Below are 40,542 nucleotides of genomic sequence, written 5' to 3'. Positions count from 1 at the left end.
GGTACGGGCGTCGTGACGACCGTGACCGTGGTCCGCGTCGTGACGAGCGGGGTGGGGACCGTCCGTCCTTCCGTCGCGATGAGCGTCGTGACGAGCGGGGTGGGGACCGTCCGTCCTTCCGCCGTGATGAGCGTCGTGACGAGCGGGGTGGGGACCGTCCGTCCTTCCGCCGTGACGACCGTGGTGACCGCGGTGGCTTCCGGCGTGACGACAACCGTGGTGAGCGAGGCGGTTTCGGCCGGCGCGACGACAGTCGCGGTGGCGACCGCGGTGGGTTCCGTGGCCGTGACGACCGTGGGGGACGTGGACCCCGGCGCGACGACCGGGGCGGGCGGCCCGGTGGTTTCCACGGACGTGACGACCGGCAGGGCGGCGGTGGCCGGTTCCGCGAGGAGCGGGACCGTGACCGTGAGCCGATCAAGCGCCTGCCGATCCCCGAGGAGGTCACGGGCGACGAGATCGACAAGGACGTAAGGCAGGAGCTCCAGAGCCTGCCCAAGACGCTCGCGGAGGACGTCGCCAGGAACCTGGTGATGGTCGCGCGGCTGCTCGACGAGGACCCGGAGGCGGCGTACGCCTACTCCAAGGTGGCCCTGCGTCTGGCGTCCCGCGTCGCCGCCGTACGGGAGGCGGGCGGGTTCGCCGCGTACGCCAACCAGAAGTACAGCGAGGCGCTGGCCGAGTTCCGGGCCGCGCGGCGGATGACCGGCTCTGTCGAGTTGTGGCCGGTCATGGCCGACTGCGAGCGGGGGCTCGGCCGGCCGGAGAAGGCGCTCGACATGGCAGGCACCCCCGAGGTGCACAAGCTGGACAAGGCAGGTCAGGTCGAGATGCGGCTCGTCGCGGCCGGCGCCCGGCGTGACATGGGGCAGCTGGACGCGGCCATCGTGACGCTGCAGAGCCCCGAGCTGGCCTCCAACTCCGTACAGCCCTGGACCGCCCGTCTGCGGTACGCGTACGCCGACGCCCTGCTGGCCGCCGGCCGGGAACGGGAGGCGCGGGAGTGGTTCGCCAAGGCCGTGGAGTCCGACCGGGACGGCAGCACGGACGCCTCCGACCGGCTCGCCGAGCTGGATGGCGTCGAGTTCGTGGACGCCCTGGACGAGGGTGAGGGCGACAGTGACGTCGTGAGCCCTGCCGCCGATGTCGCGGACGAGGGCGAAGACCGGAACGCCGACGCCGACGGCGAGGGCGAGAAGGACTGACGTCCATGACGTGACGACGAAGGGGCGGGACCGGCACCACGGTCCCGCCCCTTCGTCGTGCCGTGTCACAGGTTCAGCGTGCGCAGCACCAGGCCCGAGGCCGGCTTCGGGCCGAAGGACGTCGACTTGCGGGGCATCGTGACGCCCTGCTGGGCCAGCTCGCGGACGACCTCCTCGCGCACCGGGTGCATCAGTACCGCCGTGCCGCCGTCGTGTTCTGCCTTCTCGACGGTGGCCGCCGTGTCGTGGATGTAGGAGATGTGGGCGGCGGAGTCGTCCGGGACGTTCCAGACGTGGGCGAGGAGCGTGGTGTGCAGGACCGTGGCGTCCAGGGTGCGCCAGGCCTCGGGCCGGTCGGTGGGGACCGTACGGGCCAGCAGGCCGGGATCCGGCCGGTCGACGAGGTGGAACGCGCCGTCACCGGCGAGCAGGAAGGCGTTGCCCGCCTCGGCCGCCCTCGCCAGGGCGTCCATGGACTCCGCCAGGGGTGTGTCGAGGCGACGGACGCGGGCGTGGCCGTCCAGGGCGACTACGGCGTCGCGCACCGGGAGGTCGTGCAGCAGGCGGTGGATGGCGCGGACGCGGAGTGGGTAGCGGGCCGTGTCGACGAGAAGGACGAGGCCGTGCTCCCAGGGGCTGGGGGAGGAGTGCTCCGCGCGGAGCGTGCGGTAGGTCGCCCAGCGGTGGTGGCCGTCGGCGATGAGGGCCTGGTGCCGGGCCAGTTCGGACCGGACGCGGTCCAGTTCGGCGAGATCGGTCACCGACCACAGCCGGTGGCGGAAGCCGTCCTCCGTGGTCGTCTCGAGGAGCGGCGGTTGCTCGGCGGTGCGCTCCACGAGACTGGTCGTGGCCGTCGTGGCCGTCGTGGCGCCGTCGCCGCGGTAGGTGAGGAGCAGGGGTTCGAGGTTCGCCGAGGTGGCCCGCATGAGCGCCGCGCGGTCGGCGACGACGTGGGGCATGACGTCCTCGTGCGGCAGGACGACCTGCTCCGAGGGGTCCGAGACGCGCAGGGCGCCGATGATGCCGCGTTGCAGCAGGCCTTCGCCGTCGCGTTGTTCGTAGACGTACAGACCCGGTTCGGGATCGGCGGTCAGGACGCCCTCCGCCATCCAGCGCCGCAGGGTGCGGGCGGCCTGGTCGTTGCGCGCCTCGGGGGTCGCGGCCTGGGGAAGGATCAGGCGGACGATGTTGTGCGGGTCGGCCGACTCGAGGTGGAGCAGGCCGTCGGGTCGGACCACGACGTCGTAGGGCGGGGACGTCACGGCGGCCAGACTGCCGACCCGGTCCGGGTCGTAGCGGAGGCCTCGGAACGGGGTGAGTTCCAGGCCCCGGCGCGCCGTTGCTTCCGGGGGACCTGCAGTGTTCATCCCGGCATCGTACGTGTGTCAGCGGCATGGGGGATGATCGGGGGAAAGCCGTCGAACGAGGAGCGATGCCAGATGAGCCGGAGCGTCAGGACGAGGCCCGAGGGCAGTGGGCGGGGCCTGAGCGAGGCGTACGACACGGCGCTGCTCGACCTGGACGGCGTGGTGTACGCAGGGGGGAAGGCGATCACTCACGCGGTCGACTCGCTCACCACGGCCCACGCGGGCGGCATGCGTCTGGCGTACGTCACGAACAACGCGCTCCGGACTCCCGACGCGGTGGCCGAGCACCTGACCGAGCTGGGTATACCGACGGGTGCCGACGACGTCATCACATCGGCACAGGCGGTGGCCCGGCTGATCGCCGAGCAGGTGCCGTCGGGCGCGCGGGTGCTGGTGATCGGCGGTGATGGGCTGCGGGTGGCGCTGCGCGAGCGCGGCCTGGAGCCGGTGGAGTCGGCCGAGGACGATCCGGCGGCGGTGGTGCAGGGGTTCGGCGGGCCGGAGCTGCCGTGGGGGCGGTTCGCGGAGGCCTGCTACGCGATCGCGCGCGGCGTGCCCTGGTACGCCTCCAACACCGACCTGACGATCCCGGGCGCCCGGGGCATCGCACCGGGCAACGGGGCGGCGGTGGAGGTCGTACGGATCGCCACCGGTGCGGATCCGCAGGTCGCGGGGAAGCCGTTGCCTCCCATGCACCGAGAGACGATCCTGCGTACCGGGGCGCAGCGGCCGTTGGTGGTGGGCGACCGGCTGGACACGGACATCGAGGGCGCGTTCAACGGGGAGGTCGACTCGCTGCTCGTCCTGACCGGCGTGACCGACGGGGCGCAGCTGCTGGCGGCGCCGCCGCAGCACCGGCCGACGTTTGTCGACGCCGATCTGCGCGGGTTGCTGACCGGGCAGCCGGAGGTCACGGGCGAAGGAGACGGGAGCGGGGGGTTCCGCTGCGGCGGTTGGAAGGCCACGGCGGGGGAGGAGCGGCTGGAACTGGAGGGCGACGGCGCTGCGCTCGACGGCTTGCGTGCGCTGTGCGCGGCGGCCTGGACCGCGGGCGGGGAGGCAGGGTGCGAGCTGGACTCGGGGAAGGCGTTGGCACGACTGGGGTTGTGAGCCGCTGTGTGGGGAAGAAGCCCGGCCGCGGGTACCGGGAGGCGATCCTCAGGACGTCCTGAGTGACGTCCTCGTCCCTGTTCTCAAGACGCCCCCAGGTCAGGGACGACCTCAGCGACATCCTCAGGACTGGGAAGATCCTCGGGATCGTGATCGATTGGCAGGGTAGGCTAACCTAACCGGGTGTTGGTCGACAGTCCCCCCGAACAGCGCGCGGAGACCGCCCCCGCGCCGCCCCCGAAGCGCCGCGTCCTACGTGCCGTCGGGCTGCCCGTATCCGCCGCGGCCCTGGTGCTCATCGCGTTGACGAGCATCGCGATCGGCGCGAAGGACCTGTCCCTGGCGCAGGTCTGGCACGGCCTGTTCCACGACTCGGGCACGTATGGCGACGTCGTGGTGGGCGAGCGGCTGTCGCGGACCGTGCTCGGCCTGCTCGCCGGTGCCGCGCTCGGTCTCGCGGGAGCCGTGCTGCAGGCGCTCACCCGCAATCCGCTGGCCGACCCCGGTCTGCTCGGCATCAACGCGGGTGCCTCGGCGGCGGTCGTCACGGCCATCACCTTCTTCGGCGTCACCTCGCTGACCGGGTACGTGTGGTTCGCCTTCGCCGGCGCGGCGGGGGTCGGCGCGCTGGTCTGGTTCCTGGGAGGCAGCCGGGGGGCCACTCCGGTGCGGCTGGTGCTGGCCGGCACCGCGATCAGCGCCGCGCTCTTCGGCTACCTCCAGGCCGTGATGATCATGGACGACGCGGCGCTGGGCAGGATGCGCTTCTGGACGGTCGGTTCGCTCTCCTCGGCGACCGACGACACCATCGTGGAGGTGCTGCCGTTCTTCGTGGCGGGCACCGTCCTCGCCCTCGCGCTCGCCCGGCCGCTCAACGCCATGGAGATGGGTGACGACACCGCCAGGGCCCTCGGCGCCCACCTGAACCGCACCCGGGCACTGTCCATGCTCGCCGCGACCGTGCTGTGCGGGGCCGCGACCGCCGCCTGCGGGCCGATCGTGTTCGTCGGGCTGATGGTGCCGCACATCGTCCGCTCCTTCACCGGGCCCGACATGCGCTGGATCCTGCCGTACGCGGCGATCCTGTCGCCCGTGCTGCTGCTGGGCGCGGACGTCCTCGGCCGGATCGTCGCACGGCCCTCGGAGCTCCAGGTCGGCATCGTCACCGCCGTCCTGGGCGGGCCGGTCTTCATCTATCTCGTACGACGGCGGAGGACGGCCCAGCTGTGAAAACCGGGAAGACCGTGAAGAACGGGAAGACCGTGAAGACCACCCGAGCCGTGCGGAGCCCGGGCGGGCTCTCGTTCCGTCTCGACGTCCGGACCGTGGTCGTCGTCGTCCTGCTGCTGGCCGTCGCCCTCGCCGCGAGCGTGGTGCTGATCGGCACCGGCGACTTCCCGATACCGGCCGGCGACGTGCTGAAGACCCTGGCCGGTGAGGGCAACGCGGGCCAGGAATTCATCGTCAACGAACTGCGGCTGCCACGGGTCCTGGTCGGACTGCTGGTCGGCGCCGCGCTCGGGGTGGGCGGTGCGCTGTTCCAGGCCATCTCGCGCAACCCGCTCGGCAGCCCGGACGTGCTCGGCCTCGGGCAGGGCGCGACGGCCGGCGCCCTCACCATGATCGTCCTGTTCTCCGGCAGCTCGGCCCAGGTCACCGTCGGCGCCCTCGTGGGCGGCCTGGTGACCGGCCTCGCCATCTACCTGCTCGCCTGGAAGCGGGGCGTGCACGGTTACCGGCTGGTCCTGGTCGGCATCGGCATGTCCGCGATCGTCACGGCGGTCAACGGCTATCTGCTGACCCGGGCCGACATCGTCGACGCCTCCCGTGCCGTGGTCTGGATGACCGGCTCCCTCAACGGCCGCGACTGGGACCAGGTCTGGCCCCTGCTCGCGCTGTGCGCGGTGCTCGTCCCGCTCGTCGTCACCAACGGACGGGCGCTGCGGATGATGGAGATGGGCGACGACATCTCGTACGCCCTCGGAGTGCGTGTCGAGCGTGTACGGGCGCTGCTCATGGTGGCCGCCGTGCTGCTCACCGCCGCCGCCACCGCCGCCGCGGGGCCGGTCAGCTTCGTCGCGCTCACCGCACCGCAGCTCGCCCGGCGCCTGACCCGTTCGCCGGGCCCCAACCTGCTGCCGTCCCTCTGCATGGGCGCCGCCCTGCTGGTCAGCGCCGACTGGATCTCGCAGCGGGCCTTCGGAGCCGACCAGCTGCCCGTCGGTGTGGTCACCGGCGTGCTCGGCGGCGTCTATCTGCTGTGGCTGCTGGTCACGGAGCGGAAGGCGGGCCGGATATGAGAGCCAGAGCCGGTGTCCGCAGCGGGCAGAACAACCAAAGGAGCAACGTGAACCGCCTGACCGCCGAGAACGTCACCCTCGCCTACGACCAGCGTGTCATCGCGGACAAGCTGTCGGTGGAGATACCCGACAACTCCTTCACCGTCATCGTCGGCCCCAACGCGTGCGGCAAGTCCACCCTGCTGCGGGCCCTGTCGCGGATGCTCAAGCCCACCCAGGGCCGGGTGCTCCTCGACGGGTCGGCCATCCAGTCGATGCCCGCCAAACACGTCGCGCGGACCCTCGGCCTGCTGCCGCAGTCCTCCATCGCGCCCGACGGGATCACCGTCGGCGACCTCGTCGGCCGGGGCCGCTACCCGCACCAGGGGCTCCTGCGCCAGTGGTCGACCGAGGACGAGCGGGTCGTCCAGGAGTCGATGGCCCAGACCGGCATCTCCGACCTCGCCGAGCGCTACGTCGACGAACTCTCCGGCGGCCAGCGCCAGCGCGTGTGGATCGCCATGGCGCTCGCCCAGCAGACCCCGCTGCTGCTGCTCGACGAGCCGACGACGTACCTGGACATCCAGCACCAGATCGACGTCCTCGACCTGTGCGCGGAACTCCACGAGGAGCAGGGCCGCACGCTCGTGGCCGTCCTGCACGACCTCAATCACGCAGCCCGTTACGCCACCCACCTCATCGCCCTGCGCGACGGCGAGATCATCGCCGAGGGCGCGCCGAAGGACATCGTCACGGCCGGACTCGTCGAGCGCGTCTTCGGGCTTCGCTGCCAGGTCATCGACGATCCGGAGACGGGTACGCCGCTGGTGGTGCCGGCCGCGCGCAAGGCACGGGGCGCGGGCGACGCACAGCTTCGGAAGGCGGACGGGACGGCGGGCGAGAAGGAGACCGAGGCGGCGAACGGGACGGTCGGCGAGAAGGTGGCGGCTAGAGAAGCTTCCTGAGGCGGAAGAGGTCACGCAGGCCCGCCTCCAGCTTCACTCGGCCCGAACCCCATGCCTTGGCGAAGTTCAGTTCGCCGGCGACCAGGGCCACCAGGTCGTCGCCGGTCATCGCCAGTCTGATCTCGGCCTTCTCGCGCGGCGGCCCCTCAAGGGTCTCGCGCACGTCGATGCGGCCGTCCGCCATGCGTCCGGAGAAGGTGACGTCCAGATCGGTGATGTGACAGCTCACCGAGCGGTCCAGCTCGGTGGCCGACCGCACGTTCCCTTCGGCGCCCCGCATGCTGTCCGAGAGCTTTTCGAGTGCGGCGCGGCACTCCTCAGTCGTCGCCATCGGGACCGACCGTACCCCAGCCGCACGCGGTAGCGTCGGGGCATGAGCGACGCAGTACCGGAGCCCGGGGAGGCGGAGGAGGCGCGGTCGGCGTACGAGCCCGCCGCGTCCGCCCCCCTGGGCGTTCCCCGCGCCCCCACCGGAAACGCCGAGGTGGACGGCAGGCTGACGCGGCTGGCCGACGCCGACCACCTGGCCACGGACGGACACGTCGAGGTGTACGAGGATGTACACCGGGGGCTGCGCGACGCGCTCACCGCGCTCGACGCCCGCCCGGGACCTCCGGTGCCCCCACGACCCCACGAAAACAGGAGCTGAACCGAACGTGGCAGGAGTCGCACGCCGCCGTCTCGACGCGGAGCTGGTCCGCCGCAAGCTGGCGCGCTCGCGCGAGCACGCGAGCCAGCTGATCGCCGCCGGGCGGGTCACCGTCGGCAAGACCGTCGCGACCAAGCCGGCCACGCAGGTGGAGACCGCCGCCGCGCTCGTGGTGACCACCGACGACAGCGATCCCGACTACGTCTCGCGCGGCGGCCACAAGCTGGCCGGTGCCCTGTCGGCGTTCGTCCCGCAGGGGCTCGTCGTGGAGGGGCGGCGGGCGCTGGACGCCGGGGCCTCCACCGGAGGCTTCACCGACGTACTGCTGCGCTCGGGCGCCGCGCACGTCGTGGCCGTCGACGTCGGATACGGACAACTCGCCTGGTCTCTCCAGCAGGACGAACGCGTCACCGTCAGGGACCGTACGAACGTACGCGAACTGACTCCGGAGGCGATCGACGGGGAGCCCGTGGACCTTGTCGTGGGGGATCTGTCCTTCATCCCGCTCGGACTGGTGCTGCCCGCGCTGGTGCGGTGCGCACGGCCGGACGCCGACCTGGTGATGATGGTGAAGCCGCAGTTCGAGGTGGGGAAGGAGCGGCTGGGCAGCGGGGGAGTGGTACGCAGCGCTCAGCTGCGGGCCGAGGCCGTGCGGACGGTCGCCCACAGGGCCTGGGAACTGGGGCTCGGGGTGAAGGGGGTCACGGCCAGTCCGCTGCCCGGTCCCTCCGGGAACGTCGAGTATTTTCTGTGGCTGCGGGCCGGGGCCGAGGCACTGGACCCGGCTGACGTTGACCGTGCAGTGGCGGAGGGGCCGAGTTGACACAGAACCGAGCGCGTACTGTTTTCCTGCTCGCCCACACCGGGCGTCCCGCGGCCATCCGCAGTGCGGAGCTCGTGGTCAAGGGGCTGCTGCACGCCGGGATCGGCGTGCGTGTCCTGGAGGCCGAGGCGCGTGATCTGCCGCTGCCGCAAGAGGTGGAGCTGGTCGGGGAGGCCACCACGCAGTGCCTCGACGGGTGCGAGCTGCTCATCGTGCTCGGCGGTGACGGGACGCTGCTGCGCGGCGCGGAGTTCGCCCGCGCCTCCGGGGTCCCGATGCTCGGCGTCAACCTCGGCCGGGTCGGTTTCCTGGCGGAGGCCGAGCGAGACGACCTCGACAAGGTCGTCGACCGGGTGGTGAACCGGGCGTACGAGGTCGAGGAGCGGATGACCGTCGACGTCGTCGTGCACCGCAACGGCGACATCGTGCACACCGACTGGGCGCTGAACGAGGCCGCCGTGCAGAAGGCCGGTGCCGAGAAGCTGCTCGAGGTCGTGCTGGAGATCGACGGCCGGCCGGTGACGGGATTCGGCTGCGACGGCATCGTGCTCTCGACGCCCACCGGGTCGACGGCGTACGCCTTCTCGGCGGGGGGGCCGGTGGTGTGGCCCGAGGTCGAGGCGCTGCTGATGGTGCCGATCAGTGCGCACGCGCTGTTCGCGAAGCCACTGGTGACCTCGCCGGACTCGGTGCTCGTGGTGGAGATGCTGCCGCACATTCCGCCGGGAGTGCTGTGGTGCGACGGGCGGCGGACGGTGGAGCTGCCGCCGGGGGCGCGGGTGGAGGTTCGGCGGGGGGCGGTGCCGGTGCGGCTGGCCCGGCTGCACCATGCGTCGTTCACGGACCGGCTGGTGGCCAAGTTCGCGTTGCCGGTGTCCGGGTGGCGGGGCGCTCCGCACTAGCGGACTCGATGGGGTGGTTCGCCACCTCGCGGGCCGCGGGTGCGTCGTGGCTGGTCGCGCCCCGCGGCGCAGCCGCCATCAGCACAGTCCCGAGCCCCTGAGGGCGTGCACTCCCCGGGGTGACACAGGCGGCCTGTGTGCGCTTCCCCGCTCGGACCTCGTAAGGTCGTGTCCGTGCTTGAGGAGATGCGGATACGGTCGCTCGGAGTCATCGACGACGCCGTGGTCGAGCTGTCGCCCGGGTTCACCGCTGTCACCGGTGAGACGGGTGCCGGCAAGACGATGGTGGTCACCAGCCTGGGCCTGCTGCTGGGCGGACGCGCGGACGCGGCGCTCGTACGGATCGGCGCGAAGAACGCGGTCGTCGAGGGACGGATCTCCGTGCCCGGGGACGCCGCGGTCGCCGTCCGGGCCGAGGAGGCCGGGGCCGAGCTGGACGACGGGGCGCTGCTGATCAGCCGTACCGTTTCCGCCGAGGGGCGGTCGCGCGCGCACCTGGGCGGGCGGTCCGTGCCCGTGGGGATACTCGCCGAGCTGGCCGACGAACTGGTGGCCGTGCACGGGCAGACCGACCAGCAGGGGCTGCTCAAACTGTCCCGGCAGCGGCAGGCGCTGGACCGGTACGCGGGCGACGCGGTCGCCGGACCGCTCGCCAAGTACGCCGAGGCGTACCGGCGGCTGCGGGCCGTCGCCACGGAGCTGGACGAGATCACCACGCGCGCGCGTGAGCGCGCCCAGGAAGCCGACCTGCTGCGCTACGGCCTCGACGAGGTCGCGGCCGTCGAGCCGCGTCCCGGTGAGGACGCCGAGCTGGCGGAGGAGGCGGAGCGACTGGGCAACGCCGAGGCACTCGCGTCGGCGGCCACGGCCGCGCACGCCGCCCTGGCGGGCAATCCGGAGGACCTCGAGGTGGTGGACGCCGCGACGCTCGTCGCGGGCGCTCAGCGGGCCCTGGACGCCGTACGGTCGCACGATCCGGCGCTGGCCGCGCTCGCCGAGCGGATCGGTGAGGTCGGGATCCTGCTGCGCGACGTGGCCGGGGAGCTGGCGGGGTACGCCGACGACCTGGACGCCGACCCGCTGCGGCTCTCGGCGGTCGAGGAGCGCCGGGCCGCGCTCACGGCGCTGACGCGGAAATACGGCGAGGACGTCAGCGCCGTGCTGACCTGGGCCGAACAGAGCGTCGCGCGGCTGACCGAGCTGGACGGCGACGACGAGCGGATCGGCGAGCTGACCGCCGAGCGGGATGCGCTCCGCGCGGATCTGAGCGGGCTGGCGCAGGCGCTGACGGACGCGCGCACGGAGGCGGCCGAGCGGTTCGCGGCTGCGGTCACCGCCGAGCTGGCCTCGCTCGCGATGCCCCACGCGCGCGTATCGTTCGCGATCCGGCAGGCCGAGGACCCGGAGGGCGTGGAGGTCGGTGGACGCACGGTCGCGTACGGGCCCTCGGGCGCCGACGAGGTCGAGCTGCTGCTCGCCCCGCATCCGGGCGCGCCGCCGCGGCCGATCGCCAAGGGCGCGTCCGGCGGTGAGCTGTCGCGCGTGATGCTGGCCGTGGAGGTCGTGTTCGCGGGTACGGACCCGGTGCCGACGTACCTCTTCGACGAGGTCGACGCCGGTGTCGGCGGCAAGGCGGCGGTGGAGATCGGGCGGCGCCTGGCGCGGCTCGCGAAGAGCGCGCAGGTCGTGGTCGTCACGCATCTGCCGCAGGTGGCCGCGTTCGCCGACCGGCAGCTGCTGGTGGAAAAGACGAACGACGGGTCGGTGACCCGGTCCGGCGTGAAGGTGCTGGAGGGCGAGGAGCGGATCCGGGAGCTGTCCCGGATGCTGGCCGGCCAGGAGGACTCGGAGACGGCCCGCGCCCACGCGGAGGAACTGCTCGAGACGGCCAGGGCGGACGCGTAGGGGGTCCTGTCCGGCCTGCCCGGCCACGACACGGCAACCGGTGCGGAACCGGTTCGCCGCCGGTGCGATGCCGGGAAGGCGTCCGGTGCGATGCCGTGCGGGCGTTCCAGGGAGGGGACTCGCCGGGGTCCCGTAGGGTGGCCCGATGATCGAGCGCGCCCGCCGGACCGGCTCCTCCTTCGCCCTCGCCGCCGCCCTCGCGCGGACGGGCCTGACCGTGCTGCGCGCCACGGCGCCGGGCGGCCGGGAACGCTGGGAGCGCAAGAACCACGCCGGACGTACCGTGGACCTCTACACCGGGCCCGCGTGCGCCGTGGCGGCGGCGGTGGGGGCGGCGAGGGTACGGCCCGCCGCCGGGTTCGCCGTGCTCGCCGCCGGGGCCTGCGGGGCCTACGACGACGAGATGGGCGCCGAGGGCCCCCGGCGTGGGTTCCGGGCGCATCTGGCGGCGCTGCGGAACGGCGAGGTCACCAGCGGGGCGGTGAAGCTGCTCGGCATCTCCGCGGCCGGGCTCGCCGTCGGCGCGGTGATGAAGGAACGGCCGCTGGACAAGGTGCTCGCGGGCGTCGTCGTCGCCGGCGCCGCGCACTTCGTCAACCTCGTGGACGTACGCCCGGGCCGGGCAGGAGCGTCGGTCCTCGCGCTCGGGGGACCGGGACCTCCGCGGCCGCACTGCCCGACGACCTCGCCGAGCGCACGATGCTCGGGGACGCGGGAGCACACGCACCGGGCGCGGCCCTGGGCGTCGCGGTGGTGGCCGGGAACGGCCGGGCGGGACTCGCCGCGCACACGGTGGCACTCGTGGCCGCGGCGGTGTACGGGGAGAAGGTGAGCGAAACGGCACGCTCACTCGTGTGAGTGAACTGGCCCTGTTCCGTTGCCCGGCGGTCCCCTTTCGTGAGGGCTATCGTTCCCGGAACACCCGTACGGCCTGGCATCCTTGACGGAGCAGCGCGCAGGAAACCGCGCGGCGCGTCCTCCCCGCACCATCCTTCTGTACGTTCTTCGTGACCGTCCCCCGCCGAACCAGGAGTCCCCGGCCACGTGACCCCCGTGAGCAGCCACTCGCCGCACGGCCAGTCGCCGCTGCGCACCGTGCAGGTGCTGGGCGGCGGCAACGCCGGCAGCAGCGCCCACGTGCGCTCCCTGGCCGCGGGGCTCGTCGCACGGGGCGTGAAGGTGACGGTGTGCGCTCCCTGCGATGCGGAACGCACCTACGACTTCACGGGTGCCGGAGCGGGCCACGTGCACGTGCCGCGCAGCAGCGATCCCGTCTCCGTCGCCGCGCTGCGCGCGGTGTGCACGGACGCCGATCTGGTGCACGCGCACGGGCTGCACGCCTCCTTCCGCGCCGCGCTGGCCCTCGGCGGACGCCGGGTCCGCACTCCGCTGGTCGTCACCTGGCACGACCGGGTCCATGCCGAAGGAGCACGCGCCCAACTGCTGCGCGTGCTGGAACGACGGGTGATGAAGGCCGCCACCGTAGTGCTCGGCGCGACCTCCGAGCTGGTCGACCGGGCGCGGCGGACGGGCGCGCGGGACGCCCGGCTCGGCCCCGTCGCGCTCCCCGCCCGACCCTGCCCGCCGGCCGAGCCCGACGACCCGGAGCTGCGGCGTCCCAAGATTCGGGCCGAACTCGGCGCCACCGCACGCCCGTTGCTGATCTCGGTCGGCTCCCTGGAGCGGCACCGGGGGTACGACGTCCTGCTCGACGCCGCGCGTGTGTGGCGCCGCCTCGACCCGGTCCCCCTGGTCGTCGTCGCAGGGGAGGGCCCCTTGCGCGGAGAGTTGCAGCGACGGATCGAGGCCGAGGAGCTGCCGGTGGTGCTCGCCGGCAGCCGCGACGACATCACCGAGCTGCTGGGGGCGGCCGACCTCGCCCTGCTGCCCAGCCGCCGGGAGGCGCGCTCCGTCCTCGCCCAGGAGGCCCTCCACGCGCGTGTGCCGCTCGTCGCGAGCGATGTGGGCGGCATCCCCGAACTCGTCGGCGGCGCCGCCGAACTGGTCCCGCCGGGGAACGCGGAGGCGCTCGCCGACGCCGTCGTCCGGCTGCTCGCCGACCCCGGACGGCGCGAGGCGCTGAGGGACGAGGGTGTACGGCAGGCGGCCACCTGGCCGACCGAGGACGACACCGTCGCCCAGGTCCTCAGTGTCTACGACGAGTTGACGCAGCCCACGCCGCTGCTCTGAGCACGCCACTCTGAGCACGCCACTCCGAGCACGCCACTCCGAGCGTGCCGTCTCACGGCACGTGGCGGCGCGCCCGCAGGGCCAGGCTCAACGCCAGGACGGTCTGCGGGTCGTCGAGGTCCGTGCCCAGCAACTCCCCGATCCTCGCCAGCCGGTTGTACAGCGTCTGCCGGTTGAGGTGGAGTTCGCGCGCCGCCTCCGCCTTGCGGCCCGCGTGCGCCAGATACGTCTGGAGAGTGGGCAGCAGGGTCGGCTTGGAGCGGTTGTCGTGGTCGAGCAGGGGGCCGATCGCCCGGTCCACGAAGGCCGCGAGATCCGGATGGTCGCGCAGCCGCCACAGCAGCAGGTCGATGTCGAGGCGCCGGGCGTCGTACCAGGGCCGGTCGATGAGGCCCTGGGCCGCGGTCGCCGTCTCCGCCGCGTGTCTGAGGCCCGCCGACGCCGCCGCCCAGCCGCCGGTCACCCCGACGACCACGACGGGCGGCTGCGCCCCCGGCTGTCGCATGCCGGCCCGCTCCGCGCCCGCCCGCAGCGCCGCCGCGACCCGGTCCGCGACCGCGGCCCGCTCCGACTCCGTACGCAGGCCCAACAGGAGCGGCACCCGCCCCTCCACCGGCCGTACGCCCAGCAGGACCGGCACCCCCACCGACGCGAGCTCCTCGGCGACCGCGCGCGCCAGCACCGCCCAGCCGCCGTCGGCCGGGGACAGGGCGTCACCGAGGCGCATCACCACGGGGAGCAGCGGGCTGTCGCCCGGCTTGAAGCCCAGGACCCGGGCCTGCGCGGGGGCGTCCCGCGCCGTGATCCGGCCCTCGGCGAGATCGGAGAGGAAGTCGCCGCGCCCGCGCGCCGCCAGTTCCTCCTCCTGCCGTGCCTGCATCAGCACCACGGCGAGGATGCCGGCCGCCCGCTCCGCCGCCATCCGGTGCACCGGCGCGAGCGGGGACCGTACGGGCAGCAGGACGAGCCGTGCGCGTACCGACCCGGCGCCCGGGCCGCCGCCGGGCACGTCCACCAGGACCGAGCCCGCCGGAGGCGGGGCGTCCTTGTGCGGGCCGCGCAGCCCTTCCCACACCTGGAGCGGGTCCGCGCCCTGGGTGCCCGAGCCGGCGGCGTACAGCAGGCGGCCGTCGGTGGTCTCCAGGAAGACCGGGTTGTCGCCGAAGTCGGCCAGGATGCCGAGCACCTGGGGCACCCCGCCGCCGCCGAGGAGAGCCTCGGTGCACCGGCGGTGCACCTCCTCGGCCCGCTGGAGCAGCGCGTAGTGGCCGTTGACGATCTCGGTGTGGATCTCCTCGGTGACCGTCACGAACGGCACCTCGCGGTGCAGTTGGACCAGTGGCAGTCCGGCCGCGCGGGCCGTGTCCACGAGGGCCGCGGGAAGTCTCGCGAAACGCGGGCCGAGTTCCACGACGAGGGCCGCGATGCCGCGCTCGGCGAGGGCGCGGACGAAGGCGCGCTGCTCGGCGGGGCGGGTGCCGAGGCCGTAGCCCGTGGTGAGGAGGAGTTCGCCGCCCTTGAGGAGGGAGGCGATGTTGGGGACCTCGCCGGCGTGCACCCAGCGCACGGTGCGGTGCAGGAGGCCGGCGCCGGCGAGGACCTCCGGCAGGCCGCTGCGGAGGCCGGGGAGCTCCAGGGCGCGCTGCACGGTGATCCCCGAGGGCGGGGGCGCGCTGGGGGTGGTCATGCAGCGGACGGTACCCGCGGGGTGGGGGCGGGTACATCTCCGGTGCCCGGCGCCTTTGGCGTGCCCGGGGTGGGTTCGGGGTGTGTCGCGCGGCCCCGCGCTTACGGGGTGCCGCTGCGCCCACCCGTGCCGCTGGGGCGGCACGACCGCCCGCAGCTACGCGCGTGACTGCCCGCAGCGGCAGCGGGTGGCGGCTGCGGGCAGTCAGGTCCGTCAGCCTCCGTACGCCCCGCTCGCCGTCAGTCGCAGTGCCGTGTCGATCAGCGGTACGTGGCTGAAGGCCTGGGGAAAGTTGCCGACCTGGCGTTGGAGACGGGGGTCCCATTCCTCGGCCAGGAGGCCCAGGTCGTTGCGGAGGGAGAGGAGTTTCTCGAAGAGCCTGCGGGCCTCGTCCACGCGGCCGATCATCGCCAGGTCGTCGGCCATCCAGAACGAGCAGGCGAGGAAGGCGCCCTCGTCGCCGGGCAGGCCGTCGACGCCCTCGTTGCCGCCCTCCGTCGGGTAGCGCAGGATGAAGCCGTCCGACGTGGACAGCTCGCGCTGGATGGCCTCGATGGTGCCGATGACCCGCTTGTCGTCCGGCGGCAGGAAGCCCATCTGAGGGATCAGCAGCAGCGAGGCGTCCAGCTCCCGGGAGCCGTAGGACTGTGTGAAGGTGTTGCGTTCCTTGTCGTAGCCCTTCTCGCACACGTCCCGGTGGATGTCCTCTCGGAGCTGCTTCCAGCGCTCCAGCGGGCCGTCGGCGTCGCCGGACTCGATCAGCTTGATGGTGCGGTCCACGGCGACCCAGGCCATGACCTTGGAGTGCACGAAGTGACGGCGCGGGCCGCGCACCTCCCAGATGCCTTCGTCCGGCTCCTGCCAGTGGTCCTCCAGGTAGCGGATCAGCTTGATCTGGAGCACCGAGGCGTAGTCGTTGCGGGACAGACCCGTCATGTGGGCCAGGTGCAGGGCCTCGGTGACCTCGCCGTAGACATCCAGTTGGAGCTGGTGCGCGGCGCCGTTGCCGACCCGGACCGGTGTGGAGTTCTCGTAGCCGGGCAGCCAGTCCAGCTCCGCCTCGCCGAGCTCGCGCTCACCGGCGATGCCGTACATGATCTGCAGGTTCTCCGGGTCGCCGGCGACCGCGCGCAGCAGCCACTCGCGCCAGGCGCGGGCCTCCTCGCGGTAGCCGGTGCGCAGCAGCGAGGAGAGGGTGATCGCCGCGTCGCGCAGCCAGGTGTAGCGGTAGTCCCAGTTGCGGACGCCGCCGATGTCCTCCGGCAGGGAGGTGGTGGGCGCGGCGACGATGCCGCCGGTGGGGGCGTACGTCAGGGCTTTGAGTGTGATCAGGGAGCGGACCACGGCCTCCCGGTAGGGCCCGTGGTACGTGCAGTGCTCGACCCAGTCGCGCCAGAAGTCCTCCGTCGCCTCCAGGGACTGTTCCGGCTCCGGCAGCGGCGGCGGCTCCTTGTGCGAGGGCTCCCACGAGATGGTGAACGCGACCCGGTCACCCGGGGTGACCGTGAAGTCCGCGTACGTGGTGAGCGCCTTGCCGTAGGTCTCGGCCTCCGTGTCGAACCACACGGAGTCGGGGCCCGCGACGGCCACCGTACGGCCCTCGTGCTTGTGCACCCATGGGACCACGCGGCCGTAGCTGAACCGCATCCGCAGCTCCGAGCGCATCGGCACCCGGCCGGAGACGCCCTCCACGATCCGGATCACCTGCGGCGCGCCGTCGCGCGGCGGCATGAAATCGGTCACCCGGACCGTGCCGCGCGGAGTGTCCCACTCGGACTCCAGGATCAGTGAGTCGCCGCGGTAGGTCCGCCGGACCGCGGTGGGCGGTTCGGCGCCGGGGGCATGGGCGGGGCCCATCCGCCAGAAGCCGTGTTCCCCGGTGCCGAGCAGACCGGCGAAGATGGCATGCGAGTCGAAGCGGGGCAGGCACAGCCAGTCGACTGTGCCGTCCCGGCAGACCAGGGCGGCGGTCTGCATGTCTCCGATGAGTGCGTAGTCTTCGATGCGCCCGGCCACGTGCAACTCCAGTCGAACGGCCACGTCACCCCACATGGGGGCGGTCGCTGGTGCGGTCAAGGGGTGTGTCATGCGTCGTTGAGTCATGAAGCAAAGCAGCCGTTCGGCCACTAAGCCAAACGCTGCGCCGCACACGACAATTGTCGCCAACGCCGTGCCGCGAGCGACAGTTGTCGCCACGAACCGACGAGCCTTCGTTGTTCCGGTGCTGACGGGGCGGGGGTGGTGCCATGTCGCCGGGCGGGCTCGGCAGCGAACGTCCGAGCAGGATACGACGCACGTAGATGATCTGTGTGCCGCTCCGGACAACCCGGGTCCGCCGAAGACAACCCGAGTCCGCCGAAAGGGTGACCATCGCGTGCCGAAACGGTGAGCCGCGCGTCTGGGTCGCCGAGCGTGCGCGGAGGGTGGCCGGAAGCCGCAGCCCCGAGGCGCTGATACGCTGGTAGCCCGTGGACCGGTGGGAGAAGAACCCCGGAACCGCAGCGACGGCGCCGCCGACGAAAACCCGGGACGACCGGGTCGGACGACGAGCGCAGCGCACCCCAGACCGCGACCACGGGAGCCCCCTCTTGGCCATGCCGCCCTCTGTTTTCCGAAACAGCACAGCCTCGACGACCAAGCACATTTTCGTCACCGGGGGTGTCGCCTCCTCGCTCGGCAAGGGGCTTACCGCCTCCAGCCTCGGCATGCTGCTCAAGGCACGGGGTCTGCGCGTCGTGATGCAGAAGCTCGACCCGTACCTCAATGTCGACCCTGGCACGATGAACCCCTTCCAGCACGGTGAGGTGTTCGTCACCAACGACGGCGCCGAGACCGACCTGGACATCGGCCACTACGAGCGTTTCCTCGACCGCGACCTCGACGGCTCCGCCAACGTCACCACCGGCCAGGTGTACTCCACGGTGATCGCCAAGGAGCGGCGCGGCGAGTACCTGGGCGACACGGTCCAGGTCATCCCGCACATCACCAACGAGATCAAGCACCGCATCCGCCGCATGGCGACGGACGAGGTGGACGTCGTGATCACCGAGGTCGGCGGCACGGTCGGCGACATCGAGTCGCTGCCGTTCCTGGAGACCGTCCGCCAGGTGAGGCACGAGGTCGGCCGCGACAACGTCTTCGTCGTCCACATCTCGCTCCTGCCGTACATCGGTCCGTCCGGCGAGCTGAAGACGAAGCCGACCCAGCACTCGGTCGCGGCGCTGCGCAACATCGGTATCCAGCCGGACGCGATCGTGCTGCGCTGCGACCGCGAGGTGCCGACCGCGATCAAGCGCAAGATCTCCCTGATGTGCGACGTCGACGAGGCCGCCGTGGTGGCCTGCCCCGACGCCCGCTCGATCTACGACATCCCCAAGGTCATCCACACCGAGGGCCTGGACGCCTACGTGGTCCGCAAGCTGGACCTGCCGTTCCGCGACGTGGACTGGACGACCTGGGACGACCTGCTCGACCGCGTCCACAACCCCGACCACGAGATCACCATGGCCCTGGTCGGCAAGTACATCGACCTGCCCGACGCCTACCTGTCGGTGACCGAGGCGCTGCGCGCGGGCGGCTTCGCCAACAAGGCCCGCGTGAAGATCAAGTGGGTCACGTCCGACGACTGCAAGACCCCGGCCGGTGCCAAGGCACAGCTCGGTGACGTCGACGCGATCTGCATCCCGGGCGGTTTCGGCGACCGCGGTGTGCTGGGCAAGGTCGGCGCGATCAAGTACGCCCGCGAGAACAGGATCCCGCTCCTCGGCCTCTGCCTGGGCCTGCAGTGCATCGTGGTCGAGGCCGCGCGCAGCCTGGCCGGCATCACGGACGCCAACTCCACCGAGTTCGACCCGGCCACCGGCCACCCGGTCATCTCCACGATGGCCGAGCAGCTGGACATCGTGGCCGGTGAGGGCGACATGGGCGGCACCATGCGGCTCGGCATGTACCCGGCCAAGCTGGCCGAGGGCTCCATCGTGCGGGAGGTCTACGACGGCAAGGAGTACGTCGAGGAGCGGCACCGCCACCGCTACGAGGTGAACAACGCCTACCGCGCGGAGCTGGAGAAGAAGACGGGCATCGTCTTCTCGGGCACCTCGCCGGACGGCAAGCTCGTCGAGTACGTCGAGTACCCGCGCGACGTCCACCCCTACCTGGTCGCCACGCAGGCGCACCCGGAGCTGCGCTCGCGCCCGACCCGCCCGCACCCGCTCTTCGCCGGGCTGGTCAAGGCCGCGGTCGAGCGGAAGACGCGGAAGACGGCGAAGTAACACACCAGTTGTACGGTGGCCGGGGCGCGCGCATTCGACGGCGCGGGCCCCGGCTTTTCGCGTACGTCTGGAAGGGCAGGTCAGGCATGACGGGCAGCACGATCAAGGACATCCCCGAGGAGTGGGAGGTCCGGGGCACCCAGACACCCTTCCGGGGTAGGAAGACCTCCGTCCGCACGGATGACGTGGTCATGCCCGACGGTTCCGTGTCGGCCCGCGACTACCAGGTCCACCCCGGCTCCGTGGCCGTCCTCGCCCTGGACGGCGAGGGACGGGTCCTGGTCATCCGGCAGTACCGGCACCCCGTGCGCGAGAAGCTGTGGGAGATCCCGGCGGGTCTGCTCGACGTCCCCGGCGAGAACCCGCTGCACGCCGCGCAGCGCGAGCTGTACGAGGAGGCGCACGTCAAGGCCGAGGACTGGCGGGTGCTGACCGACGTCTACACCACCCCGGGCGGCTGCGACGAGGCCGTACGGATCTTCCTCGCCCGGAACCTGTCCGAGGTCGGGGGCGAGCGCTTCGAGGTCGAGGACGAAGAGGCCGACATGGAGCTGGCTCGGGTGCCCGTCGCGGACCTGGTCCGGGGCGTGCTCGCGGGCGAGCTGCACAACAACTGCCTGGTCGTGGGCGTGCTGTCGCTGGTCGCGGCGGAGCAGGGCGACGGGCTCGACACCCTCCGCCCCGCTCAGGCGCCGTGGCCGGCGCGCCCGTTCGAGGCCTGACCCACCCCCGGATCCGGCACGGTGTGACCATCGGTTGATCCGATCGAGGGATGTGCCCGCCGCGCTCCGCCGGGAACGTAGCAGAGCGTGAACTAGGCTCTGGAAACGCCCGAACCGGGGTTCCGGCGGGCGCCGGCGTGCGGTGGGATCGGGAGTGTGGCCCGTGACGGATCAGGCGGTGGACACGGACGGCGTACGGCTGTCGGGGGACCCTGCTGAGGAGAATCGGTTCCTGGGCCGCACCCGGGAGTTGAAGGAGCTGCGCGCCGACATCGAGCGTGCGGGCCTGGACACCCTTTCCGGCCGCAAGGCCCCCCGCGCACGCGTGCTGCTCATCGCGGGCCGGCCCGGCTCCGGCCGCACCGCGCTCGCCGAGGAGCTGGTCGCGCAGGTCGCGGACGGTTACCCCGACGGGGTGCTGCGCGTCCGGCTGAGCGAATCGGACGGCACCCGCGTGCCCGTCGGGCGGCTCGCCCGGGAACTGCTCACCGAGCTGGACGCGCCGGCCCCGCCCGGTGCCGGCGAGGAAGACCTCACCTGGGCCCTGCGCACCGCCCTCGCCGACCGCAAGGTCCTGCTCCTGCTCGACGACGCCGCCGACGCCGAGCAGGTCGACGCCCTGCTGCCGGACACCCCGGACTGCCTGGCCGTGGCCGTCGCCGGGGGTCCGCTGACCGGCATCGCCGACGTCCGCCCCTGCACGCTGGGGGGCCTGGACACCAAGTCCGCCGTGGAACTGCTGTCCCGCTACACCGGCTCGGTCCGCATCACCGTCGACCCCCGGGCCGCCGAGCAGCTGGTCGAGGTCTGCCAGGCCCAGCCCGCCGCGCTGACCCTGGCCGGCGGCTGGCTCGCCGCCCGCCCCCAGGCGGCCGTCGCCGACCTCGCCAAGCACGTGCACACGGAGGGTGACGAGGGGACGCCGCTCAGCCGAGTCTTCCGCCTCACCTACGCCTCGCTGCCCAGCACCGCCGCCCGGATACTGCGGCTGCTCTCCCTCGCCCCCGCCGGGATGGTCGACCCGCACACCGCCTCCGCGCTGGCCGGCTGCTCCGTGAACGGCGCCCGCACCACCCTGGACGACTTCGTCGCCCTCGGCATACTGCGCGCGGTCGACTCCCCGCTGCCCGAGTACCAGGTGCCCGGGTGCCTGCACGGCCGGCTGGCGGCCCTCGCCGAGACCCATGACCGGCCCGCCGAGCTCCAGCTCGCCCGCGCCCGCATGCTGGAGCGGACGGTACGGCTGCTCCAGTCCTGCCGGGCGGTCACCGAGACCGACAGCCCGCAGGCCCGCGAGAAGCTCCTCGGCATGCCGCGTGCCCTGCGTTTCCCGACGCCGAGGGCCGCCGCCGACTGGCTGCGGGTCCGCCGGCCGGCCCTGCTGGCAGCGGCCCGGCTCGCGGTCGCCGACGGGGAGCTGGACACCCTCGCCCGGAGGCTGCTGTCCCAGCTGGTGCGGGCCATGGTCGCGCACTTCGGCACCCAGGCGGCGGCACCCGACCTGTACGGCGTCCACCGCCTCGTCCTCGACGTGGCCGAGCGCCGTGAGCTGCCCCGGGAGAAGGCGGCGGCGCTGCTGAACCTGGCCGACCTGGACGCCCGCACCGGCCGTACCGCCGAGGCGCTGGTGCGCTACCGTGCCGCGCTGGACGCCGGACGCGAGGCGAACGACCCGTACGCGACCGGCCGCGCGATGGAATCCGTGGGCGGCGCCCACCTGGAGCTCGGCGACTACGACCGGGCCGCCGACTGGTTCGGCCGGGCCCTCGCCCAGCGGCTCGCCCGCAGCGAGGGCGCCGACGCCGCCCGGGTCTACGGCCGCATCGCCACCGCCCACACCTACGCGGGCCGCTACGGCGAGGCGCTGCGGTGCTGGCGCGCCGCCGTCGCCGGGTACCGCAGGGCGGGCGACGTGGCCGCGCACGCGCGGGCGCTGAGCGAACTGGCCCGCGTCCAGGAGTACGCCGGACGTCCCGAGGAGTCGCTGCGCACCTGCCAGGAGGCCGTCGACTGGGCCCGCCGGGCCGACGACGGCCGGCTCCAGGCCGCCCTGCACCTGCGGCTGGCCGACACGCTCGATCGCCTCGGCGATCACACGGCGGCCGGCCTGCACCGGAGCACGGCGGATCACATGTTGAAGGAAGATCCTGTGGAAGCCTGTGAAATCCGCGGCGCATCATCCGAAGATTGATGCTTTGAAAGGCTGGACAGAGGGAACACCTTCATTAGACTGGCTCTGCCGCACGTTCTTGCGGTCTCTCCCGTTGTGCCCACGTGTGCGCGGGTATGTGTACCAATAGCCCCATCCTCTGAGCCAAGGACCGTGATCGACGTGAAGGTCGGTATCCCCCGCGAGGTCAAGAACAACGAGTTCCGGGTGGCCATCACCCCCGCCGGCGTGCACGAGCTGGTGCGCCACGGTCACCAGGTCGTCATCGAGCGTGAGGCCGGTGTCGGCTCCTCGATCCCGGACGCCGAGTACGTCGCCGCCGGTGCGCGGATACTCGACACCGCCGACGAGGTCTGGGCCACCGCCGACCTGGTGCTGAAGGTCAAGGAGCCGGTCGCGGAGGAGTACCACCGCCTCCGCAAGGACCAGACGCTCTTCACCTACCTGCACCTGGCCGCATCCAAGGAGTGCACGGACGCGCTCGTCGAGTCCGGCACCACCGCGATCGCCTACGAGACGGTCGAACTGCCCAGCCGCGCGCTACCGCTGCTGGCTCCGATGTCCGAGGTCGCGGGTCGGCTGGCCCCCCAGGTCGGCGCCTACCACCTGATGGCCGCCAACGGCGGCCGCGGTGTGCTGCCGGGCGGCGTCCCCGGTGTGCTGGCGGGCAGGGCCGTCGTCATCGGCGGCGGCGTCTCCGGCTGGAACGCGGCGCAGATCGCCATCGGTATGGGCTTCCACGTGACCCTGCTCGACAAGGACATCAACAAGCTCAAGGAAGCCGACAGGGTCTTCGGCACGAAGATCCAGACCGTCGTCTCCAACGCCTTCGAGCTGGAGAAGGCCTGCCTGGAGGCGGACCTGGTGATCGGCGCCGTGCTGATCCCGGGCGCCAAGGCGCCGAAGCTGGTCACCAACGACCTGGTGTCCCGGATGAAGCCCGGGAGTGTTCTTGTCGACATCGCGATCGACCAGGGCGGCTGCTTCGAGGACTCCCACCCGACCACGCACGCCGAACCGACCTTCCCGGTCCACAACTCGGTCTTCTACTGCGTCGCCAACATGCCCGGCGCGGTGCCGAACACCTCCACCTACGCGCTGACCAACGCCACGCTGCCGTACATCGTGGAGCTGGCGAACCGCGGCTGGGCCGAGGCGCTGCGCCGCGACCCCGCGCTGGCCAAGGGTCTCAACACCCATGACGGCAAGGTCGTTCACAAGGAGGTCGCCCAGGCGCACGGCCTGGAGCACGTTGAGTTGGCCTCCCTGCTCGCCTGAGGCTCCGCACGAGCCACCCTCGGCCGTCGGCCGTCGGTGACGGCCGGTAAGTCGGCTAAGTCACCGACAGGAAAAGGCGATACGTCAACAGCCGCCGTCAACCCGGCACACCCGGCCGGACCTTGCCCGACAAAGTCCGGCCGGGTGTGTGTATGGTCACTTTGCGATTCTCGGCCAACTCGCCTCGAACGTAACGCTTCAACCGATTCGCGCACCGGTGAAACCTGCTGTGCGACGGTCCTACGCCCTTGACAGAGGGGTGTTTTATCGCCGACACATCAGGCCGGGTCCGGCGGATTGTGTTGCTGCGGACGGCCGACACGCCATAGAGTCGCCGAACGTCGGCATGGTGCCACGCTGACCTGTCTAGAAGTTTCCTGGTCACCAAGGAGGTAAGACGACTTGTGAATGAGTCGACATTTACTCCCGGGGGTGGTCAACCAGGAATGCCTGCGCGGGTCCACAGCCCCGGGCGTCTCGAGGCTGTCGGCTCCGTCGCTGTACGCACCTTCGCAGCCCACCAGAGTCCGCAGGCAACTCAGACAGCACACATGAGTATGGATGGCCAACACGTGAACGCCATGGCCGGCAACGGAAGTGGCGCGTCCCGCAACCACTTCGCCGACTACGACGAACTGCCCGAGGGGCACTTCTACGACCCGGACGCGGAGTACGAGCCCGATCCCGAGTACGCCGCCACGCTCGCGCCCGACGCGGCCCGTCAGCGTCGTGAGCGCGTCGGTCCGACCGGGCGTCCGCTGCCCTACTTCCCGATCCCGGGCCCGCTGACCGATCACGGCCCCGCGAAGATCATCGCGATGTGCAACCAGAAGGGCGGCGTCGGCAAGACCACGTCGACCATCAACCTGGGTGCCGCGCTCGCCGAGTACGGACGCCGGGTGCTGCTCGTCGACTTCGACCCGCAGGGCGCGCTGTCGGTCGGTCTCGGCGTCAACCCGATGGAGCTCGACCTCACCGTCTACAACCTGCTCATGGAGCGGGGCATGGCGGCCGACGAGGTACTGCTGAAGACCGCGGTCCCCAACATGGACCTGCTGCCCAGCAACATCGACCTGTCGGCGGCCGAGGTGCAGCTGGTGAGCGAGGTCGCGCGCGAGTCCACGCTGCAGCGGGCGCTGAAGCCGCTGATGGACGACTACGACTACATCGTGATCGACTGCCAGCCCTCGCTCGGCCTGCTCACGGTCAACGCGCTGACGGCCGCGCACAAGGTGATCGTGCCGCTGGAGTGCGAGTTCTTCGCGCTGCGCGGTGTGGCGCTGCTGACCGAGACGATCGAGAAGGTCCAGGAGCGGCTCAACCCCGACCTGGAGCTCGACGGCATCCTCGCCACGATGTACGACTCGCGCACGGTGCACAGCCGAGAGGTGCTGGCGCGTGTCGTCGAGGCGTTCGACGACCACGTCTACCACACGGTCATCGGGCGCACGGTCCGCTTCCCGGAGACCACGGTCGCCGGTGAGCCGATCACCACGTACGCCTCCAACTCCGTCGGTGCCGCCGCCTACCGCCAGCTCGCCAGGGAGGTGCTCGCCCGGTGTCACGCCGAGTGAGTCTGCCGGGGGCCGACGAACTCTTCCGTACGACAGGGGGAACGGCGCTCCAGGCGTCCTCCCCGCGGCGACCGGCGGGCGGCGAAGCCCGGGTGCCGGCGCCGGCGGGGGAGAGCGACCAGGCCGCCGCCGAGGACGCGCCGCAGTCGGTGCCCGCGCAGGGCGGCGAGGGCACGGAGCACGCCGCGGCGGACGCGGAACCGGGCTCGGCGGGCGAGTCGCGCAGCCGGGGCGCGGAGCGCTCGGCGCGGGGCTCCGGGCCGGGTGCGGGCGCGCAGGAAGGTTCTGCCACTGCCCAGCCGCGCAAGCGCGGACGGTCCCCCTCGCGTCGCCCCAGCGGCCGTGAGCGCCACGACGAGAAGATCACCGTGTACGTGTCCGCCGAGGAGCTGATGGACCTGGAGCACGCCCGCCTGGTGCTCCGTGGCGAGCACGGACTGGCCGTCGACCGGGGCCGCATCGTCCGCGAGGCGGTCGCCGTGGTCCTCGCCGACCTGGAGACCCGCGGGGACGCCAGCATCCTCGTACGACGGCTGCGCGGACGGTAGCGATAGCCTGCGGGGGCCATGACCTCGAACGACACCCCCCGCCCCGACGCCCGGGCCGGCCGTCGGCGTGCGCTGGGGAGAGGACCGGGAGAGCGGGTGGCTCCGCCGGTTGCGCAGCGCCCCGAGGCGGCGCCGTCCGGCATCGAGTTCCCCGGGTCCGCGGTCGCGCGGGCGACGCCCGACGGGCCGCGGGAAGCGGCGGTTCCGGCGTCCTCGCCATGGGACGGCTCGATCCCCGAGGCGGCCTCGGGCGCCGCCACCGAGCCGGAGCCTGAGCAGTCCCGCCCGGAGGCCGGGCCGCGGGGGGAGCCGGACGCTCCGGCACCCTCTCGGCCCACGCCCGCGCCACAGCCGCCCACCACGGCGTCGGAGACCGTCGGGGCGGCGCCGGGACCGCCGGGAAGCGGGGCCGAGCGCCCGCCGGAGGCCGCGAAGGTGCCCGGCGGGCCCCCCGAGGGCGTGTCCGACGACGGCGGCGACGGTGTCTTCAAGGTGCGGCTCGCCAACTTCGAGGGCCCCTTCGACCTGCTCCTCCAGTTGATCTCCAAGCACAAGATGGACGTCACCGAGGTCGCCCTGTCCAAGGTGACCGACGAGTTCATGGCGCACATCCGGGCGAGGGGGCCGGACTGGGACCTCGACGAGACGACCGAGTTCCTGGTGGTCGCGGCCACGCTGCTCGACCTTAAGGCGGCCCGGCTGCTGCCCGCCGCCGAGGTCGAGGACGAGGCCGACCTGGCGCTGCTGGAGGCCCGCGACCTGCTCTTCGCGCGGCTGCTGCAGTACCGCGCGTACAAACAGATCGCGGAGATCTTCAACGAGCGGCTCGAGGCGGAGGCCCGTCGTCACCCCCGTACCGTCGGCCTGGAACCCCACCACGCCGAGCTGCTGCCCGAGGTCGTCATCAGCATCGGGCCGGAGGGCTTCGCCAAGCTCGCCGTGAAGGCGATGCAGCCCAGGCCCAAGCCTCAGGTCTACGTCGAGCACATCCACGCGCCCCTGGTCAGCGTGCAGGAGCAGGCGGGGATCGTCGTCGCCCGGCTGAAGGAGCTGGGGGAGGCCAGTTTCCGCCTCCTGGTCGAGGACACCGAGGAAACCCTGACCGTCGTAGCCCGCTTCCTCGCCCTGCTGGAGCTGTACCGGGAGAAGGCAGTCGAGCTGGACCAGGAGACCGCGCTCGGCGACCTGCAGGTGCGCTGGACGGGCGGGGACGGGGACGCCGAGCCGGTGGTGACCGACGAGTTCGACCGGCCGCCGGAGAAGACCGAGGAGGAGGAGCGGAAGGCGTGAGTGAGGAGACCACGGAGGCGGTGGGCGGGCGGGAGGCCGTGGGCGGTCCGGAGGCCGTCCCCGGCCTCGAGCTCAAGCCCGCCCTCGAAGCCGTCCTCATGGTCGTCGACGAGCCCGCGACCGAGGAGCACCTCGCCCGGATACTCCAGCGGCCCCAGCGGCAGATCGCCGACGCGCTGCGCGAGCTGGCCGACGAGTACACCGTCCAGGGCCGCGGCTTCGAGCTGCGCCTGGTCGCGGGCGGCTGGCGCTTCTACAGCCGTCCCGAGTACGCCGCGGCCGTCGAGGGCTTCGCCCTGGACGGTCGGCACGCCCGCCTCACCCAGGCCGCGCTGGAGACGCTCGCGGTGGTCGCCTACCGCCAGCCGGTCAGTCGCGGCCGCGTCTCCGCGGTGCGCGGCGTGAACTGCGACGGTGTGATGCGCACCCTCCTGCAACGGGGTCTGGTGGAGGAGGCGGGCACGGAACCCGAAACAGGTGCGATCCTGTACGGGACGACGAACTACTTCCTGGAGCGGATGGGCCTGCGTGGCCTGGACGAGCTCCCGGAGCTCGCGCCCTTCCTCCCGGAGGCGGCGGCGATCGAGTCCGAGACACTGGAAGGGGTCCCGTCGTTCGATCCGGACGCCCCGGATTCCGAGGACGCAGACGACAATACGGAACTTTGATGCGAAGCAGCAGCGGCAGGAACAGCAGCGGAAACAACGGCGGGAGCCGTGGTGGCAACAGCGGCGGCCGCGGCGGGAGCAGCGGTGGCCGCGGTAACCCCCGCGGCCAGAGCAGTGGTGGCAGCGGCAACCCCCGCGGCGCCGGTGGCAACCGCGACGACAGGCAGGGCGCCGGCCGTCCGAAGAACCCGCGCCCCGAGGAGCGGCGCTACGACGTAGGGCCGGGTGCCACCCACGAGGGCCCGAAGTCGGGCCGCGGCCCGTCGGCCCGGGGCGGTGCCAAGGGCGGGCCGAAGAAACCCCTGCAGCGGGGACGCTCGGTCCCGGCCACGTCCCGCGAGTACGAGGCACGGGCCGAGGAGCGCAACCGCGAACGGTACGCGGGCAAGAAGGACGTCAGGCCGCCCAAGACCTTCCCGGGCGCGGAGCAGGAGGGTGAGCGGCTGCAGAAGGTCCTCGCGCGCGCGGGCTACGGCTCCCGGCGTTCCTGCGAGGAGCTGATCGAGCAGGCCCGGGTAGAGGTCAACGGCGAGATCGTCCTCGAGCAGGGCAAGCGGGTCGACCCGGAGAAGGACGAGGTCAAGGTCGACGGCCTGACCGTGGCGACGCAGTCGTACCAGTTCTTCTCGCTCAACAAGCCCGCCGGTGTCGTCTCCACCATGGAGGACCCGGACGGCCGGCAGTGCCTCGGGGACTACGTCACCAACCGTGAGACCCGGCTCTTCCACGTCGGCCGGCTCGACACCGAGACCGAGGGCGTCATCCTGCTCACCAACCACGGTGACCTGGCCCACCGCCTGACCCATCCCCGGTACGGCGTGAAGAAGACCTACCTCGCGCACATCGTGGGCCCGATCCCGCGCGACCTCGGCAAGCGCCTCAAGGACGGTATCCAGCTGGAGGACGGGTACGCGCGCGCGGACCACTTCCGGGTCGTGGAGCAGACCGGCAAGAACTACCTGGTCGAGGTGACCCTCCACGAGGGCCGCAAGCACATCGTCCGCCGGATGCTGGCGGAGGCGGGCTTCCCGGTCGACAAGCTGGTGCGGACCGCCTTCGGCCCGATCACCCTGGGCGACCAGAAGTCGGGCTGGCTGCGCCGGCTGTCCAACACGGAGGTCGGGATGCTGATGCAGGAGGTCGAGCTGTAGGCGGGAGTGCGGTCCGCGGTGTTTCGGGACCGTGGACCGCGTCGCCCCACCTCCGGCGGTGGTGACCCGCGTCACTCGCATTCCCATTCGGTAACCGTGGCCCCACAGAGCGTTGTTACCGAGTAGTCTGGGACGGACCGAGGTGACGGCCCGTCATGCGGTTGGTAGGCGCACGCCTCGGCGACGGCACGGTTGTCCAAGGGCTGGGGGAGTCCTATGTCGGAGTTGTTGACCGCCGCGAACACCATCGCCCCTGTGATCACCACGGCCGCGGCCGGATTCGCCGGAGCAGTCGTCCAGTCGGCGCAGAACCAGGCGGCGGACGGTGTGGTGCAACGGGGACGGGCACTCGTGGGCCGACTGCTGGAGCGTCGGCCCGAGGACCCGCGCGACGTCGAGACCGACACGGCGGTGGCACAGATACAGAACCTGTCGGAGGGCGACCGGCTGGCCCTGGACGCGGCGGTCGGGAAGTGGCTGGACGAGCGGTTCGGCGACCGGCCCTCCGACCTGCGCACCCTGATCGAGCGCGAGGCCGAGGCGCGTGGGCCCGCGGAGGCCGCCCGTTCCATCCAGGTCAACGCCACCGGTGAGGGCTCGGTCGGTATCGGATACGTGCACAACCTGGGCGGGCTGAATCTGGGAGGCCGCTCGCGAGGCGAACCGGGGGAGCGGTCCCGGGAGGCCGGGCGGTGAGTGAGACCGGGCGCCGCCCGAGAGATGGCCCGCGACCTCGCCTTCGACCACGACCGGATCCTGGCCGACGCCCGGGAGCGCGTCGGCGCCAAGCTGGAGTACAGCTGCCTGGCCACCGCCTTCTGCCCGGCCGAGTTCACGCTCGGCGAGCTGCGGCAGGTCTACGAGACCGTGTGGGGCACCGCCCTCGACCGGCCCAACTTCCGCCGCAAGGTCCTCGCCACCCCGGGCTTCGTCGAACAGCTCCCCGGCGCCGCCCGCCTCACCGGCGGCCGCGGCAAACCGGCCGCGCTGTACCGCGCGGGCCCGGCCACCACCCTGCACCCGCCCCTGCTCCGCACCCCTCGGGAAGGACGCCCCGCATGACCACGACCACCGTCACCAAGCGCGCCGCCACCGGCGCGCTCACCGGCCTCGCCCTCGGGGACGCGCTGGGCTTCCCGACCGAGTTCAACGACGTTCCGGCGATCCTCGCCAAGTGCGGCCCCTGGCGGGAGATGGAACTGCCCCGGCCCGCGATCGTCACCGACGACACCCAGATGACGCTGGCGCTCGGGAAGGGACTGCGGACCGCCATGGACCGCGGAGTCCTGACGCCCGAAGGGATGGCCGAGCCCGTACGGCGCGAGTTCATCGCCTGGAACCGGTCGCCGGAGAACAACCGGGCCCCGGGCAACACCTGCCTCACCGCCTGCGGTCTCCTGGAGCGGCCGGACCGCCCCTGGCAGGACGCCGGCCAGATCCACTCCAAGGGCTGCGGCGCCAACATGCGCGTCGCGCCGGTCGGACTCGTCCCCGGCCTGAGCGACGAACAGCGGGCGGGAGCCGCCCAGTTGCAGTCCGCGCTCACGCACGGGCACCCCACCGCGCTGGCCGCCTCCGACCTCACCGCGCACGCCGTCCGGCTGCTCCGCGAGGGCGCCGAGCCGACCGGGCTGGTCGGGCTGCTGCGGTCGTACGCCTACGACAACCGCACCCGCTACCACGAGCGCTGGCTCGGCGACCTGTGGACCCGCGCCCAGGACCCCACGCCCGAGCACTTCATCGCCCGCGGCTGGGACGAGTGTCTGGCGATACTCGACCGCCTCCAGCACGCGGTGCGCACCGTCTCGCCGGAGACCGACCCCTGCCTGGTGGTCGGCGAGGGCTGGATCGCCGAGGAGGCGATGGCGGCCGGACTGCTCTGCTTCCTGCTCTTCGTCGACGAGCCGCTGACCGCCCTGCGCCGGGGCGCCTGCACCTCGGGCGACTCCGACTCCATCGCCTGCCTCGCGGGCGCCTTCGCGGGCGCGCACCTGGGCACCGACGCCTGGCCGGCCGAGTGGGCCGACCGCATCGAGTACCGGGGCGACCTGCTCGCCCTCGGAGCGCTCTGGGACGCCTGAGTGCGCGACCGGCGCCCTGGAGGGCCGAGCGTGAGAACGCCCCGGACGGGCGTGAGCACGCCCCGGATGCCGGGGTCGACCGCGCGCGTGCGGGCCGGCGTGCAGCGGCCGCACGGCGTACCGGACGAGGCGCGGGCCGCCTCAGCGCTGCCCGGCGCCGCCACCGGGCGCGACGCCCCGCACGACCTCGTCGTACGGATCCGCCGGGCCCGCCCGGAGGGCTGAGGCGCGGCGGGTGCGGACGAGGAAGTCCTCGACCCGGCGCCGGTCCGGTTCCTCGGGCAGCGGACCGCGCCGGGCGGCCTCCCCGCCCTCCTCGGCCAGCCGGGTCATCCGGGACTCGACCTCCGCCCAGGGCACCTCGCCGCGCTTCACGGCGAGCAGCGACTCGCGTCGGTCACCGACGTCGATGGTGAGCGTGCCGGTGCGCAGCAGGTCGCGGGCGGACAGCAGCAGCCGCAGCAGGTGCATCGCGTGTTTCCAGCGCGGGGCGCCGTGCGTGCGTACGTCGGCGTCCAGCTTGCGGCGTTGGCCGTGCGCGTACCCGGTGAACGACGTGTGGACCCGGCGGGAGAGGAACGCGTCGCGCAGGGCGAGCAGTTCGCGTCCCGTGTCGTCCACGTGTTCCACGAGCGGGGAGTGCAGACACTCCAGGATGTTCGGGTTGGCGCGCAGGGCCAGTTCGCAGAAGCGTTCCAGCTCCCAGCTGAACTGCTCCTCGGCCGGGCCCTCCACATGCGTCGGCGGCTTCTCGAAGCGCCAGAACAGGGGGGTCGGGGCGAGGAACACGCCGCGGCGGTCGGTGTCGCTGTCCTCCGTCGCCAGACCGAAGGCGCGCGAACCCATGACACAGGCGTAGATCGTGTGGTCGCGTACCAGGATCCCGGGTTCCATGCCGGGAGCGTACGCGGACGCCTCACGCCAGGCGGACCGAGTTTCCGTCCACCGTGATCCGCTCCTCGGGCAGCGGCCTGGTCGCCGGGCCCTGCTCCACCGCACCGTCGGTGATGCTGAACCTGCTGCCGTGGCAGGCGCAGTCGATGGAACCGTCCCGCACGTCCGACACGAGGCAGTTCTGGTGCGTGCAGACCGCCGAGAACGCCTTGAACTCGCCCTGCTCCGGCTGGGTCACCACGATCTTCTCGTTCGCGAGGACCTTGCCGCCGCCGACCGGGATGTCACTCGTCGGCGCCAGCTCCTGACCGGGGGACGCGGCCGAGGCGTCGCCGTCGTCGCCTCCGCCGCAGCCCACGGCGAGTGCCGCCGCGCCCGTCGAGAGGAGGACCGTACGGCGTGTCGGGCTGTGGGGCATGTCGTGACTCCGGGGATGCGGGGGAGGGGAGGGACCGCGGCCGGGGTCAGCGTCTCAGGAGACGGGCGCCCCGGACCGGCACGCGGCGGGCTGACTACGCTGGACGGACCAAGAACCGATACGCACGTCAGCAAGGAGCATCGCCGTGGCGGTACGAGCGGTCCGGGGCGCCGTCCAACTGGAGCGGGACGAGGCCGGGCACATGGACGAGCGGGTCGCGGCGCTGCCGACCGCCGTCCTGGAGCGCAACGACCTGACCGGCGACGACCTCATCAGCATCTGGTTCACGGCCACGCCCGACCTGCACAGCGACTTCCCGGCCGCCGCGGCCCGGGGGCTCGGCATCACCGACATCCCGCTGATCTGCGCCCAGGAGCTGGACATCGCGGGCGCCATGCCCCGCGTCGTCCGGATCCTCGCCCACATCGAGTCCGACCGGCCCCGCGCCGAGATCGCCCACGTCTACCTCGGCGCCGCCGCGGCCCTGCGCAAGGACATCGCCCAGTGAGAACCGCACTCGTCATCGGCACCGGACTCATCGGCACCTCCGCCGCCCTCGCGCTGACCCAGCGGGGTGTCACCGTCCACCTCGCCGACCACGACCCCGAGCAGGCCCGTACGGCCGCCGCGCTGGGCGCCGGCACCGAGCGGGACCCGGAGGGTCCGGTCGACCTCGCGATCGTCGCCGCCCCGCCGGCCCTGGTGGCCGACGTGCTCGCCGACGCCATGGCGCGGGGCGCCGCCCGCGGGTACATCGACGTGGCCAGCGTCAAGGGCGGTCCCCTACGCGACCTGGAGGCACGGGGGCTCGACCTGGCCGCGTACATCGGCACCCATCCCATGTCCGGCCGGGAGAAGGCCGGGCCGCTGGCCGCCACCGGCGACCTCTTCGAGGGCCGCCCGTGGGTGCTGACCCCGATGCGGGACACCGACACCGAGGTGCTGAACCTCGTCCTGGAACTGGTCTCGCACTGCCGCGCCGTGCCGGTGGTGATGGACGCGGACGCCCACGACCGCGCCGTGGCCCTCGTCTCCCACATGCCCCACCTGGTCTCCAGCATGGTCGCCGCCCGTCTGGAGCACGCCGAGGAGGCCGCCGTACGGCTGTGCGGACAGGGCATCCGCGACGTGACCCGGATCGCCGCCTCCGACCCCCGGATGTGGATCGACATCCTCTCCGCCAACCCCGGGCCGGTCGCCGACCTGCTCACCGACGTCGCCGCCGACCTGGAGGAGACGGTCGGGGCCCTGCGCGCCCTTCAGTCCTGTGACGAGGACAAGCGCCGTGCGGGCGGCACCGGCATCGCGGAGGTGCTGCGGCGCGGCAACGCCGGACAGGTGCGGGTCCCCGGCAAGCACGGCAGCGCGCCCCGCGTCTACGAGATCGTGGCCGTCCTCATCGACGATCAGCCCGGCCAGCTGGCCCGCATCTTCGCGGACGCGGGACGGGCCGGGGTCAACATCGAGGACGTACGGATCGAGCACGCGACCGGTCAGCAGGCCGGCCTGGTGCAGCTGATGGTCGAGCCGAAGGCCGCTTCCGAGCTGACGGCCGCCCTCAAGGAGCGGGGCTGGGCGATCCGGCAGTGACTCCCGGAATCCCGGTGGCGATCCCGAGGCCCCGGGCGACTGTCGGAGGGACCCCGGAGAGCCAGTAACCTTGTGCGGGACGCGTTCGCGTCCCGCACACCACTCACCGCACCGCACCAGGAAGGTGTCCCCTCGTGGAAAACGGCGCCGCCCCGACCGCCCCGGCCGTGATTGTCGCCATCGACGGCCCCTCCGGCACGGGCAAGTCGAGCACGTCGAAGGCCGTCGCCGAGCAGCTCGGCCTCAGCTACCTGGACACCGGCGCCCAGTACCGGGCGATCACGTGGTGGATGGTCAACAACGGCATCGACACCGACGACCCGCACGCGATCGCCGCCGCGGCCGGCAAGCCCGAGATCCTCTCCGGCACCGACCCGGCGGGCCCGACCATCACGGTCGACGGCGTGGACGTGGCCGGCCCGATCCGCACCCAGGAGGTCACCGCCAAGGTCAGCGCGGTCAGCGCCGTGCCGGAGATCCGCACCCGGATCACCGAGTTGCAGCGCACCATCGCCGCCGCCGCGCGGCTCGGCATCGTCGTCGAGGGCCGCGACATCGGGACGACCGTGCTGCCGGACGCCGACCTGAAGATCTTCCTCACCGCCTCGGCGGAGGCGCGCGCCGCCCGCCGCAGCGGCGAGCTCAAGGGCGCCGACGTCAACGTCACCCGCGAGGCCCTGATCAAGCGGGACGCCGCCGACTCCAGCCGCAAGACCTCCCCGCTGGCCAAGGCGGACGACGCGGTCGAGGTGGACACCACCGACCTCACCCTCCAGCAGGTCATCGAGTGTGTCGTCACCCTCGTCGAGGAGAAGCGGGCGGGGAAGTGACCGCACCCTCCGCGCCCTCCGAGAGAGGTGCCGAGATCGGGCGGCGCATCGGCGTCGGCCTGATGTACGGGCTGTTCCGACCGCGCGTGCTGGGCGCCTGGCGGGTCCCCGCGGCCGGCCCGGTGATCTACGCCGTCAACCACTCGCACAACGTCGACGGCCCGATGGTCATGGGCGTGGCGCCCCGGCCGACGCACTTCCTGATCAAAAAGGAGGCGTTCATCGGTCCGCTGGACCCCTTCCTGCTCGGCATCGGCCAGCTGAAGGTGGACCGCTCGACCGCCGACCGCACCGCCATCACCCAGGCGCTGGGCGTCCTGGAGAACGGCGGGGTGCTGGGCATCTTCCCGGAGGGCACCCGCGGCGAGGGCGACTTCGCCGCGCTGCGCGCCGGGCTCGCGTACTTCGCGGTCCGCGGCGGCGCCCCGATCGTCCCGGTCGCGGTGCTGGGAAGTTCCGGCCGGTCCGGACGGTTGATAAAGGCGCTGCCCCCGCTGCGCTCGCGCGTCGACGTCGTCTTCGGTGACCCTTTCGACGCGGGTGACGGCAGCGGACGGCGGACCCGCAAGGCCTTGGACGAGGCGACCGAACGCATCCAGAAGCAGCTCACCGCGCACCTGGAAAACGCCAGGCGCCTCACCGGGCGCTAGGCGACACTGAGTAGTGGCCCACCCGGCGAAGCAGGGTGCGCCACGATCACCACGATGAACGAGGTACGGACTTCATGAACGACCACATCCACTCCGAGGGCTCGGGCGAGGAGCACGACCACGGGGCGCTTGGCGACGCCGAATTCGAGGCGTTCATGGAGCTCGCCGCGGAAGAGGGCTTCGACGCCGAGGAGGTCGAGGGCGCGATCGAGGAGGCCGGGCACGGCCCGCTGCCCGTCCTCGCCGTCGTCGGCCGTCCCAACGTCGGCAAGTCGACCCTGGTGAACCGGATCATCGGCCGCCGCGAGGCCGTCGTCGAGGACAAGCCCGGCGTCACCCGCGACCGCGTCACCTACGAGGCCGAGTGGGCCGGCCGCCGCTTCAAGGTCGTCGACACCGGCGGCTGGGAGCAGGACGTCCTCGGCATCGACGCCTCCGTGGCCGCGCAGGCCGAGTACGCCATCGAGGCCGCCGACGCGGTCGTCTTCGTCGTGGACGCCAAGGTCGGCGCCACCGACACCGACGAGGCGGTCGTACGGTTGCTGCGCAAGGCCGGCAAGCCCGTCGTGCTGTGCGCCAACAAGGTGGACGGCCAGAGCGGCGAGGCCGACGCCGCCTACCTGTGGTCGCTGGGGCTGGGAGAGCCGTCCCCGGTCTCCGCGCTGCACGGCCGCGGCACCGGCGACATGCTGGACCGGGTCCTGGAGGCCCTGCCCGAGGCCCCGGCCCAGACCTTCGGCACCGGCGTCGGCGGCCCGCGCCGCATCGCGCTGATCGGTCGTCCCAACGTCGGCAAGTCCTCGCTGCTGAACAAGGTGGCGGGCGAGGACCGGGTCGTCGTCAACGAGGTGGCCGGCACCACGCGCGACCCGGTCGACGAGCTGATCGAGCTGGGCGGCGTGACCTGGAAGTTCGTCGACACGGCGGGCATCCGCAAGCGGGTCCACCTCCAGCAGGGCGCCGACTACTACGCCTCGCTGCGCACCGCCGCCGCCGTCGAGAAGGCGGAGGTGGCCGTCGTCCTCATCGACGCCTCCGAGTCGATCTCGGTGCAGGACCAGCGGATCGTCACCATGGCCGTCGAGGCGGGCCGCGCGATCGTCGTCGCCTACAACAAGTGGGACACCCTCGACGAGGAGCGCCGCTACTACCTGGAGCGGGAGATCGAGACCGAGCTAGGCCAGGTGGCGTGGGCGCCGCGGGTCAACGTCTCGGCGCAGACCGGCCGGCACATGGAGAAGCTGGTCCCCGCGATCGAGACGGCCCTGGCCGGCTGGGAGACCCGCGTCCCGACGGGCCGGCTGAACGCCTTCCTCGGCGAGCTGGTCGCCGCCCACCCGCACCCGGTGCGGGGCGGCAAGCAGCCGCGCATCCTGTTCGGTACGCAGGCGGGCACCAAGCCCCCGCGGTTCGTGCTCTTCGCCTCCGGCTTCATCGAGGCGGGCTACCGGCGCTTCATCGAGCGCCGGCTGCGCGAGGAGTTCAGCTTCGACGGGACGCCGATCCACATCTCGGTGCGGGTGCGCGAGAAGCGCGGCGCGAAGAAGAAGTAGCGGCCACGGCGACAAGAGTGACAAGAGCGATGTGAGTGATGAGGGAGGGCGCCCCCGGCCGGGGGCGCCCTCCCTCATCACTCACATCGCTGTCAGGCGCCTCTGCGCGGGGCCGGTGGCAGTGCGGCCGGAACGTGGTGCGTGCCGACGCGCTGCCACACCGCCTGCTGACCGACGCGGGCGCTGTGGGCCCCCGCGCTGTAGGCGCTGTAGGCGCCTCTGCTGCGCGGGATACTCCGGAAGGCCGTGAATCCCAGCTCCTCCTCGCCGCTGCGATCGCCCGGCAGCGATCGGAAGGACCTGACGTACTCGGCGTAGAGCGCGTCGTAGATCGGCGTGGCCGAGGGGCCGCCCTGGCGGTGGAAGGCGTCGTATGCGTACACGTATGTCCAAACGACACCGCGCTGGAAGAGATGCGGCCCGGGCAGTGGCCGTCCGGCAGCCGCCCGGACGGTGATCAGGTTCCGGCCAGCGGCAGCGCGGCGGCGACCAGCTGGCCGTTCGCCGCCGCCTTGTCCAGCGCGTCCCGCAGCAGGTCCTCGCGCGGCTGCCGTCCGATCGAGCCGACGGGCGCCGCGAACATCAGCACCTGCTGGTGCTTGTTGGCCGCCGTGCGCCAGCCCTCGGTGACCTGGAGGGGCTGGTGCGCCTGCCACCAGGCCACCGGCCGTCCGCCGTTCGTCCCCGGCTGGAGCACCGCGTGCAGCTGGCCCATCGCGAGCAGTACCGACCAGCCGTGCAGCACGGCCGGCGCGGTGGACAGCTCGGTGACCGGCATGAAGCCCTGCTCGATGAGCAGCGGCAGGAAGTCGTCGCCGGCGCCCGCCGTGCCGGGCCGTGCGACGGGGGCGGTCGGCTCCACCACGAGGGCGGGGTGGAGCTCTCCGGCGATCAGGATCAGTCCGCTGGTGACGCCGAGCACGGCCTGCTCGGGTGCGATCTCCTCGGGCGCGGCCGGTTCGGGCGCGGGCTGTGCGTGTCCGGGGCGGGCGTTGTCCGAGTTGATGGACTTCACGGCTCCCTGGAGCTGCTCCTCGGTGACCTTGACGACCTGTGAGGGCAGACACCCGGCGTGGGCGAAGGCGAGCACCGCGGTCTCGTCCCCGATGAACAGAACGGTGCTGGTGCGCTCCTGCGCGCAGTCGCCCGGGGTGCGACAGGACGTGCAGTCGTAGCTGCCCGGGGCGGACTCCCCGGCGAGCAGGCGGTCGGCTTCTTCGTCGCCGATCTCGGCGCGTACGTCGTCGCTGACGTCGAGCATGCGCGGCACGGGTGGCCCCCTCGGGATGCGGTGCGTGACCGGACCGGGTGGCTCCCGGGCCGTGGTCCGGGCGGGTCCCCGGCTCATGCAGAAGACAACGGGCGATCCGTGGCGGGAGTCACGCCCCATGGCCAACCGAATCGAACCATCCGGCGCGCACGGCCGTCCGTCGGCCCGCATTGCTCACGTGCCGCCAACTGTGTTGCGGCGTATGGCCGTTGAGGCGCCTCGGCGGGTCACGGATCACCATGCTGCTTGGTCGACAAATCAGGAAATCAGGGAATGAAGTGGGTGTCCGGAAATGGCTGATACCCGAGGTAACGGCTGCATTCCTCCGCCTCCACCCGGCGCGTCGGAGCCGTCCCGCCCTCGGTCGTGACCACATCGCAACCGGACACGGACAACCAGAAGGCGGGGTTCCGGGTCTAACCGGACGACGAGAAAGCCCAGGGAGGATTCGCACCGCATGACGCCGCCGGCCCCACCGGCCGCCCCGCTGCGCGCCGACTGCATCGGCGACTCCGCGGGGGGTCTGACCTTCGACGTCGCCGCGCCCGAGAACACCGGCGCGGCCCTCCTCATGCTGCGCCGCCGCGACAGCGATGCCGCCGACGACACGGTCAGCCTGCCGCTCGCCCCGGCTGCCGAAGGCCGGCTGCGCGCCGCGCTGCCCAGCAGCGTGGCCCTGCCCGAGGGCCGCTGGGACGCCTACGCGCGCGTGTCCGACGGCGAGCCGCGGCGTCTGGTGCCCGGCGTCACCGACCTGCGCTCCCTCGCCGACCGTACCCCCGGCGGACTGCTCGGCCACGTCGCCGTCCGTATCCCGTACGCCACCCGGCAGGGCAACCTCACCGTCCGCAGCTGGCTGCGCGCCCCGCACGCGGAGGCGGGGGAGCTCCGCCTCGGGGAGGGCGGGCTGACGGTACGCGGACGGGTGTACGGCGCGCGGCTGGGCCCCGGCGCCCACGCCGAGCTGCGGGCCCGGTCCGGCGCCCCGGAGGGCGGTGTGCGCCGGCTGGGCGTCGCGGCGGACCGGGCGGAGTTCGGCTTCACCGTGCCCTACGACACCCTGACGCCGGGCGAGTGGGACCTGTGGCTGCGGCCCGCCGGTGAGCACGGGCCGTCCGTGCGTCTGGCGCGGCTGCTGGACGACGTGGCCGACAAGCACCCCCTCCTCACCTATCCACGGGCGCGTGTGCACACGCCGTACGGCACCGTGCAGGCCGGGCCGTACTACACCCGTGACAACGACCTGTCGCTCTCGGTCACGCCGCTGGAGCTGTGACGACAGCGGGGCCCTCACGGCAGCAGAACCCCACGACGGCGGGACGCCCAGGACCGCGGGGCCGCGGGGGGCCGCTACCCGGAGCGACCGCGGAGCGCGGACACGTCCTGTCCGCAACCGCTGGCAGACTCGGCGCCATGCTCGAGACCTCGGCACGACTGCTGCGCCTGCTCTCCCTCCTCCAGGCCCACCGTGAGTGGTCGGGCCCGGACCTCGCCGACCGCCTCAACGTCTCCCCGCGCACCGTGCGCCGGGACGTGGACCGGCTGCGCGAGCTGGGCTACCCGGTCAACGCCAGCCCCGGCACCGGTGGCGGGTACCAGCTGGGCGCGGGCGCCGAGCTGCCGCCGCTGCTGCTCGACGACGAGGAGGCGGTCGCCGTCGCCGTGGGGCTGCGCACGGCCGCGGGGCAGGGCATCGAGGGCATCGGCGAGACCTCCGTCCGTGCCCTCGCCAAGCTGGAGCAGGTGCTGCCGGGCCGGCTGCGGCGCCGCGTGGGCGCCCTCAACGCCTTCACCGTGCCGATGCTGCGCGGCCCCCAGACCTCGTCGGTGGACCCGGGTGTCCTGACCGAGCTGGCCAACCTGTGCCGTGACGGGGAGCGGCTGCGCTTCGCGTACCGGGGCCACGACGGGACCGACAGCCGCCGTACCGTCGAGCCGTACCGGCTGGTGTGCTCCGAGCGCCGCTGGTACCTGGTCGCCTTCGACCTCGACCGCGCCGACTGGCGCACGTTCCGGGTGGACCGCGTCACGCCGAAGCCGCCGCACGGTCCCCGCTTCGTCCCGCGCCGACCGCCCGCCGAGGACCTGGCCGCCTACGTCTCCGAGGGCGTCTCCACGCGCGCGTACGCCACGCACGCGGTCGTCCGGCTGCTGGTGCCCCTTCAGGAGGCCGCCGAGCGGGTCTCGCCCACCGCCGGGGTGCTGGAGGCGGAGGGCCCGGAAAGCTGCCTCCTGCGCACCGGCGCCGGGAGCCTGGACGTCATGGTGGTGCACGTGGTGCTGCTGGGATTCGACTTCGAGGTGCTGGAGCCGGACGGGCTGACGGAGGCGATCCGGACGGCACGCGACCGGCTCTCCCGCGCCCTGGCCCGGACGGAGCGCCCCGGAACGCCCGGGGTGAATCTGTGAGCAGAGGATGTGTTTCCTGTGCGGATGTCCGGTCTCCGTGAGTCGCCCGTACGTCCGTTCGGGGATGTCCGGAGATGTTCGGACGCGGAATAC

At 72.6% G+C, this 40,542-nt stretch carries 36 protein-coding genes and 3 pseudogenes; 30 read left to right on the top strand and 9 right to left on the bottom strand.

Features of this window, described 5'->3' with window-relative positions; all coding sequences use genetic code 11:
• Positions 1–350, bottom strand: a pseudogene (locus ABEA26_RS36365) (hypothetical protein); the annotation flags it as partial.
• Between the two features lie 75 nt (positions 351–425).
• Between ABEA26_RS36365 and ABEA26_RS16720 the strand changes: the two are divergent.
• Entirely contained in the window at positions 426–1,205 is a 780-nt protein-coding gene (locus ABEA26_RS16720) for a tetratricopeptide repeat protein (RefSeq protein ID WP_425587853.1), read from the top strand.
• A 65-nt stretch (positions 1,206–1,270) separates the two neighbouring features.
• Here ABEA26_RS16720 and ABEA26_RS16715 read toward each other — a convergent pair whose 3' ends face one another.
• A complete protein-coding gene (locus ABEA26_RS16715) occupies positions 1,271–2,572 on the bottom strand; it encodes a DUF1015 domain-containing protein (protein ID WP_345593158.1) in 1,302 nt (433 codons plus the stop codon).
• A 72-nt stretch (positions 2,573–2,644) separates the two neighbouring features.
• On the opposite strand from ABEA26_RS16715, the gene ABEA26_RS16710 reads away from it, so the two are divergent.
• The 4 genes from ABEA26_RS16710 (at position 2,645) to ABEA26_RS16695 (ending at position 6,926) form a co-directional block, all read left to right on the top strand.
• Positions 2,645–3,682 (top strand): HAD hydrolase-like protein, encoded by a 1,038-nt coding sequence (locus tag ABEA26_RS16710; RefSeq protein WP_345593156.1) that lies wholly within the window; start codon positions 2,645–2,647, stop codon positions 3,680–3,682.
• Positions 3,683–3,865: 183 nt separating this feature from the next.
• The gene (locus ABEA26_RS16705; RefSeq protein WP_345593155.1) at positions 3,866–4,912 is read left to right on the top strand and encodes a FecCD family ABC transporter permease; all 1,047 of its coding nucleotides are present in this window, start codon (positions 3,866–3,868) and stop codon (positions 4,910–4,912) included.
• A gap of 32 nt (positions 4,913–4,944) precedes the next feature.
• Positions 4,945–5,982: a FecCD family ABC transporter permease gene (locus ABEA26_RS16700; RefSeq protein ID WP_345593154.1), complete on the top strand. Its 1,038-nt coding sequence runs from the start codon at positions 4,945–4,947 to the stop codon at positions 5,980–5,982.
• Positions 5,979–6,926, top strand: a complete 948-nt coding sequence (locus ABEA26_RS16695) for an ABC transporter ATP-binding protein (RefSeq protein WP_345593153.1) — start codon at positions 5,979–5,981, stop codon at positions 6,924–6,926. The genes ABEA26_RS16700 and ABEA26_RS16695 overlap by 4 nt, the downstream gene beginning before the upstream one ends.
• On the opposite strand, the gene ABEA26_RS16690 is transcribed toward ABEA26_RS16695, so the two are convergent.
• Entirely contained in the window at positions 6,910–7,257 is a 348-nt protein-coding gene (locus ABEA26_RS16690) for an SCP2 sterol-binding domain-containing protein (protein ID WP_345593151.1), read from the bottom strand. The two genes, ABEA26_RS16695 and ABEA26_RS16690, sit on opposite strands and share 17 nt — an antisense overlap.
• A gap of 42 nt (positions 7,258–7,299) precedes the next feature.
• Here ABEA26_RS16690 and ABEA26_RS16685 point away from each other — a divergent pair, with 42 nt between their 5' ends.
• The 6 genes and pseudogenes from ABEA26_RS16685 (at position 7,300) to ABEA26_RS16660 (ending at position 13,395) form a co-directional block, all read left to right on the top strand.
• Complete coding sequence (locus ABEA26_RS16685) at positions 7,300–7,575, top strand: hypothetical protein (RefSeq protein WP_345593150.1); 276 nt, start codon at positions 7,300–7,302, stop codon at positions 7,573–7,575.
• Between the two features lie 7 nt (positions 7,576–7,582).
• Positions 7,583–8,398, top strand: coding sequence for a hemolysin (locus tag ABEA26_RS16680; RefSeq protein WP_345593148.1), 816 nt, complete (start codon positions 7,583–7,585; stop codon positions 8,396–8,398).
• Entirely contained in the window at positions 8,395–9,300 is a 906-nt protein-coding gene (locus ABEA26_RS16675; protein WP_345593146.1) for an NAD kinase, read from the top strand. The genes ABEA26_RS16680 and ABEA26_RS16675 overlap by 4 nt, the downstream gene beginning before the upstream one ends.
• Before the next feature lie 186 nt (positions 9,301–9,486).
• Positions 9,487–11,205 carry a DNA repair protein RecN gene (gene recN / locus ABEA26_RS16670; protein ID WP_345593161.1) on the top strand — a complete coding sequence of 573 codons (1,719 nt, stop codon included), beginning with the start codon at positions 9,487–9,489 and terminating at the stop codon, positions 11,203–11,205.
• Positions 11,206–11,350: 145 nt separating this feature from the next.
• Positions 11,351–12,063 (top strand): annotated as a pseudogene (locus ABEA26_RS16665) (hypothetical protein).
• A gap of 186 nt (positions 12,064–12,249) precedes the next feature.
• Positions 12,250–13,395, top strand: coding sequence for a glycosyltransferase family 4 protein (locus ABEA26_RS16660; RefSeq protein WP_345593144.1), 1,146 nt, complete (start codon positions 12,250–12,252; stop codon positions 13,393–13,395).
• A gap of 52 nt (positions 13,396–13,447) precedes the next feature.
• On the opposite strand, the gene ABEA26_RS16655 is transcribed toward ABEA26_RS16660, so the two are convergent.
• Positions 13,448–15,082 carry a PucR family transcriptional regulator gene (locus tag ABEA26_RS16655; protein ID WP_345593142.1) on the bottom strand — a complete coding sequence of 545 codons (1,635 nt, stop codon included), beginning with the start codon at positions 15,080–15,082 and terminating at the stop codon, positions 13,448–13,450.
• 213 nt (positions 15,083–15,295) lie between these two features.
• Positions 15,296–17,098: a glycoside hydrolase family 15 protein gene (locus ABEA26_RS16650; protein WP_345593160.1), complete on the bottom strand. Its 1,803-nt coding sequence runs from the start codon at positions 17,096–17,098 to the stop codon at positions 15,296–15,298.
• Positions 17,099–17,676: 578 nt separating this feature from the next.
• On the opposite strand from ABEA26_RS16650, the gene pyrG reads away from it, so the two are divergent.
• The 12 genes and pseudogenes from pyrG (at position 17,677) to ABEA26_RS16590 (ending at position 30,835) form a co-directional block, all read left to right on the top strand.
• On the top strand, positions 17,677–19,353 hold the full coding sequence (pyrG, locus tag ABEA26_RS16645; RefSeq protein ID WP_345593140.1) for a CTP synthase: 1,677 nt from the start codon (positions 17,677–17,679) through the stop codon (positions 19,351–19,353).
• An 86-nt stretch (positions 19,354–19,439) separates the two neighbouring features.
• Positions 19,440–20,075, top strand: a complete 636-nt coding sequence (locus ABEA26_RS16640; protein ID WP_345593138.1) for an NUDIX domain-containing protein — start codon at positions 19,440–19,442, stop codon at positions 20,073–20,075.
• A 163-nt stretch (positions 20,076–20,238) separates the two neighbouring features.
• Positions 20,239–22,266, top strand: a complete 2,028-nt coding sequence (locus ABEA26_RS16635) for a tetratricopeptide repeat protein (RefSeq protein WP_345593137.1) — start codon at positions 20,239–20,241, stop codon at positions 22,264–22,266.
• Between the two features lie 132 nt (positions 22,267–22,398).
• On the top strand, positions 22,399–23,523 hold the full coding sequence (ald, locus tag ABEA26_RS16630) for an alanine dehydrogenase (RefSeq protein WP_345593136.1): 1,125 nt from the start codon (positions 22,399–22,401) through the stop codon (positions 23,521–23,523).
• Positions 23,524–23,969: 446 nt separating this feature from the next.
• Positions 23,970–25,097, top strand: coding sequence for a ParA family protein (locus ABEA26_RS16625; protein WP_345593135.1), 1,128 nt, complete (start codon positions 23,970–23,972; stop codon positions 25,095–25,097).
• Entirely contained in the window at positions 25,082–25,645 is a 564-nt protein-coding gene (locus ABEA26_RS16620; RefSeq protein ID WP_345593134.1) for a hypothetical protein, read from the top strand. The genes ABEA26_RS16625 and ABEA26_RS16620 overlap by 16 nt, the downstream gene beginning before the upstream one ends.
• A gap of 18 nt (positions 25,646–25,663) precedes the next feature.
• Complete coding sequence (locus tag ABEA26_RS16615) at positions 25,664–26,935, top strand: segregation and condensation protein A (RefSeq protein WP_345593133.1); 1,272 nt, start codon at positions 25,664–25,666, stop codon at positions 26,933–26,935.
• On the top strand, positions 26,932–27,603 hold the full coding sequence (gene scpB, locus ABEA26_RS16610) for an SMC-Scp complex subunit ScpB (RefSeq protein WP_425587852.1): 672 nt from the start codon (positions 26,932–26,934) through the stop codon (positions 27,601–27,603). The genes ABEA26_RS16615 and scpB overlap by 4 nt, the downstream gene beginning before the upstream one ends.
• Entirely contained in the window at positions 27,603–28,754 is a 1,152-nt protein-coding gene (locus ABEA26_RS16605; protein ID WP_345593131.1) for a pseudouridine synthase, read from the top strand. The genes scpB and ABEA26_RS16605 overlap by 1 nt, the downstream gene beginning before the upstream one ends.
• 216 nt (positions 28,755–28,970) lie before the next feature.
• Positions 28,971–29,450 carry a hypothetical protein gene (locus ABEA26_RS16600; RefSeq protein ID WP_345593130.1) on the top strand — a complete coding sequence of 160 codons (480 nt, stop codon included), beginning with the start codon at positions 28,971–28,973 and terminating at the stop codon, positions 29,448–29,450.
• A gap of 21 nt (positions 29,451–29,471) precedes the next feature.
• Positions 29,472–29,816, top strand: a pseudogene (locus tag ABEA26_RS16595) (NUDIX hydrolase); the annotation flags it as partial.
• Positions 29,813–30,835: an ADP-ribosylglycohydrolase family protein gene (locus ABEA26_RS16590; RefSeq protein WP_345593129.1), complete on the top strand. Its 1,023-nt coding sequence runs from the start codon at positions 29,813–29,815 to the stop codon at positions 30,833–30,835. The pseudogene ABEA26_RS16595 and the gene ABEA26_RS16590, both read left to right, overlap by 4 nt.
• A 141-nt stretch (positions 30,836–30,976) precedes the next feature.
• On the opposite strand, the gene ABEA26_RS16585 is transcribed toward ABEA26_RS16590, so the two are convergent.
• A complete protein-coding gene (locus ABEA26_RS16585) occupies positions 30,977–31,729 on the bottom strand; it encodes a nucleotidyltransferase domain-containing protein (RefSeq protein ID WP_345593127.1) in 753 nt (250 codons plus the stop codon).
• A 22-nt stretch (positions 31,730–31,751) separates the two neighbouring features.
• Positions 31,752–32,147: a Rieske (2Fe-2S) protein gene (locus ABEA26_RS16580; RefSeq protein ID WP_345593125.1), complete on the bottom strand. Its 396-nt coding sequence runs from the start codon at positions 32,145–32,147 to the stop codon at positions 31,752–31,754.
• A 145-nt stretch (positions 32,148–32,292) separates the two neighbouring features.
• On the opposite strand from ABEA26_RS16580, the gene aroH reads away from it, so the two are divergent.
• The 5 genes from aroH (at position 32,293) to der (ending at position 36,770) form a co-directional block, all read left to right on the top strand.
• Positions 32,293–32,655, top strand: coding sequence for a chorismate mutase (aroH, locus tag ABEA26_RS16575; RefSeq protein ID WP_345593124.1), 363 nt, complete (start codon positions 32,293–32,295; stop codon positions 32,653–32,655).
• Positions 32,652–33,737: a prephenate dehydrogenase gene (locus tag ABEA26_RS16570; protein ID WP_345593122.1), complete on the top strand. Its 1,086-nt coding sequence runs from the start codon at positions 32,652–32,654 to the stop codon at positions 33,735–33,737. Before aroH ends, ABEA26_RS16570 begins: the two co-directional genes overlap by 4 nt.
• A gap of 134 nt (positions 33,738–33,871) precedes the next feature.
• A complete protein-coding gene (cmk, locus tag ABEA26_RS16565) occupies positions 33,872–34,567 on the top strand; it encodes a (d)CMP kinase (protein ID WP_345593120.1) in 696 nt (231 codons plus the stop codon).
• Entirely contained in the window at positions 34,564–35,217 is a 654-nt protein-coding gene (locus tag ABEA26_RS16560) for a lysophospholipid acyltransferase family protein (protein ID WP_345593119.1), read from the top strand. Before cmk ends, ABEA26_RS16560 begins: the two co-directional genes overlap by 4 nt.
• Positions 35,218–35,291: 74 nt before the next feature.
• Positions 35,292–36,770: a ribosome biogenesis GTPase Der gene (der, locus tag ABEA26_RS16555; RefSeq protein ID WP_345593117.1), complete on the top strand. Its 1,479-nt coding sequence runs from the start codon at positions 35,292–35,294 to the stop codon at positions 36,768–36,770.
• Positions 36,771–36,862: 92 nt separating this feature from the next.
• Here the strand turns inward: der and ABEA26_RS16550 are convergent, their stop codons facing one another.
• Both ABEA26_RS16550 and ABEA26_RS16545 read right to left on the bottom strand, forming a co-directional pair.
• Positions 36,863–37,153: a hypothetical protein gene (locus ABEA26_RS16550; protein WP_345593116.1), complete on the bottom strand. Its 291-nt coding sequence runs from the start codon at positions 37,151–37,153 to the stop codon at positions 36,863–36,865.
• A 74-nt stretch (positions 37,154–37,227) separates the two neighbouring features.
• Positions 37,228–38,040, bottom strand: a complete 813-nt coding sequence (locus tag ABEA26_RS16545; RefSeq protein ID WP_345593115.1) for a hypothetical protein — start codon at positions 38,038–38,040, stop codon at positions 37,228–37,230.
• Between the two features lie 457 nt (positions 38,041–38,497).
• Between ABEA26_RS16545 and ABEA26_RS16540 the strand changes: the two genes are divergently transcribed.
• Complete coding sequence (locus ABEA26_RS16540; RefSeq protein WP_345593113.1) at positions 38,498–39,316, top strand: hypothetical protein; 819 nt, start codon at positions 38,498–38,500, stop codon at positions 39,314–39,316.
• A gap of 137 nt (positions 39,317–39,453) precedes the next feature.
• Positions 39,454–40,449 (top strand): helix-turn-helix transcriptional regulator, encoded by a 996-nt coding sequence (locus ABEA26_RS16535; RefSeq protein ID WP_425587851.1) that lies wholly within the window; start codon positions 39,454–39,456, stop codon positions 40,447–40,449.
• Positions 40,450–40,542 lie beyond the last annotated feature (93 nt).

It is taken from the genome of Streptomyces marokkonensis (assembly GCF_039539045.1).
Taxonomy (GTDB): Bacteria; Actinomycetota; Actinomycetes; order Streptomycetales; family Streptomycetaceae; genus Streptomyces; species Streptomyces marokkonensis.
Note: the sequence above shows the minus strand (reverse complement) of the source record. Positions and strands in the feature narration are given on the sequence as shown.

Bases quoted from the DNA above. Each gene is read 5' to 3' on its own strand.
- ABEA26_RS16715 (WP_345593158.1), bottom strand. From the start codon at position 2,572: ATGAACACTGCAGGTCCCCCGGAAGCAACGGCGCGCCGGGGCCTGGAA.
- ABEA26_RS16710 (WP_345593156.1), top strand. From the start codon at position 2,645: ATGAGCCGGAGCGTCAGGACGAGGCCCGAGGGCAGTGGGCGGGGCCTG.
- ABEA26_RS16695 (WP_345593153.1), top strand. From the start codon at position 5,979: ATGAGAGCCAGAGCCGGTGTCCGCAGCGGGCAGAACAACCAAAGGAGC.
- ABEA26_RS16690 (WP_345593151.1), bottom strand. From the start codon at position 7,257: ATGGCGACGACTGAGGAGTGCCGCGCCGCACTCGAAAAGCTCTCGGAC.
- ABEA26_RS16685 (WP_345593150.1), top strand. From the start codon at position 7,300: ATGAGCGACGCAGTACCGGAGCCCGGGGAGGCGGAGGAGGCGCGGTCG.
- recN (WP_345593161.1), top strand. From the start codon at position 9,487: ATGCGGATACGGTCGCTCGGAGTCATCGACGACGCCGTGGTCGAGCTG.
- ABEA26_RS16655 (WP_345593142.1), bottom strand. From the start codon at position 15,082: ATGACCACCCCCAGCGCGCCCCCGCCCTCGGGGATCACCGTGCAGCGC.
- pyrG (WP_345593140.1), top strand. From the start codon at position 17,677: ATGCCGCCCTCTGTTTTCCGAAACAGCACAGCCTCGACGACCAAGCAC.
- ABEA26_RS16640 (WP_345593138.1), top strand. From the start codon at position 19,440: ATGACGGGCAGCACGATCAAGGACATCCCCGAGGAGTGGGAGGTCCGG.
- ABEA26_RS16625 (WP_345593135.1), top strand. From the start codon at position 23,970: ATGCCTGCGCGGGTCCACAGCCCCGGGCGTCTCGAGGCTGTCGGCTCC.
- ABEA26_RS16615 (WP_345593133.1), top strand. From the start codon at position 25,664: ATGACCTCGAACGACACCCCCCGCCCCGACGCCCGGGCCGGCCGTCGG.
- ABEA26_RS16605 (WP_345593131.1), top strand. From the start codon at position 27,603: ATGCGAAGCAGCAGCGGCAGGAACAGCAGCGGAAACAACGGCGGGAGC.
- ABEA26_RS16600 (WP_345593130.1), top strand. From the start codon at position 28,971: ATGTCGGAGTTGTTGACCGCCGCGAACACCATCGCCCCTGTGATCACC.
- ABEA26_RS16590 (WP_345593129.1), top strand. From the start codon at position 29,813: ATGACCACGACCACCGTCACCAAGCGCGCCGCCACCGGCGCGCTCACC.
- ABEA26_RS16585 (WP_345593127.1), bottom strand. From the start codon at position 31,729: ATGGAACCCGGGATCCTGGTACGCGACCACACGATCTACGCCTGTGTC.
- ABEA26_RS16580 (WP_345593125.1), bottom strand. From the start codon at position 32,147: ATGCCCCACAGCCCGACACGCCGTACGGTCCTCCTCTCGACGGGCGCG.
- der (WP_345593117.1), top strand. From the start codon at position 35,292: ATGAACGACCACATCCACTCCGAGGGCTCGGGCGAGGAGCACGACCAC.
- ABEA26_RS16540 (WP_345593113.1), top strand. From the start codon at position 38,498: ATGACGCCGCCGGCCCCACCGGCCGCCCCGCTGCGCGCCGACTGCATC.
- ABEA26_RS16535 (WP_425587851.1), top strand. From the start codon at position 39,454: ATGCTCGAGACCTCGGCACGACTGCTGCGCCTGCTCTCCCTCCTCCAG.